Genomic DNA, 57,671 nt, shown 5'->3' on the forward strand with positions numbered 1-57,671 from the left:
CCGTTTGCAGCGTTCTTTTCGTCTTTGTGCGCGTGGTCATGCGAATGCGAATGAGTGTGACTGGACACAGATTTTTCCTTTGTCTCCGCCAGAGCCTGCCCTGCGAAAGCCAGAGCCGCGCACAGACTAACCGAAGTCAGCAATTTTACCATATCTGTTATCTCCTGATATTTAAGTTATGTAATATCGTTACATTTTGGGAGATAGACGTTCACACGACATTTGACAAGAAGAACTATCATCATGGGCAATTTATTAGGTGCCAGCGCGTGAAAAATAGGCGCACTTGCCTCAGCCATATTCACGGCAAGCAAGCGCTCCACGGCGAGCCCTGAGCGCCTGAGGCCATATTGTGAGCATACAGATAAGAGAGCCCGCAACTTGCGGGCTTTGTCTTATTCAGGTTTTAACGTCCTATCAGAGTGACCAAGATCGCGATCAGGCCAGACCAGATCACGCACGCGTTGCTTCAATACCTTGGCTTCCGGAAATCCGCCGTCACGCTTACGCTCCCAGATGAGTTCACCCTCACCATTCTCTAACTGGACGCGGATTTCAAATACACCACCTGTGCCGGGCCGCAATGCCACCTCGCCCAAGTCCTGCCCGAATGTCTGCAGCAACTCCTGCGCCAGCCATGCAGCCCGCAGCATCCAGTTGCATTGCGTGCAGTAGACGATGGAGATGTGGGGGCGATTAGTCATATTTATCCTAGATTAGGAGTAATACCAAGACTCCTCCAAAGCATTGGAGTTACTTTAAAAGCAGCATCTAATCCAATTTGGTTTTCAGCTATATGAGATTCATTTTTATAACAGGCCCGAAAAACATCACCCTTTGAGAGCTTCAACTCCACAGCTCCAACTTTATAAAAGACCGCGAGTAAGCTGGACGCAACATCCCTTAACTTCGATGGATTTTCCCGCCTAGAATAAATCTCGCACTGTCGCTCTACGCTATCCTTTAACTGCCCCTCTTTAGCGGCATCGTCTACCGCCAAACAAACATCCATAATTATTTCTCGAAGAGCTATTGTGCTAACATCATGCTTTCCAGTTCGACCTCGTAAAAATCCTAAGTAGATTTTGAGATGAGGGTGAAGTGTTTCCCATTCCCGACAAAGGGCATCAAATCGCTTTCGGGAATAGTTTGCTTCAGCCTCAGTGACATTTCTAGCAGAAATCGTTGGAGATCCAGCTGATATATCTAATATTGAGTTTAGAAAGGCAATAATATCCCTAGGCCGATACAAAGTTCTCTCAACTATATATTCAAAAGATTCAATTCTTCTAATGTCACTAGGGAAAATATCTGTAAATTTTACCCCCTGCTTTGTATAAGTTCTTTTGAACATAAACTCTATTCTTTTATCTACGACGTTCCTAAGGCTTCTTTCATTCCACCGAATGTCGCAAATCATGCCCTCATATTTTTCTGGCTGAATTCCTTCAACATTATCATCATTTATTGACCGCTCATAAAGGTCTGTTCTAAGAGCGATTATTACTTTAACATTTCGTAACTTCCGTAAAGATTTAGCAGACTCAATAAGAGACCTTATTAAACTATACTTAATGGAACTATCAACCCAATCCAAATCCAGTTCATCAATTATTACGTAATATTGCTTTTGACGGTTATTCATTATTTCATTTAAACTATCAATCGCGCGGGCCAACTCTCTCATCTGCATATCTGAGACAGCCTTCTGTGTACGCGCGATTATTTCTTTCCTCTGCGATGAAGAAAGATTCAGCTCAGATATCATTCCTGATTCTATTTTCGCAAAGTCAGCACCAAGCGTACTACGAAGTTCACTTTCCAATCGACCCGCAAAAGAATCTGAAATTTCTCTAATAGCTACATCATGCTCTATCCAGAACTTATCAGAATAATTCTCTAAGTATGACTTCATACCTGACTTTGCTGGAGATATACTATCCAAGGCAATATCAAAAATATTCCTACTTTCGAAGTATTTTTGAATTACCTTCGTACAAAATACATGCTTCCATAAATGCTGAAACAATAACGAAAGATTACAACCACTATCAAAAAGAAAAGATATAATATTTGAGTTGGCTATATAATCAAATGCAATATCTTTAGGGTCAAGCCTGATGCAATTACGATTAGTTGCCTCTATATTATTTAGAATAGCAGTTTTTCCAGTACCAGTGCGCCCTAACAGAATGCATTTTGGAGAAGCGAAATCTTTTAATTGATCAACGATAGGCAAATCAACAAAGCATTCTGATAAAAACTGACGATCGTCTTCCGCAGCCGGCTCGCCAATGTGAATACCCTGGCGCAGTATAATTTTGCTCATAAGCGACATGTAAGCTCCCCTAACCTATTTCAGGGGAGCATGATGTTATCAATCAGTCAAGCAACGTGATCAATCATCACCCATCTTGAGTGCCTGAATGAAGGCCTCTTGCGGGATTTCCACCTTACCGAACTGGCGCATGCGCTTCTTGCCTTCCTTCTGCTTGTCCAGAAGTTTGCGCTTACGCGAAATATCGCCACCGTAGCACTTGGCCGTTACGTCCTTGCGCAGCGCCGAAATGGTTTCACGCGCCACAATGCGTCCGCCAATGGCTGCCTGAATAGGAATCTTGAACATGTGCTGTGGGATCAGCTCTTTGAGCTTTTCGCAAAGCGCACGGCCACGCTTTTCAGCAGCCGAGCGGTGAACGAGCATCGAAAGCGCGTCCACTGGTTCTTCGTTCACAAGGATCGACATCTTGACCAGATCGCCCTCACGATAATCCGAGAGATTATAATCGAACGAGGCGTAACCCTTCGAGATCGACTTCAGACGATCGTAGAAATCGAACACGACTTCGTTGAGCGGCAGATCATAGGTGATCATCGCGCGCGGACCAACATAGGTCAGATCGATCTGGAGTCCGCGGCGCTCCTGACAGAGTTTCATGATCGCGCCGAGATAATCATCCGGCGTCATGATGGTTGCGCGAATCCATGGTTCTTCAATCGCTTCGATCTTCACAACATCCGGCATATCAGCCGGGTTGTGCAGTTCTTTTTGCGAGCCGTCCTGCATATTCAGGCGATAGACAACCGAAGGTGCCGTCGTGATGAGGTCGAGATCGAACTCGCGCTCAAGGCGTTCCTGAATAATTTCAAGATGTAGAAGCCCCAGGAACCCGCAGCGGAAGCCGAAACCGAGCGCCGCAGAGGTTTCCATTTCAAACGAGAACGACGCATCATTGAGGCGCAGCTTGCCCATGGCAGCACGCAGGTCTTCAAAGTCGGCAGCATCAACCGGGAAAAGTCCGCAGAACACAACCGGCTGCGCTGGCTTAAAGCCCGTCAAAGCCGCTGCTGTCGGGCGACGATCTTCGGTGATGGTATCACCGACGCGGGTATCAGCCACTTCCTTGATGGAAGCGGTGATGAAGCCCAGTTCACCTGGTCCTAGTTCATCCATCTGAACCATTTTAGGCGTGAAAACGCCGGTGCGTTCAACCGGATATTTCGCGCCTGTACCCATCATGCGGATGGTCTGGCCCTTTTTCAGCACACCGTCGATCACACGGACCAGAACGATAACGCCGAGATAACTATCATACCAGCTGTCGACCAGCATAGCCTTCAATGGCGCATTACGGTCGCCCTCTTTGGGAGGCGGCAGCTGCTCAACAATCGCTTCCAGCACATCAGGAATACCGAGGCCCGTCTTGGCCGAGATCATCACAGCCTTGCTTGCATCAATACCGATGACTTCTTCGATCTGGTTCTGAACGCGTTCAGGCTCTGCCGCCGGAAGATCAACCTTGTTCAGCACCACCACGATGTCGTGGTTGTTGTCGATGGCTTGATAGACATTGGCCAGCGTCTGCGCTTCAACGCCCTGTGAAGCATCTACCACCAGAAGCGAACCTTCGCACGCAGCCAGCGAACGCGAGACTTCATAAGCGAAGTCGACGTGTCCGGGGGTGTCGATAAGGTTCAGCACATAGTCCTCGCCGTTCTTCGCCTTATAGGTAAGACGAACGGTCTGGGCTTTGATGGTAATGCCGCGCTCGCGCTCGATATCCATCGAGTCGAGGACCTGGTCCTTCATCTCACGCGTGTCCAGCCCGCCCGTCAATTGAATGAGGCGGTCGGCCAGCGTCGATTTGCCGTGGTCGATATGGGCGACGATCGAAAAATTGCGAATATGGTCAAGTGGTGTGCTCATGCGCGCGATTTACCAGTAAGCCGCGAAATCTCAAAGCGGTATTGCATGTTTAATACGGGAAAAGCGGCCTTTGTCGCAGTCGTGACAACAAGTCCCCTTTGCGTTGTTGCCAAAAGGCGATAAATCAGCGCCAGAAAACATGCCGCAATGATCATGTCCGGCGTAATAATCAGGCTTTCATGCAGGAGTTCAGGATGAAGACCGAACCAAACGAAGTACACAATAAGCCGAAACTGGTCACCGTTTTTGGCGGCTCTGGCTTTGTTGGGCGTGCGGTCGTAGCAGCCCTTACCAAACGTGGTTATCGTGTGCGCGTTGCTGTGCGCAAGCCAGAGGTTGCCTATTATATGGCGCCGCTCGGCAATGTTGGTCAGATCCAGATGCTTCAGGCCAATGTTCGCAATCGCGCATCGGTAGAGCGCGCAATCGTCGGCGCCGATCACGTTATCAACCTTGTCGGCATTCTTTCGGAAAGCGGTAAACAGCGTTTCAACGCTGTTCAGGTTCTGGGTGCAAAGAACATCGCAGAAGCCACCAAAGCTGCAGGCATCAAGCTCACCCATCTTTCATCGCTTGCAGCAGATGCAAATTCTGTATCTGACTATGCCCGCACAAAAGCAGAAGGCGAAAAGGCTGTTCTGAGCGTACTGCCTGATACGGTCATCCTGCGTCCATCGATTATTTTTGGCCATGAAGATCGCTTTTTCAACCGCTTTGCCAATATGGCACGCTTCTCGCCATTCCTGCCGGTTGTCGGTGGCGGCGAAACCAAGCTTCAGCCAGTTTACGTCGGTGATGTTGCCGAAGCTGTTGCACGCGCCGTCGATGGTAATCTGACTGCAGGCACGATTTATGAATTGGGCGGACCAGACGTACAGCCATTCAAGCATTGGATGAAAGATATGCTCGGCGTCATCGCACGCAAGCGGATTATCTTGTCCATGCCGTTCTGGGTTGCTCGCATTCAGGCTTCAGTTCTCGGCCTGCTGCCAAATCCGCTGCTCACCAATGATCAGGTAACGTTGCTCAAGTCCGATAATATTGTCTCGGATCAGGCTACTAAAGAAGGCCGCACATTGCAGGGTATCGGCATTAAGCCTGAAGCCGTCGACGCCGTTCTTCCAGCCTATCTCTGGCGCTACCGTGTTGCCGGTCAATACACCAAGACCGGATTTGCGTGAGATTGCGAGACTAACGAATAAAGGGGCCGAAAGGCCCCTTTTCTTTTGTGCGGGCCGCTCCAGCCCTCCGCTATGGCTTCGGGCGTTCGTCGTTCAAAAAGCCAAATCGTTGGCTTTTTGTCCGCTACGCGGAACGCTCCTCACCCCCAGATGAAAAGTGCAGCCATTCCAAGCGAGCCAACTATCAGACGCCACCATGCGAACAGCTTGAAGCCATGGCGCGAAACATAGTCGAGCAAATGCTTCACAACGAACACGCCCGAAATAAACGCCATGATAAAGCCAACGACGATCAGCGCTGTGTCATTCATCGACAGCGAGCTGTGGCTTTTATAAAGATCATAGGTGAAAGCACCGGCCATTGTTGGCATGGCGAGGAAGAACGAAAACTCTGCCGCCGAACGTTTATCAGCCCCAAGCAAAAGTGCGCCAACAATCGTTGAGCCTGAGCGCGACACGCCGGGGATCATTGCAAGGCACTGCACAAAGCCAATCGCCAGACAAATCGGCAGCGGATAATCCATCACATTATTATAGCGAGGTTTAAGATCGAGCTGATCGACCCAGAGCAGAATAAAACCGCCAAGGATCAGCATAACGCAAACCAGCATCGGCGTTTCAAACAACACGCTTTTGATAAAGCCGTGTGCCATTGCGCCAATCACAGCTGCAGGCAGAAACGCCAACAGAATGCCGAAAACAAAGCGCCGTGTACGGGCATCGCGCGGAAAATCGGTCAGAATTTTGATGAGTTTTGACGAGTAAACCGTCAGGATCGCAAGGATTGCACCAAGCTGAATGAGCACCTCAAAGGTCTTACCATTCGATTCAAAGCCCAGAAAATGGCCGATCAGCAGCAAGTGGCCTGTCGACGAAACAGGGATGAATTCCGTCAAACCTTCGACCAGACCGAGAAAAGCGGCTTCCAGAAGATTATAAATTTCCATGAAGTCAGTACCTTAGAAGGTGGCAGGATAAAAATGGCGCATCTTGACGAGCTGTTAAGCATGAAAGTGCTACAATTAGCGCCTACAGCGATTGCTTGTCTCCATCAAGCTTAGCACCTATAACCTAAACATTCCGTTGAGGTGGCTTAAATCTCCTGACAGCAGAAAAACCTGCTGCCAGTGCAAATGCCAGCCACAATTCCTGAGCGGAATTCAATCAGAGCTTTTTTAGTCGAGAGTACCGCGTCGATTATGCTTACGCTTTTTCATCATCCTATGTCTTCAGGCTCGCGCTATGTGCGGCTTATTCTCGGTGAGTACGATGTTGAAGCGGAAATGATCGAGGAACGTCCGTGGTCGCGCCGCAAAGAGTTTCTTGCGCTCAACCCGGCAGCAACGCTTCCTGTGCTGTTGGCCGAACGTGACCTGCCGGTCGTCGGCGCAACCGTCATTGCAGAATACCTCGATGAAACACGCGGTGCGTTGAAGCGCAGCCGTCGCCTTTTGCCAGAAAGCCCGATGGAACGCGCCGAAGTGCGTCGCCTTGTTGATTGGTTTCTGCTCAAGCTCGAAAATGAAGTCACGCGCCACATCGCCCGCGAGCGCGTGTTCAAGCTGCAAATGGCCGACGAAATGGGCGGCAGTGCACCTGATTCAACCGCCATTCGCGCCGCACGAACCAATATTCGCCAGCACATGCGCTATATCGACTGGCTTGCGGCAACGCGCGACTGGCTTGCTGGTGGTCATCCGAGTTATGCGGATATGGCAGCGGCAGCGTCTATTTCCGTCCTCGACTATCTCGGTGAAATCGAATGGGGCGAGACAAAAGCTGCGCGCGACTGGTATGCTCGCATGAAATCGCGCCCTGCTTTCCGCCCGCTCCTGGCTGATCGTGTGCGCGGACTGGCTCCAGTGGCTCATTATGGCGACCTCGATTTCTGACAATAATCAAGCTGCGGAAAAAGCGCTCAAGCTCAAGCGGTTCCTGATCGAAGAAGCGAAAGCTGTCGGCTTTGATGCCGTGGCTTTCACTGGTCCTGATTCCATCCCGCAAGCGCCCCAGCGTCTTCGGCAATATATTGCTGACGGCCATCATGCCGATATGCTCTGGATGGAAGAAACCGAAGAACGCCGCGGCAATCCGAGCGTTTTATGGCCTGAAGTCCGGTCCATCATGGTGCTCGCCATGAATTACGGCCCGGACAGCAACCCACTCGAAATTCTCAAACACAAAGACCGTGCGGCAATCTCGGTCTATGCACAAAACCGCGATTATCACGACATCATCAAGGGCAAGCTCAAGCATGTAGCGAGCCGTTTTGCTGCGCGTGCGGGGCAAGATGTCAAAGTCTTTGTTGATACGGCTCCCGTGATGGAAAAGCCGCTGGCACAGGCCGCAGGGCTTGGCTGGCAGGGCAAACACACCAATCTGGTCAGCCGCGAACTTGGTTCGTGGCTGTTTCTCGGCTCAATTTTTACCACCGCTGACATCCCACCCGACCAGCCGGATCGCGATCATTGCGGCTCCTGCCGTGCATGTCTCGATGCCTGCCCGACAAAGGCCTTCCCATCGCCTTACAGGATCGATGCTAGGCGCTGCATTTCCTATCTCAGCATTGAGAACAAAGGCCCGATCCCGCTTGAGTTTCGCAAAGCGATGGGCAATCGCATCTATGGTTGCGACGATTGCCTTTCGGTCTGCCCCTGGAACAAGTTTGCGCAAGCGACCAGCGAAATGAAGCTGAAAGCGCGCGATGATCTCAAAGCGCCAAGGCTTGCCGATTTTCTCGCCCTTGATGATCCAAGCTTCCGCACGCTGTTTTCCGGCTCGCCCGTCAAGCGCATCGGACGTGACCGCTTTTTGCGCAATGTGCTGATTGCAACGGGCAATTCGAACGATCAGTCGCTGGTGTCTCAAGTGGAAAGCCTTCTCGAAGATCCCGCTGCTGTTGTGCGTGGAGCGGCTATCTGGGCATTCAAGCAACTGGCAGATGAAGAACATTTCAAAATTCTAAAAAATCGTCTGGCCTCAGCGGAAGAGGATGATACGGTGCGAGCAGAATGGAAATTGGAGGACTGTTAGAATGCGCATTTTTCTGTTTGGAGCCGGTTATTCTGCGAGAGCCTTTTCCCGCCTGATGACCGGAGAGGCAGAACGCATTGACGGCACCACACGTAACGAACAGAATTTCCCGCTCCTCGAAAAATCCGGCATAGCACCGATCATATTCGACGGTGAAACCGCTTCACCGGAACTCATTGACCGTCTCGCAAAATCAACCCACGTTGTTATCTCGATTTCACCGCGCGAGAATGGCGACCCCTCGCTTGCAATCGTTGAAGAAGCACTGTGTCGCCCCGGCAATACTATTCGTTGGATCGGCTATCTTTCAACGGTCGGTGTCTACGGCAATTTTGACGGCAACTGGATTGACGAAGCAGCAAAGCGCCAACCCGGCTCGCGACGTTCGCTTGAACGCGTTGAAGCAGAAGATGCATGGGAAGCGCTGAGTGAGCGCCATGGCACGCCAGTTGCTCTTTTGCGCCTGTCAGGAATTTACGGTCCCGGCCGCAACGCTTTCATCAATCTTGAACGCGGCACCGCACGCCGTGTTATCAAGGAAGATCAGGTCTTCAATCGTATCCATGTGGAAGATATTGCCGGATCATTGCGCTTTCTTGCAGGCACCAACACGGGCGGCGCATTCAACATCACTGACAATGAACCAGCGCCACCGCAGGACGTCGTCACCTATGCAGCAGAACTGATGGGCGTTGCCCCGCCGCCGGAAGTTCCGTTTAACGAAGCTGAGATGACCCCAATGGCGCGCTCATTTTATGGCGAAAACAAACGGGTCTCCAACCAGCGCATCAAAGCGCTGGGTTATGAATTTATCTATCCCGATTACAAAACCGCCTTTAGCATGATGTGGCGGGATGAGAACTGGCGCTAAAGCGTATCGCGTAAAAGTGGGAACCTGATTTGGCTAAAGACACGCGCAAAATAAGTGATTAATTGCCGTTTTAATCAACGCGAAGCATAATCCGCGCTATCCGTTCGAATGATTCGAGCAATATTTATTTGGAAACTGCCCATGGCTAAGAGATTCCTCTCCAAATTCTGGTCGCGTTTCGTCCTTGCAACCTGCCTTACGGCAATGATTGCGCCGGAATTCGCTGCGCAAGCTTTTGCGCAGGATGCACCCGCCAAACAGGCATTCGGTAGCAAAAAACTTCCAGTGGTAGCACAGGAGCCGCAATCCATTGGCTTCTATGCCAAGGGCTGTCTGTCCGGTGGCGTTGCGCTCCCGATTGATGGGCCAAACTGGCAGGTTATGCGCTTGTCGCGCAACCGCAATTGGGGCCACCCGCGCACAATTGGGCTTCTGGAAAAGCTTTCTCGCGACGCCGCAAAAGACGGCTGGCCGGGGCTTCTGGTTGGTGATATTTCGCAGCCGCGCGGCGGTCCGATGCTGACGGGCCATGCCTCGCATCAGGTCGGACTTGATGCCGACATCTGGCTCACACCTATGCCAAAGAAGCGCTTCACAGATGCCGAGCGCGAAAGCGTCTCTGCGGTATCGATGCTGAAAAACGATTCACTTTATGTCGATCCAAAGAAATGGACGCCAGCGCGCACCGCGTTGATCAAGCATGCCGCAAGCTATCCGGAAGTTGAGCGTATTTTCGTTCATCCCGGCATCAAGAAGCAGCTTTGCGACACCGTCACAGGCGATAGAAAGTGGCTTGGAAAAGTGCGTCCTTATTGGGGCCACTTCTATCATTTCCATGTGAGACTGCATTGCCAGCCGGGATCGCCTGATTGCACACCACAGCCGAAAGTCACCGGCGGCGATGGCTGCGATAAGTCGCTTGCATGGTGGTTTACAGACGAGCCGTGGAAGCCAGCAAAGCCATCCAAAGAGCCACCGAAAAAGCCAAAGCCGGTGATGGTTTCAGATCTACCAAAGGCTTGCGCTTCGGTGCTGAACGGCCCCTCACCTGATTCCATCGCAGATGTGATCTATAATGCCAATTAAAGCACGTAATAGAAAACATGCTTTTCACTGGCTTATGGCTTCGCTATAGCTTTCAAACGATTTAACAAGCCAATGACAAGGTTATCATTCCCATGTCCGAACGCCTGCGCATTGCACTGATTGCCCATGATCTGAAAAAGGACGAGATGGTTGCCTTCGCACGCAGCCACGAGAAGGCTTTGGCGCACTACGATATTGTGGCGACCGGCACGACGGGCGGACTTATTCAAGAAGCCTGTCCTTCTCTCAATATTCTGCGTGTCAAAAGCGGTCCATTGGGCGGTGATCAGCAAATCGGCGCAATGATTGCAGAAGGCACTGTGCAGGCATTGTTCTTCTTCATTGACCCGCTTTCACCACTCCCACATGACGTGGACGTGAAAGCGCTGACGCGCCTTGGCAGCGTCTATGACATTCCCATGGCGCTCAACCCTGCAACGGCAGACAGACTTATAAAAGTGCTGGATTAATAAGGCACTCCGGTATCGCCCGCCAATAATAAGAATAAACGAGACAGCAAGGCACATGATGATTAACGCTGACCAGAGTTTTAAGTTTCCCGTCCTTGTCGGCGACATCGGTGGCACCAATGCGCGCTTCGCGCTGCTTGTTGATTCTCACGCCGAACCAAAAGAGTTTCCGGTCGTTCAAACGGCTGACTATGCAACGATTGATGATGCAATCGAGCAAACAGTGCTCAACCACACATCCATTCGCCCACGCTCGGCAATTCTTGCGGTTGCAGGTCCGGTCGATGGCGATGAAATTGACCTCACCAATTGCGATTGGGTTGTGCGTCCAAAGCAGCTGATTGCCAATCTGGGCTTTGAAGACGTGACAGTTCTTAATGATTTTGAGGCACAAGCGCTCGCCGTTGTCTCAATTAATAAAGAATATTTGCATCAGATCGGTGGCAATGACGAAGAGATCGTCGCCACGCGCGTTGTGCTGGGACCAGGCACTGGCCTGGGTGTTGCAGGGCTTGTGCGTACCAGCAAGGCATGGGTACCCGTCCCCGGCGAAGGCGGCCATATAGATATTGGCCCACGCAGCGCCCGCGATTATGAAGTGTTCCCGCATATCGAGACGATTGAAGGCCGTGTTGCAGCCGAACAGATCCTGTGTGGACGCGGTTTGCGCAATCTTTATCTCGCAATCTGTGCTGCCGACAAAGTAACGCCGGTTCTTGATACGCCGCCAGACATTACCGCAGCTGGCCTTGATCGCAGCAATGCACAGGCTGTCGAAACGCTGGAACTTTTCGTTACCTATCTGGGACGCATTGCAGGTGATCTGGCGCTCGTTTTCAAAGCGCATGGCGGTGTCTATCTTTCTGGCGGCATTCCACAGCGCATTTTATCTGCACTTCAGGCCGGATCATTCCGCGCAGCCTTTGAAGACAAGGCACCTCACAGCCATTTCATGCGCGAAATTCCGGTACGCGTCGTGGTCCATCCGCTTGCTGCTTTGAGCGGATTATCCGCATTTGCGCGCGCGCCGACGCGGTTTGAAGTCGCCACCAAAGGCCGTCGCTGGCGCATCGACTGATGGGGCTTTTATTCTCAGGCATGGTCAAGCCACAAAGATAACGCTATAGAAGCGCTGCAAACAGACACCTATTGCGGCCTTTGGCTGCCAGATAAAAAGCACTTTGCCCGTGAGCTTATTCAAAAAGAAAAAGAAGAAGATCGACCCGAGCGAAGCCACGCGCGTCATTCGCCGCATGATGTCGGAGAACGCCAGCCAATATAAAGCAAGCTATGCTATCGCAATTATCGCCTCACTCATCGTAGGGGCGTCTAATGGTGCGCTTGCCTATATGATGAAGCCAATGATCGACAAGATTTTCTACGAACAGAAAATCGGCCTCATTTGGGTTATCTGTGGTGCTATTTTCGGCATTTTCGTTCTGCGCGGTCTTTCAAGCTATATTCAGGCCGTTGAGCTTGCAAAAATCGGTAACAATCTCGTAGCGCGCTACCAGAAGCGTATCTTCGATCATCTGCTGAAACTGGGCCTGGATTTTTACAACGATACGCGATCCGGTCATCTGGCGGCTCAGATAAATCAGAACGTAAATGGCATCCGTGATCTTCTCAACATGACGATCACATCGATAGCGCGCGATTTCGTTGCACTTATCGGCCTGATCGGCATGATGTTTTACACCGACCCGTTCATGTCGACAGTGGTTTTTCTCATCGGCCCACCGCTTGTTCTGGCTGTTGCCTATATTTCGCGCCGTATACGCGCCGTCACCCGCGATCTGGTTCATCTGAATTCACATCTTCTGGGTGCCATGCAGGAAACCGTGCAGGGTGTTGCTATTGTGAAAGCCTTCACAATGGAAAGCCAGCTGCAAAGCAAGATCGGTACACTGATTGATCAGGCTGAGAACCGTAGCAACAAGATTGCCCGAGTATCAGAGCGCACAACGCCTATTGCAGAAATTCTGGCCGGTTGTGCCATTGCTGGCGTGCTGGCCTATAGCGGCTATAATGCAATCCTCAATCAGCAGCCTCCCGGCTCAATGTTCGCTTTCATCACAGCACTGCTTCTGGCTTATGATCCGGCGCGCCGTCTTGCGCGTTTACAGGTCGGCCTTGAACGTGCACTCGTTAATGCACGCATGATCTATGAAGTGCTGGATATTGAGCCTAATCAGGGCGATGCACCTGATGCGGTCGCACTCAACCCCGACAAGGGAGAGATCGATTTCCAGAATGTGCATTTTGCTTACAGCGACGTTGCGCCCGTTCTGCATGGCGTGAACTTCATCGCCAAAGCAGGTCAGACCACCGCAATCGTTGGTGCATCAGGTGCTGGTAAATCAACGCTTATCAACCTTGTGCAGCGGTTCTACGATGTCACCGACGGCAAAATTCTGTTCGACGGACAGGATATTGCCAAAGTCACGAAACACTCGCTTCGCCATTCCGTCGCCTATGTCTCACAGCAGCCTTACCTGTTTGAAGGCACGATTGCCGATAATATTCGCTACGGACGCCCGGATGCGACACAGAACGACATTATCGAGGCAGCTAAGCTTGCCAACGCGCACGAGTTCATTCTGCAACAGCCACAGGGCTACGACACGCCCGTTGGTGAAAACGGCGTAACACTTTCAGGCGGCCAGCGTCAGCGCTTATCGATTGCGCGCGCAATTGTACGTAATGCGCCGGTGCTTCTACTTGATGAGGCCACATCTGCACTCGACAATGAATCAGAGCAGCGCGTCCAACAGGCGCTTGATCACATCATGCATGACCGCACGACCATCGTGATCGCGCACCGTCTTTCCACGGTCGTGAATGCCGACCGCATCATTGTGATGGAAGCAGGATACGTTGTTGAAGAAGGTCGTCATAACGATCTGATTCAAATACCGAACGGCGTCTATGCCCGCTTCTATGAACTTCAAGGCGGTAAAAGCACCGACCTCATCGGAAATGCGGCAACGGAGGAAAAGTCCATTGGCTGAGAATGCTGAAATCGGATTGGTGGTTGTTGGTGCGAATGGCCGTATGGGGCAGGCGCTTATCCGCGCTATCCATGTTATTGATGGGGCTCGCCTTGCGGGGGCCATTGCGCGTACCGGATCGCCATTTCTGGGCAAAGACGCTGGCGAAGTGGCAGGCGTCGGCAATCTCGGTGTCGCAATTACGGATGACCCGCTGCCCGTTTTTGCAAAAGCGCAGGGTGTCCTCGATTTCACCACTCCAGCCACTAGCGTTGATTATGCAGGTCTCGCGGCTCAGGCGCGCATCGCGCATGTCATTGGCACAACGGGCTTTTCAAACGATGACAACGAGAAACTTCTGGCGGCAGCCCGCCACGCAACAATCGTCAAATCCGGCAATATGAGCCTTGGTGTCAATCTTCTGTCCGGCCTTGTGAAAAAGGCTGCTCAAGCGCTTGGCCCTGAAGACTTCGACATCGAAATTCTCGAAATGCATCACAAGCACAAGGTCGATGCGCCATCGGGCACAGCGCTTCTGCTGGGTGAAGCCGCAGCCCTTGGCCGTGCAATCAATCTTGAGCAGAAAAGCGTGCGTGTTCGCGATGGGCATACCGGCCCGCGTGAGCAAGGCACTATCGGTTTTGCAACATTGCGCGGCGGTTCTGTCATTGGCGACCATGACGTCATTCTGGCTGGCGAAGGCGAGCGTATCACGCTTTCCCATCATGCGCAGGACCGTTCAATCTTTGCCCGTGGCGCTGTGAAAGCAGCGCTTTGGGCGCATGGCAAAAAGCCCGGCCTTTATTCCATGCTCGATGTTCTTGGACTTAACGACTAACTTATTTTATCCCAACGGAGTGCTGCGATGTCTCGTACCCTCGTCCTGGTCCGCCACGGCCAAAGCGAATGGAACCTCAAGAACCTGTTTACCGGCTGGCGCGATCCGGGCCTCACCGAACAGGGCCATGCTGAGGCTAAAGCTGCTGGTCAGCGCCTAAAGGCTGCTGGCCTTAAGTTCGACCTCGCTTATACATCGGGCCTTTCGCGCGCGCAGGTCACGTGCCAGCACATCCTCGACGAGCTTGGCCAGTCCGATCTCGAAACCATCCGCGATCAGGCTTTGAACGAACGCGACTATGGCGATCTGTCTGGCCTCAACAAGGACGACGCACGCGAAAAGTGGGGCGAAGAGCAGGTCCATATCTGGCGCCGTTCATATGACGTCCCTCCTCCAGGCGGCGAAAGCCTGAAAGACACGGGCGCACGCGTCTGGCCTTATTACCTGCACACCATCCAGCCACACGTTCTGCGTGGCGAAACCATTCTGGTTGCGGCACACGGCAATTCGCTGCGCGCGCTCATCATGGCGCTTGATGGCCTGACACCGGAAGAAATCCTCAAGCAGGAACTCAATACTGGCGTTCCGATCATCTACAAACTGAATGCCGATTCGACTGTCGCTTCCAAGGAAGTGCTTTCAGCATAAGGTTTTTTCGGGCGCGGAAGCTTCAAAGCCCCGCGCCCGATCTGCGTTTCCCAGCCTTTTTGATTACTTCAATCCGCAATGTGAAAAAAAGCTGATAGAAGTATGAAATCACGATTGACAGAAGCAGGCTGACCCCTTAGATCGGTCCTCGTCGCCCAGATGGCGGAATTGGTAGACGCACCAGCTTCAGGTGCTGGCGCTCGCAAGGGCGTGGAGGTTCGAGTCCTCTTCTGGGCACCATTTCCAAGTCTTCAGACCACTACCAAGGTCCAGAAGCACCCCAAAAAGCCCGCGCAAGCGGGCTTTTTTGTATCTTACGGTTGAATGTGGTTTCTCAAAAATTCAAGACGCAATTACCCGTAAGGGGCGCCGCCACCGCTCTTTCAAGTCAATACCGCGGCTGCAAACAGCCGCCGTATTCCAGCTCAATTTAGTTGTGACGAAAGCAGCGCCTATCTGTTTCACACCGTGCGCGCCGGAGCTTCGGCTTGAGTATTGCCACCCAGTTTTCGCAAGATGAAGTAGGTTAACGTGATCCCCAGCGTAGACAGCACGGTTGCGAGCATAAAGAGGTCAGCATAACCAAACTTGTCTGCCAGATAACCTGCCACTGAAGATCCAATCAGATAGATCAGCAGTTCTGCACAAGCGAGAATCGTAAAGTCTGTTCCGGGCTGATCGGACGAAGCAAACTTCATGAAAAACGAATAAATCGCGACCAGCTCCATATATCGCAGAAAGGTTTGAAAAGCCGAGGCAGCCATTGCAACCTCTACACCGGGCCAGATTTCACCTGCATTGAAGGTAAGCGCCAGAAAGCATACAGTTCGCGCCAATCCAAGAATAATAAGCGTAGAAAAAAGCCCGGTCGAGCGGATCAGGATCGCGGCCATGACGGCACCAACCAGTCCGGCTGTTGCCGCGGATGCACCTGAAAGATAGCCGATCCACGACAGCGGCAAGCCAATATCAACCAGATATGAGCCCTCCATCCCCCTAACCATCCCTTCACTTGCACGATAAGTCAGTGCAAATCCTAAGATATACCAGGCGTTTGGCTGCTTAAAGAAGCGCTTCAAACTGGGACGCGGCGCGGTTTCACTTGTTGTATTGTCTCGTTTCTCATCCATCCCAAACGCAGCAAGCAGTGGTAACAGAGAAAGGGCCGCTACGATCAGGATCGTAGGCCGCCAGCCAATCTTATGGAAGAGCACGAGCGCAAGTGTGCCGCCTATGATAACGCCAAGGGCCACAGCACCTGCCTGAATTGCATTGCCTGTAGCGCGCGTCTGATCATTAAGGCGACGCACCGCATAACCATCCGTCGCAATGTCCTGCAAAGACGACAGGAGCGTAATGCAGAAACAGATTGCAAATAGAGCCCCCGCCTGTTGCGGCTGAACCAGCGCCATACTGGCAATGCCGAGAGAGACAATAATCTGAGTGACAATGACCCAGCTTCTGCGATGCCCCCAGCGCTGAATAAGCGGATGTCGATCCACGAAAGGCGCAATAGCAAACTTGGCAATGAGCGGAATCATCAAAAGATAGAACAGCCCGATTGCGGTACGCGACGCACCCGATTCGCGCATCAATGGCGGAAGAGCGACGAGTAACAGATAGGTCGGTATTCCCTGTGCGAGATAGAGACCACCAAGAACGGCATAAAGGCGCGCATACGCGCCTTTATGCTCCTCAATAGACGGCAGCTGTGGTTCAGTCATCAGAATTTCTTGCTCACAGACAGCGCAAAGGTACGGCCACGACCTTTGTAGTCAAAGATTTCTTCAGGTGCCAGTGCACCATAAAGAGCCTTGGCGCGCGAGCCCCAAACCGTATTATATTCCTTATTGAACAGGTTCAGGACACCGAAATTAAGCGTCGTATCGATTTTCTCAACGCGATAAGAGCCCATCATATCGAACAGGGTGTAGCCTTCGATTTTATACCCGGCATAGTCATCAAGATTGAATACGTGCTGCCCCTGCAAGCGAAGGTTAAGCTGGTCATTGCCCCAACCAATATGGCCACCAAGTTTAGATACGCTGGCACTGCCAATCGTATCTTTGACCCAGTCACCATCATTCTTAACCTCGGTGCGCACCCACTGCCCTAAAGCGCCAATGTCAAAACCATGGCTGAGCTTCATGCCAGCCTTACCTTCAAAGCCATAAACCCTTCGGTCATTATCCTGCAATTCAACGGCAAGCGTGGTACGGTTGAGCACAATCGAACGGTCAGAGGTGGAGTAAAATCCAGCTCCCTCCAGGTTGTAAGTTCCGTCATCAAGGCGATAGCCAATTTCGAAGGAATTGGTTTTGATCGCTTCAAGCGCCGAGTCTGATACATTGACACTGCTAAGCAGGTTGTAATGCCCGCCAGACAGGGCATAAACGCCGACGCCATAATATTTTGCGGGATCGGGAAGCTCAAAGCCCTGACTGAAATTCGCATAGACTTGCTGCGTATCAGTCAAACTGTAAGTAGCACCGGCATTAAACAGGAAAGCGTCATAATCTACGTCTCCGCCTGACATCGAATCTGCCGAAGACGCCAGACCATTCAGAATAGCGATCTGCTGTGCCGCGCCGACGAAATCGCCAACTTTTGTCTTTGTGTACTGATAACGAACGCCGCCGCTGAATGTCAGCTTATCGGTCGCCTTGTAAGAGCCTTCAACAAATCCGGCCAAATTGGTCACATCGATCTTAGGGTAAAGACCTGTAACGCCCATTGTTTCAAAATTCATTGCCCCGGAAGCAAGTGCTGTCCTCATATCGAAGATATTTTGGCTGGATGAAAGCGAGTCTCTGTCGGCATCAATGCCGTAAGTGATGTTGATTTTTTCTGTCGGCTCGGAAATGACAGCAGCTTTCATACCATAATAATCGGTATCCTGAGAGCTGCCATAGAAATAGGTTGAACTCGGGAACGGATGAAAATTCATCTGTTCGCTGCGATAGAACCCTTGCACCAACAACTGCTGACCGAAAAAGTCATTGTCGGTATAGGTTGCATTGACCATAGCGCGACGGGTGCGCGGATTGAAATCCGATGTATAATTATCGCGCGTTTCAATGAGGCTTGGATTACGCAACCCGGCGAGATTCTGGCCGAAGTAAACACTATAATCGGACTTCTGTTCAGAGTTGAAAAGCTGGCCAGTGACTTCAAGCCTGCGATCAGCATCAATCTGGAAGCCAACATTGCCCATAAAATCAATACGCTGATTGAAGGCCGTTGAAGTCTGAGTAATGTCAGGCACAATCATGGTCCCGTCAGCATCATAGAATGCGCCGGTTCGATTGCCTGCTAAAGAAAGACGCGCGTCCCAGGCTTCACTGTTATAAGTGACTGCGGCGCCGCCATTCCGGTCAAAGTCCTGACTGGTCCTGAAACCGCTCTCGATACCAGCAGTAACTTCGGCATGCACACCTTGAGGCGCGTCTTTGCCTTTTTTGGTGATGATATTAATGATACCGCCAGTTGCATTGCCACCGTACAGCGACGTTGCACCGGACAGAACCTCAATTCGCTCAATGTTGAATGGGTCAATTGAATCAAACTGGCGGCTTAAGCCACGAGCGGAATTCATCGATATGCCATCAATCAACACAAGTGCCGTGCGTCCGCGAAGGTTTTGACCATAGGATGTGCGTGCACCCTGACTGGCAGGGTCAAAGCTTGGAATTTCCTGTGCAAGAATTTGCTGAATGGTTTCGCCCGAACGCGCACGCATTTCGATTTGCTGAGCATCTACGACATAGATGGTGCGGGCGGTTTCAGAAATCTGCTGTCCACCACGGCTGCCTGTCACTGCAATCGTGTCCAGAACCATAACGTCACTGGTTTTAGCAGCAGGGTTTTCAGCCTGAACCAATTCCTGCTTTTTGTCCTGCGCCATCGCATTGCCAGCGATGCTTCCAATTGCAATGAGCGTGAAAAGCGAAACGCCGTGATATTTACTGTGCATTATTCTCTCCGAAGAAGCGAAGACGCATTGCCTCGCTTATATGCGCGATTGTCAAACAAGACCATTGCAGTCATATTTAAATAATCTATAGGAACCTTGCTTGGAGAAAAGCGAACCTGAAGGGGACTAAAGTGAACCTCGAAGGCTGTAGAGAGTTGAAATGACAGAAGCGATTATGCCGCAAAAACTCGGAAATATAGCTTCAAGGGTGCCTGATGGTTTGCAACCCTGCCTTCAGATCCTGCGCGATATGATGGGCACCCCCTTGATAAGCCAAGCGAACGGCGATCTTTCATCCGTACGCGGACTATTCTGGAAACACCCTCTGTTGTCTTTGACAACGATCTACTTCCCGCTCAATCGAACCTTTTTGTCCGCACCGGGGTCACGAGAAGCAGGCATTTTAATTTTAAGAGCGATGAGCTGTCCTGTCTCGGTAGAACAAAAGGATAGCCGGATAAATATGGCGCGTGGTGACGTTGTTTTTGTTCCGTCAGACGCTCCGCTTTTGCTAACATTACCGACAGGTGGACGTCTTGATTGCGCATATATGCCGCGAAAGGCAGCGACACATGAGATTCCGGACATTGGTAAACTGTTCGGCAAGCCTCTGCCTTTCACACATCTGCCTTTACAGCTACTGGTGACCTATGCAGGTTATCTGCTGCAAAATGAGCATCAAAACGAACGCGATGCTGCAACAATGGTTCAACATTTTTATCAGCTATTGCCAATGTTGGTTGAGAATCTGCAGGCCATAAATAAGCAGGTTTCACCGATCAGACGCATCGAAACCATTAAAGAACAAATTGAAGAGCAAATTTCCAATAGCGATTTCTCTTTAATACAATTAGCGCAATCCGAGGGCATTACATCTCGCGCTATTCAAAAATTATTCAAGCGAGAAAACACCACCTTCTCGCGCTATCTACTACAACGGCGACTTGAGGTTGCGCGCTCAGTAATTGTGCGTGGCGATCAATCCGGCATTGCTCAGATTGCCTATAATGCGGGCTTCGACGACCCTGCGTATTTTAGCCGGGCATTTCGAAACCAGTATGGTTTTACGCCCTCAGTATTGCGTCAACAAGTCAGCCAGTATTTCAAGAGCAGTGCTTAGCGCTCTCAGGTGACTAAGGCTTAGCGATCAACCCATGTTGATGCAAAACCAGCGCAACTGCACCAAGCACGGTATCGTCATTACGCAGAAACTTGCCAATGATGAAGTTTGGTTTGCGAACATGCGGTGCATGTGTCGGCGGACGCACAGCATGTTTCTCGAAATTCTGCTCGACTAAACGCAGAAAGCTTGGTCCGATGGCCGCAATCTTTCCAGCAATGATAATATCAGGCGGGCTCAATATGGTTGAGGTGATGCCAATCGCCCAGCCAGCCATTTCAGCAGAATCCTGTATTAGCCGATCATAAGGTGAAACACCGGTCTGTGCATGTCTGATAAAGTCATCAAATGTGAGTTTTTCACCTGTAGCCTGCTCTGCCATCTGCATCAGATTGAAGCCACCTGCATAGGTTTCCAGACACCCACGATTGCCGCATTTGCAAAGAGGACCGTGCGGGTTGAGTGAAATATGACCAAACTCTGCAGCATTGCCATAAGCGCCGCGCTGAACAATCCCATCAATGACAATCGCACCGCCAATTCCAAGATCGAATTTATATAGAACGAAATTACTTAGACCAATGGCAGCACCCCAGGTCATTTCAGCCAGCGCGCCACAATGACTTTCGTTTTCGGCAAACAGTGGACACTCGATATGGGCGGAAAAAATTTCCGCAATATCAATGCCACACCAGGTCGGCAGAATAGACCCGTTCAACACGGTCCCCTCGTAAGAAACCGGGGCAGAAATCGCTAAACCGACGCCAAGCAAATCACGAATTGCAATATTAAGTTTCGCACATTCAACAGCCAGCTGGTCTCGAACGCAGATCGCAGCTTCTTGCGGAGTGTAATCTTCACGCATCTCGAACCAGATATCAGCAATAACATTATGGCCCAGATCACAGACCGCGATACGTATTTCCGCGAGCCCGAACAGAACTCCCACACAATAAGCTTGGGATGGGTTGAGCGATATAATTTTGGTAGGGCGACCAAAACCACGGCTTCGCGTTTCTGTTTCCAGAACGGCCTCGTTGATTTTAAGTTCAGTCAGGATTGTTGAGACTGTCGAGCGCGCAAGTCCCGTCTTCTTTACAATATCCGTTGCACTTGCTGAACCAAGGCTGGCGACCGTCCGGAGAATTTTTCCAACGGGAGATTCATGATCATCAAATATCTCTTTAAAGCCAACCATTAGTCCTCCAGCCGTATCCATGACGCGAATTACTCACAGGCGCAACTTATTTCGGCTTCGAATAAATATGCGAAACTAATGCACTTTATAACCTTATAAACCGCCATTTCCATCATACTTTTTTCGTATACGAAATAAGTATTGACAGATTTAAACAGTTTAGCGAAATTAGTTGGGAGGTCAGGCCGATGGAGGAGAACCAAGGAGCACTGATTTCGACATCGAATGTTTGGTGATGTGCAGTTATGGGACGGGTGAAAACCACCTGTTGCGAGGAGAAACCGAGTGCAAAATCTATCCGCAATTCTGAAGTCTATAAGCCTGACCAGCGTACTTGCTCTTGGCGTTGCAACTGCGCCGGCACATGCCGAAAAACTGACGATCTGGACGCTTAATTTTGATAATAACGCTGCTAATGTCGCGCTGAAAAAGGTAGCGACCGATTTTGAAGCGGCAAATCCTGACGTGCAGGTTGAGATTGTTCAGCGTGCCATTGATGAGCACAAAACAGCGCTTCGTGTGGCAGCAGGTTCTAATCGCGGACCTGATATTTATTTCAGCTGGGCGGGTCTCGGACTTGGCGGCGAGTATGTGAAAGCTGGCTTGTCACTGCCGCTCGATAAATATTACACCGAATATAAATGGAAAGACGAGTTGCTACCAGCTTCAGCGGCTTTTGCCGATCTTTATCCGGGTGGCAAACACGGCGTTCCTTTCACCTTTAAGGGTGAGGCAGTTTACTACAATAAGACGTTGTTTGAGAAAGCTGGCATCACAGAAGAGCCGAAGACCTATGACGAACTGCTGGCTGCTGCCCAGAAGCTCAAAGATGCTGGCATTCCCGCATTTACATTTGGTGGATCGGTCAACTGGCATGTTATGCGCCTGATGGACGTCATTCTTGAAACAAAGTGCGGCGCTGAAAAGCATGATGCTTTGAAGGCCATGCAAGCAGACTGGGCTGTCGAGCCTTGTGCAAAGGATGCCTTTGAGGAATTCGGCAAATGGACGAAGGATTATACACTTCAGCCATTCATGGGCATTGATAACAAACAGTCTTACAGCCTCTTCACTGCAGGGCGTGCAGCTATGATGCTTGAGGGCGACTGGCTTGTAAGTCAGTTGAACGGGACCGGCGCGAACCTGGATGACTATGGCATCTTTCCATTCCCGACAGATACAGATCGTCTGTATGGATTTGGTGAATATAATTACATAAGCTCAAAAAGCCCAAATCCAGATATCGCCGCCAAGTTCCTTGACTATTTCTTGTCCACTCAGGTTCAGCAGGATCTTGTTGGGCAATTCAGCGCAGTCTCAGTGAACAAGAATGTAAAATACCAAGATCAAAAACCTCTCGAAGTAGAGTGGCTGGATATTTTTAACAAATACGGCAACGTTTACATGAATGGCGATCAGGCATTCCCGCTGGATGTCACGACCGAATACTTCCGCGTTATCAACAGTGTTGCTGCCGGTGACATGACCTCCGATGACGCCGCAAAACAAATGCAAACATTCATCACGGCCCGAAACTAATCCTCCCCGGATGCGGACTGCCCCAACTTCGTTGTTCAGGCAGTCCGCAAGACCACAATCATCAAGGCGGCTTATTGCTGCCTGGAGGAAAGCATGTCGCTGAAAGCAATCATTCAGACACCGCGTAGCCAAGCGGCCATATTGCTGATCCCAGCATTGGCAATATATGGCGTGTTCGCGCTCTATCCGATGATCGACGTCATTATCATGAGCTTCCAGAAATGGAATGGGCTTGATCCGGAACGTCGGTTTGTTGGCTTTTCCAATTACTCTGCAATCTTTACCGCTGACCCCGTTTTCTGGGTTGCTTTCAAAAATACCATTATCTGGACATTGTTGAGCCTCGTCATTCCCCCCATTGTGGGATTGCTGCTGGCATTGAGCCTCAACCAGAAAATATTCGGTCGAAACAGCCTGCGGGCAATATTCTATCTCCCGGTTATCATCGCACCGATCGCCGTCGCGACGATGTGGAAGTGGATGTACGATCCATTCTTCGGACTGTTTAACCAGTTGCTGACCAATTGGGGATTGCAGTCATGGATTCAGGACTGGCTCGGGAATAAGAGCATCGCGCTTTATTCCGTTTTTGTTGCCTATGTCTGGCAAACGGTTGGTTTCTCAATGGTCTTGTTTTTGGCAGGACTTCAAAATGTGTCACAAACGCTGGTCGAAGCCGCAAGAATAGATGGCGCTGGGCGTTGGGCCATCTTCAAGCATGTAACATTGCCTGCACTTCGCCCGACAATGACCGTCGTACTGGTGCTGTCTATCATTTCGTCACTCAAAGCATTCGATATCGTTTATGGCCTTACCGGTGGCGGACCAGCGCAAGGCACGCAAATGCTGGCACTTTGGGCCTTCACACAAGCTATGCAGATATTCGACTTCGGACGCGGCGCGGCAATTTCCGTCGTCCTGCTTCTCATCACGATGACGATTGTTGTTCCGTACCTGCGCTGGATGCAGAAAAACGAGGAGTTGGAATCGTGACCGCCACTTCGCTCTCTCAAGCTCCGTCTAAGATACAGCGTGACCCGATCCTGATAGGCTTGTGGATCAGCTTGTTGCTGATCGCAATCATCTGGGTCGCCCCCTTCGTCTTCATTGTCTTCACGTCATTGAAAACACCTGCCGCTGTTACGAGTACCGGAGCATTCATGCCACCTGTCGAATGGGCATGGGGTAACTATTCAGGCGCGTGGAACCGTGGCAGCTTTGCCAGTTCGTTCTTCAATAGCGTGATCATCACGGCAATCAAGGTTCCGATTGGACTGCTGGTGTCTGCCATGGCCGCCTATGCCTTGGCCAAGATAAAGCTCCGGTTCAATAAACTATTGCTGCTGATCGTTGTTTTTGGAACAATGATTCCGTTTCAGGTCATGCTCGCTCCGCTGTTCACGCTCGTAAACTCTTTCGGTTTGATTGATACCTATATCGGCGTCATTTTGCCTTACATCGCATTCGGCGTCCCTTATCAGGTCTTCATCCTGCATGGCTTCTTCAAGGGAATTCCAAAGGAGTTGTCCGAAGCAGCTCTGATTGATGGTGCAAGCCACTTTACCATCTTCCGCCGGATTTTTCTTCCTGTTTGCCTGCCTGTTCTCGCAGCGCTCTTCATTCTGGACTTCGTATCAACCTGGAATGAATTTGCGATGGCACTTGTGCTTCTACAAGATCAGGGCATGTGGACGCTTCCACTGGGACTAATGTCATTTCAGGGACAATTCTCCAGCGATTACGGGCAGTTAAATGCGGCAATCGTGATGACCGTCCTGCCCGCTACGATCGTCTATCTGATCTTTCAACGTTATTTCGTTTCTGGCCTGACCTCTGGCGCGGTCAAAGGCTAACGACCATTCAATACATTCTGAGGAGAAAACGCATGTCTGGTGCAACCGTCGAAAAGTGGGGTGTTTTTGAAGCATCCTTTGCCGGACCTTCCGCAGGCAACCCCTATCTCGACGTGGCCTTTGATGCCATTTTCAAACATAAAAGCCGTGAAGTTCGCGTTCCAGGTTTCTATGATGGCGATGGGAACTATCGTCTTCGCTTCATGCCTGACCTTGAAGGCGAATGGACATTCACGACGCGCTCAGCGACAAAAGAACTGAACGGCCATACTGGCTCGCTTCAGGCCGCCCAGCCTTCAGCCAATAATCACGGACCAGTGCGCGTGCGTAACAAGTTCCATTTCGCCTATGCGGATGGAACACCGTTCTTCTCCTTCGGCACGACCTGCTATGCCTGGACGCATCAACCGCTCGACATGCAGGAAGAGACACTGGATACGCTTGCAAAAGCGCGCTTCAACAAAATTCGCATGGGTGTTTTCCCAAAAGACTATCCTTACAATACCAACGAACCTCTGCATGACTGCTTTGCGAGAGAGGCGGACGGCAAAGAGAATTTCGACAAGCCAAATCCCGAGCATTTCAGGCATTTTGAAAAGCAGGTTGCAGCGCTTTGTGAGTTGGGCATTGAAGCCGATATCATCATGTTCCACCCTTATGATCGGTGGGGTTATGCCGACATGAGCGCAGAGCAGGATTATCGCTATGTCGAATATCTCGCTGCACGCCTATCTGCCTATCGCAATGTATGGTGGTCGCTCGCCAATGAATATGACTTCCTGCTCAATACAAAGCCAATGGAACAATGGGATCGATATTTCCAGATTTTGGAAGAGAACGACCCCTATCAGCATCTGCGCTCGATCCACAATGGCGATGTCAATTCAAACTATGACCACCGCAAACCTTGGGTCACGCATATCTGCATTCAGAACCCAGATGTGAAAAAGACACAGGAATGGCGTGACACATACGGCAAGCCAGTCGTGAACGACGAGCCTGAATATGAAGGGGACATTCTAGAATCCTGGGGCAACTTGACCCCACAGGAACTGGTACACCGTTATTGGATTTCAATGGCGCGCGGCGGATATGTCGGCCATGGCGAAACCTATTCCGATGCCAATGATCTTATCTGGTGGGCGAAGGGCGGTAAGCTGCACGGCGAAGCATGGAAACGCATCGGCTTTCTCCGCGACCTGTTGGAAGAAGATGTCGAACATGGGCTGGAGCCGATAGCGCCTGTAAAACAGTGGCCCTGGTCACGCGTTTCAGGTGCACGTGACGGCGACGGTGATTTCAGGCTGATTTACCTTGGTGAACACCAACCTGTTGTGTGGTCATCCGGACTACCAATGGATAGCGACGACTATGAAGTTGATCTGATCGACACATGGGAAATGACGATAGAGCCAGCGAAGAAGATTGCTGCTCCTATCACTCATCCAGTGCGGCACGGTGCAATCGTGCGCGGTGGAAAGCCTGACGCCGCTTTTGGTGTATCGCTGCCCCGCAAGCCCTATCAGGCACTGCGCGTACGGCGTAAGAAATAAATCAGGAAGGCTTGCATATGTCTGAGTTAAGCATTGCGAATGTCAAGAAATCTTATGGGACAGTCGACATCATTCATGGTGTCGATGTCGAGATTAACGATGGCGAGTTTGTCATTCTTGTTGGTCCTTCGGGCTGCGGAAAGTCGACACTGCTGCGCATGATTGCGGGTCTTGAAGACATCACATCAGGAGAGATCAGCATCGGCGGGCGCGTTGTTAATAATCTTCAGCCCAAGGACCGCGACATTGCGATGGTTTTCCAGAACTATGCGCTTTATCCGCAAATGACTGTTGCCCAGAATATGGGCTTTGCGCTGGAGCTTGCGGGCTCCAGCAAACAGGACATAGCCACGAAAGTTAATGAAGCGGCAGAGATTTTGGGGCTTCAGCCGCTTCTTGATCGAAAGCCTGCACAATTGTCAGGTGGACAGCGTCAGCGCGTTGCAATGGGGCGCGCAATCGTGCGCAATCCAAAAGTCTTTTTGTTTGATGAGCCACTGTCGAACCTCGATGCAAAGCTTCGCGTTAAAATGCGTGCCGAAATCAAAGCACTTCATCAGCGGCTAAAAACCACCATTGTCTATGTGACGCATGATCAGATCGAAGCCATGACAATGGCCGATAAAATCGTGGTCCTTAATGCTGGCAAAGTTGAACAAATTGGCTCGCCGCTGGAACTGTATGATCGCCCGAAAAATGTGTTTGTTGCAGGCTTTCTGGGGTCTCCTGCCATGAACTTCTTTAGCGGAACGCTCAAAGATACAAACCAGCTAAACTTGGAAAGCGGCCTGATTATAAATGTCGCTGGTGCACCGTCTGATGCTGTTGGTAAAAAGGTCGTCTTCGGCATCAGACCCGAAGATATTTCAATTGGCGGCGCTGACGACATTGAAGCAGTTGTAAAGGTAGTAGAACCCACCGGATCTGAAACGCACGTTGTCCTGGAGATTCAGGGACAAGAGCTTACTTGGGTCGTACGGGAGCGCATAACATTGGAAGTGGGACAGCAAGTGCATGTTTCATTCTCAACACCGAAATGCCATTTCTTTGACGATGCGACCAAGCAACGACTATAAGAAACTATATACAGTAAATACAAAAAAGGCCGGCAAATTGCCCGGCCTTTTTTCTTTGTCGACAGTGCTGGTACATCCGCAGTCACCGCAACAGTTATGGCCTCATAGTGAAAGCGAATGGTTAATAAAACGTTAACCCGCCAAGCTTTCCTGCATCGCAAAGCTTTGGGCCTTGCCACATGCGCCAACTCCGCGCATCCTGCCTGAAAGTGATTGAAAATTGAGGACCAAATCAGATGGCACAACCCACCTATGATCTTGAGTTTGGCGAGATAATTCGCTGGCTCAAAGAACATGGCCTCATTTTGCAATCCGATCTGGAAGGAAATAGCGAACTCTCGACACGAGCGGAACGCATGGGTCGCAAACGTCGACGTGAGGCAGAGAAGCAAAGCGAGCCGTAAGCCACACAAAAGACCTCAGAAAAACAAGGGAAACGGCCTGACAAAAGCAATGGGGGAGCAAAATGCGACACAAGAAGCTGTTCGATTTTGAGCATCATGCTGTGTTCTTCAAACTGTTTTTTATCTGTGCTGCCTGTGCAATTTTCAGCAGTCTTTTTGGCCAGAACAGTGATGCAATTTTCTGGCGCTGGCTTCATTACCTTACGAAACCCACGGCAACATTGCTGTTGCTCTGCGCTATTCTGGCAGCCCCGCGCCTGATTTCCAAAAGCTACGGATTTACGATTGCCTTTGGCCTTTTATTTGCGGCGGCAGGTGACTTTTTTCTGATGCTGCCCGGCGATTATTTTTTGGCAGGACTCATCTGTTTTCTGATTACCCATTGCATCTATATCTATGCGCTGTGTCGCAATACGAAACTCGCAGGCAACAAGCTTGTCTTTGCAATCTTTGCCGCTATTGCAATTGCAATTATTGTGGGCCTATGGACCAGCCTACCAAATGCAATGAAAATTCCGGTTGTTATCTATGCAATTGCGCTTGCGGTTATGGCAGCGCAGGCTTTCAGCCGCTCAATCTCCATGCCGCCCGAAACCACACCGCGCTACAGCGCATGGCTCGCAGCCGCTGGTGGACTATTTTTCATGGCAAGCGATACTTTGCTGGCCTTTAACCGCTTTCACACGCCAGTCCCGCTGGCTGGCTTTTGGGTGCTCAGCACGTATTATGCAGCACAATTCCTCTTTGCCCGATCAACCGAGAACTTTGCCTATGAGCGCTGATACCCAGCTTCGCACGACCTTTGAGCATTTAAGGCAAAGCTGGCTCGACGACCGTCCCTCCTATGAGCAGCGTGTCGATGATCTGCGGCTTTTGCGTAAACTACTGCATGAACGCCTTGAGGATATGGCAAAGGCGATCAATGCCGATTTTGGCAATCGTTCCGTTCATGAAACACTGCTTGGCGAAGCCAGTATCGTTTTCGCAGAAATCGACCACACGTTGCATCATCTCAAACGCTGGATGAAGCCGCAGCGCCGCAAGGCTGGCTGGAAGCTTTGGCCTGCGAAGGCAGAACTGCGTTTTGTGCCACTCGGTGTTGTCGGTATCATTTCGCCGTGGAATTATCCGGTCAATCTCGCACTTGCACCACTTGTCGCTGCAATCGCCGCAGGGAACCACGTTTTTCTGAAACCGTCCGAGCACACACCGAATACATCCGAGTTTCTGCGCAAGCTTATAGCGGACGTTTTCCCAGAGGATAGGGCAACGGTAATCCTAGGTGATGCAGAATTGTCAGCCGCCTTTTCCGCCCTGCCCTTTGATCACCTGTTCTTCACAGGTTCAACGTCTGTGGGGCGCAAGATCATGAAGGCAGCCGCTGAAAACCTTACGCCGGTCACACTGGAGCTTGGCGGAAAGTCGCCAGCTATCGTCGGCGAAAGCACTAATCTCAAACGCGCTGCGGCATCCATTGCGACAGGCAAATATTTCAACTCTGGCCAAACCTGTATCGCGCCAGATTATGTGCTTATCCATCACAGCAAACGCGATGATTTTGTAAGTTTGCTGCGTGCCGAAACGCAAAAGCGATATAGCGGCGAAACGGCTCAGGCGGACCGCACGACAATCATCAATGATATGCAGCATTCACGTCTTGTTGGATTGCTTGATGATGCAAAAGATAAAAGCGAAGCCGTCATACCTTTATTGGATGAAGAAGCAATAGAGAGCCAGTCTCGGCTTATGACACCGACGCTTATTCTTGAGCCTGCGCCGACCAGCGCAATTATGAATGAAGAAATTTTTGGACCATTGCTGCCCGTCATCAGCTATCGGTCGATTGATGAGGCAATTGCGGTCATATTAAAGCATGAGCGGCCATTGGCGCTTTATTGCTTCAGCGACAACTCAGCGGAAATTGAAACCGTACTTTCGCAAGTCGTGGCCGGTGGCGTATGCATCAATGACACGCTTTATCATTTTGCTTGCGATGATCTGCCTTTTGGCGGTGTCGGACATAGCGGCATGGGGCATTATCACGGGCGCGACGGCTTCCTGACATTCTCTAAAGCTATGCCGGTTCTTACCAAATATACGCCCGCCTCAACGGATATGATCAAGCCGCCCTATACGGGGCTGACTGATCGGATCATCCGCTTCATCACAAGATAGAATATAAATACTGTTCAAACCGCAAAATGCCCTATTTAAGAGTAACAATACTCTTCGGATCATAATACGAGGCAGCAACGCGTGCAGAAGAAGAAAACACCGGGTCGCATTTCCACAAAGATACTGACCGCGATCCGTAACCGGCCCGGATTTCGACCTCATCACCCCGATACGCCGGAAGGTGATATTACGATTGCTTCGTATAATGTGCATAAATGCATTGGCGTTGATAAGGTCTTTGACCCACAGCGCACCGCTGATGTTATCAGCGAAATCGACGCCGATGTGATTGCACTACAAGAAGCCGACAAGCGCTTTGGCGAGCGTTCCGGTCTGCTTGACCTCGGTCTTTTGGAAAAGCGCCATGGTCTCGTTCCGGTGCCGATCACGTCAACCATGCCGAAAGGCCATGGCTGGCACGGAAATATATTGCTATTTCGCGAAGGCGTTGTGCGCAATGTTCGCCAGCTTGCACTGCCCGGCGTTGAGCCACGCGGCGCGCTTGTCGCGGATTTGCAGTTTTCCTCCGGCCCTTTACGCGTGATTGCAGCCCATCTTGGACTTTTAAAGCGCTCACGCCAGCAGCAAGCCGAAAGCATCCTTTCAGCCTTAGAAGAAGCTGACACACTGCCAACTTTGCTGATCGGTGATCTCAATGAATGGCGTATCGGCAAGCGTTCGTCGCTGGCTTCGCTCATGCCGACCTTCGACCATGTCGCGACCGCAGTGCCGAGCTTTCCGTCACGCTTCCCAATCTTCGCGCTGGATCGCGTTCTCGGCACGCCGCATAATCTGGTAACAGCAGTCGAGGTGCACAACACGCCGCTCGCACGCATGGCATCTGATCACTTGCCAATCAAGGCACATCTTGATCTCAGAACCGCTTCACAGCTTTTGGAAGAGTTCAATCCATCGCTGCTGACCAGCAACTCTTCCATTGAGAATTAAAGATACGGGGATCCAAGCCAGATAATCCGGTCAATCAGCCGCTCATGGAATGGGCGGTTTTTAAGCCGCGTAAGGTTAACTTCGCGGCTGGTTTCAATTGCCTTGCCGATGCGTTCTTCCACCTGAAGCGCCACGTCGCGATCCAGAATTTCAAGATCAATCTCAAAGTTCAGCCGAAGCGAACGCGCATCCAGATTGGATGAGCCGACATAAGACCATGCGCCGTCGATGGTCATCAGCTTCGAGTGGTTAAACGCTCCGCCAGCGCGCCAGATGCGGCAGCCGCCTTTGAGCAACTGATCAAACTGCGCACGCATGGCGCGATCCACCAGCTTGAGATTGTTGACGCCCGGAATAACGACATCGACTGAAACGCCACGCCGTGCCGCTGTGACCAGCGCACTGATAAATTCGCGGTCCGGCAGCAGATAGGGCGACATGATCAGGATATGCTCTTGTGCAATCGAAAACGCGCCCATCATCATGCGGTGATTGGTTTCGATATTCTTGTCCGGCCCAGAGCCAACGACGCGGATCAGCTTGCCAGTTCCCGGCGGGTCATTGGGTGCAACGATGGTCCACGCATCGCCTGTCAAAAGCTCGCCCGTTGCAAAGCGCCAGTCTTCAGACGCCACATGAAACAGATCGGCAACTGCCGGGCCTTCGATGTGAAAATGCGTGTCAAACGCTACGTCGTCACCTGCAATCGCCTTAACAAAAGCCCCGCGAATGTTCATACCGCCGGTAAAGGCGAGCTTGCCATCAACGATCAGAATCTTGCGGTGCGTGCGCAGATTGGCATAGGGCAGACGCAGGCCCATAATGATATTACCGTTGAAGACATCAACAATAATACCTTTTTCTTTCAACAACCCGACGATGCTCGGAATAGAATATCGTGCGCCCACAGCATCGACCAGCACGCGCACTTCAACGCCGCGCTTAACTGCTGCTTCCAGAGCATCGGCAAATTTTTGACCAATCGCGTCTCGGTCAAAAATATAGGTTTCGAGCATAATGCTGCGTTCAGCGTTAGCAATGGCTTCCAGCATTTGATCATAGGCTTCATCGCCCGTTTGCAGCATTTGAATGTTGTTGCCGCTGGTGAAATCATAAAGGCTGACAGTGTCGCCGAGGATTTTCATCGCGCCAAACTGTCGGCCAAAGGCTTCACGCACCCGATCATTGGTGGTGTCGAAATGAGACAGATGATAGAGCGCTATATTTCCCAGATTTTCGCGTTGATGACTGAGCGTATTGCGTCTGATCCGGTTAACACCAGCCAGACCATAGACCACGGCTCCAACGATAGGCGACAGCACGATGATGCCGACCCAGCCAAGTGCGGTGCGGACTTCGTCTTTCGTCATTGTGGCGTGAATGGCGGCTATTGCACCAAGAATGATCGACAGGACTGCGAGGATATGCGGCCAATAATGTGAAAGAATATCAAACATAAACCGACCTTATCCTTAAACGCACTGCAACAGCCTAGAGATATAGTGGAAAGCCCGATCCGCCAACACTCATTTACCGAATAAACCAAACTTATAGAGTTCACTGGTCAAATCTGCGATCTACTTTATATTAGCTGCGGGACTTGCAATCAGAGGGACATCTCATGGCAACAACGCAAAGTAATTTTAACCGGTCTAATCTTCCGACAGAAGTCACAACAAAATGGGGCTGGTTTGTCGCTCTTGGCGTGGCGCTACTGATTCTTGGCGGCATTGCGTTCGGCAATCTCGTGCTTGCTACCGTGGTTTCGGTTTACTATGTCGGCATCATGATGCTGGTCGCAGGTATCATCGAAATCATCCACGCCTTCGGCGTGAAGACATGGGGCGGTTTCTTCTTCTGGCTGCTGAGCGGCCTTCTCTATTCGGCCGCTGGTATCGTCGCATTCACCAATCCAATTTTGGCAGCTGGTGTTCTGACCTTCCTTCTCGCAGCAGCCCTTATTGGTGCAGGCATTTTCCGTATCTGGCTTGGTTTTCATTCAAAGCCAGCAGCAGGCTGGGGCTGGATTGTTGCCGCAGGTGTTATCACCGCTCTCGCGGGCCTCGTCATTGCCATGCAGTGGCCAGTCAACAGCCTGTTCATTCTCGGCTTGTTCCTTGCCATCGATCTGATCTTCCAAGGCTGGTCATTCATTGCCTTCGGCCTTGGCATCAAGCGCTAATATAGCCTCTCAAACGACACAAAGCGGCGTTCACACGCCGCTTTTTTCATTTCAACTCGACCTTTTGCCCAATGACTGCTAGATGCAGCGCAACATCTTCGCGGCGCGCGTTTTGCGCAGCCCATCCTTTCGCAATTACGAGTTTCTTTTATGTCCGCTCAAGACCATCCAGTTTCAAAGCGCCGCACCTTCGCGATCATCGCGCATCCGGATGCCGGTAAAACCACACTCACCGAAAAGCTACTGCTGTTCGGCGGCGCTATTCAGCTTGCCGGTGAAGTGAAAGCCAAGAAAGACCGTATCCAGACCCGTTCCGACTGGATGAACATCGAACGCGATCGCGGTATCTCCGTCGTCACTTCGGTGATGACGTTTGAATATAAGGATTGCATCTTCAACCTGCTCGACACACCGGGCCACGAAGACTTTGCGGACGACACCTATCGCACGCTGACAGCAGTGGATTCCGCCGTTATGGTTATCGACGCCGCCAAGGGTATCGAGCCACGCACGCTGAAGCTGTTTGAAGTCTGCCGCATGCGCGATATTCCAATCGTGACCTTCGTCAACAAGATGGACCGCGAAGCCCGCGACCCGCTCGAAATCCTTGATGAGATCGAAGAAAAGCTGGCGCTTGATACTGCCCCTATCACATGGCCAATCGGCTCGGGTAAGAGCTTTGCTGGCACCTATGATCTGCGCAACAATACTGTGCGCCAGAAGGATTCCGAAGAAAAGCCTACCAAAGTGAGCGGACCGGAAGAAGCGGCAAAGCTTCTGCCGGAAAATGAACGTCAGGCATGGATCGACAGTCTGGAACTGGCTCAGGGCGTTTGCCGCCCGTTCGATCTCGAATCCTTCCGCGAAGGCCATATGACGCCAGTTTATTTCGGCTCGGCGCTCAAAAACTACGGCGTGCGCGATCTCATCGAAGCATTCTGTGATTTTGGCCCAAGCCCACGCGACCAAAAGGCAGATAGCCGCATGGTTGGCGCCACCGAAGCCAAAATGACCGGCTTCGTGTTTAAAATTCAGGCCAATATGGACCCGAACCATCGCGACCGTATTGCGTTCCTGCGCGTATGCTCAGGCACACTGTCGCGCGGCATGAAGGCCAAGCTGGTCCGTACCGGCAAGCCGATGAGCTTGTCTGCGCCGCAGTTCTTCTTTGCGCGTTCGCGTCAAATTGCCGATGAAGCTTTTGCGGGTGATGTGGTCGGCATCCCGAACCACGGCACATTGCGCATTGGTGATACGCTGACCGAGGGCGAAGACATTTTGTTTCGCGGTGTGCCAAACTTCGCACCGGAAATCCTGCGCCGTGTCCGCCTCGATGATGCGATGAAAGCCAAGAAGCTGCGTGAAGCGCTTCAGCAGATGGCGGAAGAAGGCGTCGTGCAGCTTTTCGTACCCGATGATGGCTCCCCTGCGATTGTCGGCGTTGTCGGCGCTCTCCAGATCGACGTTCTGACCGAACGTCTCAAGATCGAATATTCGTTGCCGGTCGGCTTTGAAATGTCGCGCTTCTCCGTCTGTCGTTGGATCACCGCAGATGATCCAGCCGAACTTGACCGTTTCATTGCTTCGCACCGCGCTGATATTGCACATGATCTTGACAATGATCCGGTCTTCCTCGCGCAAAACGGCTTCTCGCTCAACTATGAAGCTGAGCGCTGGAAAGCAATCCGCTTCGCCGCGATCAAGGATTATCAGGTCCGCGAAAAGGCCTGATAAAGCAGCTATTTTTTCTTGAATAGATGCGAAGCAGCTTTGCTTACGCATGACGGGTTATCATCTACGATAGATGGGTACTGCGCCAAAAATGCGCGCAGGACCCCATTCGTCCAGCCGAAACCATCCTGCGTTGGGTATTCTCCCGCCTGACTTTTCTCATCCGTTGAGTTCACGTTATATTTTTCGGTCAATTTACCGGTCTTCTGATAATGTTTGACCGCAGCCTGAGACCACCGCGTTGCGATATCTTGTGCCAGCTGTGGATGATCGTAATAGGAAAATCCCTGGGTAGCCAGCCATTGCAATGGTGCCCATGCATTCGGCTCATCCCATTGTTGCCCGGTTTTCAGCGAGGTGGTTGTCACACCATTGCTTTTTAGAAGGATGTCCTTAACAGCGACAGCCGTTCTGTCTCCCTGATTCAGCGTCGCAAGACGGAAATAAAGCGGATAGACGGTTGCAGCGGTCAGCTGACGTGATTGTTTTTGTTCATCCAGCCAATAGTCGACAAAATAACCGTCAACTTCATTCCAAAGATACTCATTAATAGCTCTTTGTCGAGCTTTCGCCCGATCATGCATGTCTTCAGATTTGGTCGTTTCGTAATTAAGGGCATAGACCGTTTGCAGTGTTGTTTCCAATTGGAAAAGCAGCGCATTCAGATCAACTGGTACAATATCAATCGTACGGATCGACGACAGGTCATTCGGATCTTTCAGCCAGCGGGACGAGAAATCCCAGCCACTTTCCGCGCCAGCACGCAAGTTTTTATAGACTTCGTGGGATGCGCGCTGTGATTGCCGCGCCGTGTTGACGTCCTCGAAATAAGATTCTTCACGCGGCGTATCCTTTTCATCCCAATAACGGTTGAGAACGGCTCCATCAGGCATCATGACCACGTTACGATGTCGCTCACCCGGACGCAGACCTTCTGAACCATCCATCCAATAGGCATATTCTGCCTCGAGTGCGGGCAAATACTTTTTATATTCCGCTTTGCCTTTCACAGACACCATAAGTTCGACCATAGCTGCTAAAAACGGCGGCTGTGAACGGCTCAGATAATAGCTGCGGTTGCCATTGGGAACATGCCCATAACGCGTGGCAAGATCAGCGAGATTGCGCAGTAGCGTTTCTGCCAGATCGACCCTGCCACTTGCGATCAGCCCCTGCATCGTGAAATAGCTGTCCCAGTAATAGATCTCACGAAAGCGTCCACCTGGCACGACATAGGGAAACTGAAGCGGTAATAGCGACCCCAAAGCTTCGTCATTCGTGGGTTCGCGTTTCAAATAATCCCAGAGCGTATCAATGTGCTCGCACACATTTTCACCTTCGACACTGGCATAGGCCTTATGTGCATCCTGCGCGAGCGTGAAATGGCTGTTTACAAAAGCGGTGAGGTTAAAACCCGGTAGCTTAGACTGCGCATTATAAAGTGCAACAATCTCCTCTGGCTTACCATTTGGCACTGCATCAGCGAAACTTTTCGAATCTGGAAAGACCCGTTGCAGCTGAACGGCTTCAAACAATGGCCCATAAAGAACATCTGGCGTTTGCGGTGCTGCCATTGCCCCACCCTGTAAGAAAACCAAAAAGGCTGGAACAACAGTATATTTCATCTGATCACCCTCAAATATAATGATGATCAAATGTGATGGAGATTATTTCTTTTCGAAACTCCAACTCTTTGCGAGTAATTTCTACAAAGCCTACTACGATTTATTCAGAGCCAACAAAGCCTCTGCAATTTTTTCTGCAAGCTTTTCAGCAACCTGCTCCTTGCTCATTTCCGGCCATTCTTCAATGCCAGCATGGCTCAGGATGCGCACGCGGTTGCGGTCACCGCCCATCACATCGCCAGATACATCATTGGCGACGATCCAGTCAGCACCTTTCTTGTCGAGCTTGCGGCCTGCATTGGCGAGCACGTCCTGCGTTTCCGCAGCAAAACCCACCACAAGACCGGGACGCTTCTCACTATGACCAACACCGGCCAGAATATCCGGGTTCTCAACCATGCTGAGCGTTGGAGCACCCTCGCCCGGCTGCTTTTTAATCTTCTGATCGGCTGAATTGGCGGTTCGCCAGTCGGCAACGGCTGCAACCATCACAGCGGCATCGGCGGGCAAATGATTTTCAACGGCTGCCTGCATTTCGCGGGCTGTCTCGACATGGATGACGTTAACGCCTTGCGGGTCAGGAATCGTCACCGGACCGGATACAAGATGCACCGTTGCGCCCAGACGTGCCAGCGCGTTTGCAATCGCATGGCCCTGCTTACCCGAGGAACGGTTGGCAATATAGCGCACCGGATCAATCGGCTCATGTGTCGGGCCGGATGTCATGACGATCACTTTGCCTGCAAGCGGCTTTGCCTGTGGCGCAAGCAGGTTTTCAATGGCGGCAACAATGGCAAGCGGCTCGCTCATACGGCCTGTGCCCGCCTCTCCACTTTCCGCCATCTCGCCCTTTTCAGGCCCGATGAAATGCACGCCGTCTTTTTCAAGCGTCAGGCGATTGCGCTTGGTTGCCGGATTATCCCACATAGCAGGGTTCATGGCAGGTGCAATCAGCAACGGAATTTTGCGTGCAAGAAGCACGGCACTCGCCAAATCGTCAGCAATTCCATTGGCCATTTTAGCCATCAGGCCAGCCGTTACAGGTGCGACAACGATAAGATCCGCATCACGCGCAAGGCGGATGTGGCCAACATCCTGTTCGTCTTCGCGCGAGAAAAGATCGGTAAAAACATGATCGGCAGCAACTGCGCCAATCGTCAGCGGCGTCACGAATTGCTGAGCTGCCGCTGTCATCAGCGGACGCACATGCGCGCCGCGTTCGCGCAGACGGCGGATAAGATCCGGTGCTTTATAAGCAGCGATACCACCACTGATGATGAGAAGAATGCGCTTACCCTGCAATGAACCGGAAACAGGCGACGAGACAACGGCTACCGATTTTGCCTCTTCCAGCCCGCCGAGAAGAAGCCGCGCTTCTTCTTCCATCGAGCGCCCGTTTTGAGCGGCTCTTACGCGCAATCGTTCTTTGGCTGCGTCATCAAGGTTACGGATTGTAATACTGGCCATTTGATTGCACCGGATGGTTTCTGGTGCAATCAATGAAATCATTCTTTTATCGAATAATCAACAAATAGATGCGCTAAAGCTCGATATAGAGCTTAATTGCAATCGCAGCCAGTGAAATTGCAATCACTATCTGCGCAATTCGGCCCCAACGCGTATGACGTGCTTCTGCTCTGCCAATCGCTTCTGCAGTCTCTGCATCAAAATGCAAACCCTTGACTGCCATAGCGTCCATCGCAGCCGTGGCACGATCCATTCGCGCAACCATTTCTGGTGTTTTACGGGCGAAACGCAGCAGCGCATAGGCACTGTCTTTTGCATCAAGCAACATGCCCTGCGGCCCGAGATTTTTACGAATCCAACCGCCGACAACCGGCTCTGCAGCTTTCCACATATTGAAATGCGGATCGAGCGTGCGCGATACACCTTCAACCACCACCATCGTCTTCTGAAGCATCAGAAGCTCTGGCCGCGTTTCCATGTCGAACAGTTCGGTCACTTCAAACAGCAGCGTTAGAAGCTTCGCCATCGAAATGGTTTCTGCGGGTTGTCCGTGAATAGGCTCCCCAATGGCGCGGATTGCCTGCGCAAAGCTCGCCACATCATGCGTATGTGGCACGTAACCGGCCTCAAAATGCACTTCCGCCACGCGCAGATAATCGCGTGTGATGAAGCCATAAAGAATTTCTGCGAGAAAGCGCCGCTGATCTTTGTTCAGTCGTCCGGTAATACCGAAATCGACGGCAACAATCACACCCTGCGGATCAACAAACAGATTGCCCGGATGCATATCCGCATGGAAAAAACCATCGCGCAGCGTATGGCGCAGGAAGGATTGGATCAGCGTTTCCGAAAGCTTTTTGAGATCAAAGCCTGCCGCTCTCAAGCCATCGATGTCCGACATTTTAATGCCGTCGATCCATTCAAGCGTCAGAACATCGCGGCCCGTGCGCTCCCAATCCACGTTAGGAACACGGAAGCCCTCATCGTCTTTAATGTTCTCTGCGATTTCAGAAAGCGCTGCCGCTTCAAGCCGCAAGTCCATCTCGATACGTGTGGTCTGATGCAGCGTTTCGACCATCTCGACCGGGCGCAAGCGCCGCGTGAACGGGATGTGTCGCTCCTGCATGCGAGCGACCATAAAGAAGCTTTCAAGATCACGTGCAAAACGCTGGCGCACACCCGGGCGGATAACCTTGACCGCAACCTTATGCGGCGCGCCGTCTTTCATCACATAAGCCGGATGAACCTGCGCCATGGATGCGGCCGCAATTGGCGCGTCAAAGCTCACATAGAGATCATCGATCTTGCGGCCAAGGGAACTCTCAACCGCTGATACAGCTTCATCCTGTGGGAAAAAATCAAGGCGATCCTGCAAAAGCTCCAGATCAGCAGCAACGTCTTTACCAACAATATCAGGACGGGTTGCAAGAAACTGGCCGAGCTTCACGTAAGACGGCCCTAGCTTATTCATCGCCCGCGAAATACGCTCGGAGCGAGGCGCATCTTTCGCGCGTTTGCGTGCAAGAAGCTTCGCAGCCTTGTGTCCCAATGCAGGCAACCCTGCCGCATCATCAACAGGCAGCGAACTCAATACGCCTTCGCGTGCCATGATCCAGCCAGCACGCATCAATCTCAAAGCCGCAGAAATATTGCTCATACTGATCTCAGAGCTTCCAGCCAGAATGAAGGGCTGCAATACCGCCTGTAAAATTGCGATAGCTCACACGCTCAAAACCCGCTTCGCGGATCATGCGCGCAAAATCCTCCTGCTTGGGGAATTTGCGGATCGATTCCACCAGATAGCTGTAGGAATCAGCATCACCCGTGATCATCTTGCCGATCTGCGGAATGGCTTTGAAAGACCACTGGTCATAAATCTTATCAAGCAGCGGCAGTTCAACTTCGGAGAACTCAAGGCACAGGAAACGGCCACCCGGCTTCAACACACGATAGGCTTCGGACAGCGCCTTATCGATATGCGGCACGTTACGGATGCCAAATGAAATCGTGTAAGCATCAAAGCTAGCATCTTCAAAGGGCAGTTCTTCGGCACTGGCTTCAACAAATTCGAGATTGTCAGCCAAGCCCTTCTTGATCGCACGCTCACGACCAACACCCAGCATCGAGCCATTAATGTCAAGAATGGTGACATGCGCCTGACGGTTCGAAGCTTCTACAATACGGAAAGCAATATCGCCTGTGCCACCAGCCACATCGAGCGATTTGAAGCCCGGACGCTTGGACGGTGCCAGCCAGCCGATCATCGCATCTTTCCAGACACGATGCAGGCCACCCGACATGAGATCATTCATCACATCGTAACGCTTGGCGACTTTATGGAAAACGTCGTTGACCAGCCCCTGCTTTTCGCTTTCATCGACCGCCTTGAAGCCGAATGAATGCTCCATGCCACCTTGTGCGCCCACGCGGTCTGCATTGCCGTTGTGCTGGCTCATAACTATCCTGCCGGTTCATGTGCGAAACGAAGCCGATCTCCGTTTTCCGTTTGCTTGATGCATATAAAGCTTGTACCGGACGATACAAGCACAGACCGCAAGCCGATACCCCTTTTGTGATCGCCACTTGCGCATCTGTGCAAAATGTTCAAAGAAATAGAAAACTGTGCGTGCGCGCCTGCCACGCGTTTTCTCCGGCTTAATTAGCCATTACAGTCGATAAAGATAACAAGAAAAGTGGAAACAACATGGGCGTTAATGTCGTCAGCCATCCGCTTGTCCAGCACAAGCTCACCATTATGCGCAAGCGCGAAACCTCAACCGCCAGTTTCCGGCGCTTGCTGAAAGAAATATCGCTGCTGCTTTGCTATGAAGTGACACGCGATCTCGAATTGACCACCATGCATATCGAAACGCCGATGATGCCAATGGAAGCGCCGACGCTTGAAGGCAAGAAGCTGGTTTTCGCTTCGATCCTGCGCGCGGGCAATGGCCTTCTCGAAGGTATGCTGGATCTGGTACCAGCCGCTCGCGTGGCGCATATCGGCCTTTATCGCGATCACGATACGCTTCAGCCAATCGAATATTATTTCAAGGCACCGGAAGATATCGTCAACCGCCTGATTATCGTTGTAGACCCTATGCTGGCCACCGGCCATTCGGCCATCGCAGCGATCGACAAGCTGAAGGAACGCGGCGCAACCAATATCAAGTTCCTGTGCCTGCTGGCAGCACCGGAAGGCATTGAGCGCTTCACAGCGGCTCATCCAGACGTTGATGTCTTCACCGCCTCTATCGATGATAGCCTTGATGAAAAGGGCTATATCGTTCCGGGTCTCGGTGACGCCGGCGACCGCATGTATGGCACGAAGTAAGTTTCAAACCTTACGATAAGCCTTATACCAATCCGCGCTGACCACTCGATAATTGCTATTGAGCGGACAGTGCGGATTTTTTATCTTCCGATGATCGACAAAAATGGAACAGTCCTATGTCCACGGATAACCGCCTGACAGAGCTTGAAATTCGGGTCGCAGAGCAGGAAAAGACGATTGATGAACTTTCATCCGCGCTTGCAGAGCAGTGGAAAACGATTGATCAGCTCAACAAAAAACTGTCCGCGCTGACAGATCGCTTTCTGACACTGGAAGAGCAGACAGCGCCCGAAATCCCTGTCACCAAACCTCCACACTGGTAATTGCATGATTGAAATCATTACCCTCGAACAACGTAAAGATCTCGCAGCCATCTGCGCGAAATGGAACCATGTCGAATGGGGACAAGCAGCGGGCGCAACCGAAGAACAAATCGTCGATGCTCTGAACGAACTGATCCACGCCACCGATGGTCAGGCCGTGCGTGCAGCGCTCTGGAATGGTGAATTGGCAGGCTTTGTTCTGCTCATTCACAATGATCTTGAAAGCCACCCCCATCTCAAGCCATGGGTTGCAAGCCTGCTCGTTGCACCGGAATTCCGTGGGCGCGGTGTTGCCAAAGCGCTCATGACAGCGATTGAAACAGCAGCCCACGAACTCGGCTATAGTGAAGCCTATCTCTATACCGACAAGCCAGATCTTTACCGGAAAATCGCCTGGAGCGATTTTGAAGAACTGAGCGGCGATGATGAAGGCATGTTGATCTTAAATAAGAAAATCGCGCGGGGTTAACCGCGCGTTTTTTTGCTTCTTATGATGCAGCCGGTATTGGGCAACTCACGCCCGTTCCGCGCAAGCCGCAATAGCCGTTCGGATTCTTGGCCAGATATTGCTGGTGATAATCTTCCGCGTAATAGAAAGTCGGAGCATCAGCAATTTCCGTCGTGATCGGACCAAGACCACGCGACGCCAGCGCGGCCTGATAAGCATCTCTGCTCGTTTCAACCGCTTCGCGATCAGCAGCATCAAATGTGTAAATCACTGAACGGTAGGTCGTGCCGATATCATTGCCCTGCCGCATGCCCTGCGTCGGGTCGTGCTCTTCCCAGAAGAGGGTCAGCAATTCGTCAAGGCTCACGACCTTCGGATCATAGACGACCAGCACCACTTCAGCATGACCGGTCAGGCCGGTGCACGTTTCTTCATAGGTCGGGTTGGGCGTAATGCCGCCTGCATAGCCAACAGCCGTCACATAAACGCCTGGTACCTGCCAGAACAGCCGCTCTGCACCCCAGAAACAACCCATGCCGAACATGATTTGTTTCATGCCTTCCGGCCATGGGCCCTTGAGTGGTTTGCCTGAAACATAATGCGACGCTGCCGTCGGAAGTGCCGCAGCACGGCCCGGCAAGGCGTCCTGATGCGAAGGCATTTCAACCTTCTTGCGATAGCTGTCTAGGAAACTCATTCAACACCTCCTGAAGAGCACAGAATATGCGCATGATGCGCAACGCTCTTGGACAAACCAATCTTATGTAACTTTCAGAGCCGCTCCAACCCAAGAAAGATTAAGCAGTGAAGCTGCCAAAGCGCTTTTCGCGACGATAACCCGCCAGATAAAGCAAGAGTGCCAGCACACCGAAAACGAGCCAGCCGGGCTGTTCAAGCAAAGGAACAAACACTCTGTCCCAAGCGACTAAGCCTATATAGTGCGTCACCAACGCTTCTGCATCCCCCAACAGTTCTGGCACACCAACAGCCCACATCTCCAGCAGCGGCTTCACTACGAATTCTTGCGCACCAACTGAACGCGCACCATCCAGAACGGCAAAAACGACTGCCAGTGCCAGACACACCACCGCGAGACTACGCAACACAAAACGAAACACGGTTTTCTATCCTCGAGTTTACAGGCTAGCATTGAACGCGAATATCCACGTTAATTGCTATCGAATATCATCTCAATTCGCCGGCGCAGCGTAACACAAGGCTAATGTAGCGCGTAGCCTAAACCTAAAATCAAATATACCCATAAAAATATCTTTTAAAAACAACTACTTAATTGCCTATAAAAAACTTTCGCATAGCCAGCCACAAATTAACGTAAAAACTGACAAATAGCAGTTGAACATATGTGTATTCTGGCTATATTGCGCGCCGCAGCACCTGTTTTGGCAACTAACCAATGCCTGATTTGAACGGTGTCGTGTTTGCGAGAGTTCTTACCGCACTTGCGGATTTCAAGACAGCAAATGAGTGGAGAGGTGGCCGAGTGGTTGAAGGCGCACGCCTGGAAAGTGTGTATACGGGGAACCGTATCGCGGGTTCGAATCCCGCTCTCTCCGCCAGAACGCTTCCATAAGTATTTAATCTTTTGAGCTCGATGGGGTAAACCCCGTATTTTCTATGCCGACCTTTGGAAAGCCCGCAGCAATCAGCCTGCTAAGTTTGCCGCGCAACCCGTAAAACTATTCGGCACCGCTATTTCAACAAAATACGCAGCATCGCTTCCAATGTTGAATGTCGATAGCGAATATAGATGCGGGGAATGCCAAACGCATCGTCAGTCGAACTGGCGCGTTTACTCACTGTCGTTGTAGCGTTGAGATATCCGGCCTCCCTCACAATCTGTCTGTGGACCGGATCATTTCCACCGTAAGGATAGCAGAAGCTGGTGACTTCCGACCCGAGCACGTCTTCTATTTTGCCTTTACAATCAGTAATTTGACGTTGCGCCTCTTGGTAAGAAATTTGAGGAAGAAGACAATGATCTAATGTGTGCGCGCCGACCTCATGCCCCAACCCCGCCCATTCACGTAATTCACCGGCATTCATACACGGCGATTGAGGTATGCCTTCTTTTGCATCCCAGACATTACTTCCACCAATTTGATTGGCGACGAAATAATTGGTGGCAGTGAAGCCAAATTCCGCCAGTGCGGGAGCTGCATGTTCAAGTGTATTCAAAAATCCATCATCAAAAGTAATGACGACGACTTTACCCTTCTTATCGCCCTGCAAATAAGGCCAAGCATCACGAACGGAGAGCCCTTTATAACCCAATGACTTCAGCCATTTCATTTGAGAACGGAAACTCTCAGGCCGAACGAAAAGTCCTTTATATGGAACTTTAGGATCAGGTAGTCGTGCTATCTGGTGATAAAGAAGAACAGGTACTGACATTATTAATTAGCCTCAGATAAAACACTAATAATTAGGGGGCAATCAATATGCAGTGCTATATTATTAATCTTGACCGTGCACCAGAACGAATGCACCGCATATCTGAGTTGTTGCAATCTTATTCAGCAAACTTCATTCGCCACCCTGCTACTGATGGCGCGCAATTTACAAAAGATGAAATTGCTCTTTACAGAAGCAAACGCACTCAAGGCAAGCCACTCACTACCGGTGAGATCGCTTGCTCTGAATCGCATCTAGCCATTTACCGGCAGATAGTAGCGTCCGCCGATGACTACGCCATTGTTATGGAAGACGACCTGCATTTATCCAATGATACGAGTGATTTCATCAATTCTACAGACTGGATCCCCCAAGGCGCCGAAATTATTAAGCTAGAGACGGTTGATGAACCCACACTCATATCGACGCGAACAATAAAAACCAAAAACAATCGTGAGTTGGGCCAGCTATATTACAAGCATTGGGGGTCTGGAGCTTATGTAATAAGCAAATCAGCCGCTCAGAAAATGCTGGATCAATATATACCGGGTTCGACACCAATCGACGATTATCTTTTTGATCCCAGCGTTGCCCAATTCTCGCTATGGCAGCTCCAACCGGCAATCGCTATTCAAGACGTCATTCTGACGCGATGCAGTACGGCGAATGCCCCCTATTTAACCAGTGAAATTGAGATCGAACGCCAAAAAGAACCGCAGTCCAAGCGCCGGAAAATTGGTTTACGCGCACTTGCAAAAAGAGAAACCATTCGCCTCATACGCAAGAGCAGCAATCGTCTAAAGTTCTTCTGGGGAATTCATATTTCTAAAAATATTGCGAAGAAAAAAATATCCTTCCGATTATGAAAATTGCTCATATGAAATTGGATGATGGACTAAATAACATTTTATAGTTTATATGTATTTGTTTCGAATTACGAAATGGAAATATGAATAAATAATTTCAAATATAATTTTATTAAGTTTTGCGAAAAAATGGATCCTAAAAAGTATATTATATTAGTCGCAAAAAAGCTGCACCAAGCACACTTATCCGTTTTCAGCAACTTTATCATTTGGGTTCTGAACGCTCAGCACGACGTAGTTTTATCAGGCTGAACCCACCCCCGGATAGAACCTAAAATATATTATTCAGCCGTACCGGCAAATCTGCGCACGAATTTACAGTGCAAAGACATCGATACTCAAAAAATACTTTTAAGGAGGCTGTATGGCTCTTAATGACGAGACGACATGCAAAACCAATGAAGCTGGCTGGCGTAAAGCCTTCTTGTCAGTACAGAGCATGCGTATAGGCGTCGTGCCGCTTCCTATATATTTACTCATAGCGCTGCTGATCGTTGGCTTCGCATCGATTGGCAAAGTGCCCACAGATTTGACGATGTCGATCGGCATTCTGTCTGTGGGTGGCTTTCTTTTCATGGAGCTCGGCAAGCGCTTTCGAATTCTGGGACTAATGGGTGGAGCTGCGATTATGGCATTCGTGGTGCCGTCGGCTGCTGTATTCTATGGCGTTATTCCGGCATCTGTTGCGACATCCGTGACGACCTTCAGCAAGCAATCCAACTTCCTCTATCTCTACATTGCAGCAATCATCGTCGGCAGCATAGTGAGTATGGATCGCCGCGTTCTGATAAACGGTTTTTTCCGAATTTTTGTGCCTCTCGCCGCAGGATCAATTGTTGCGTTGATCATGGGAACTCTTGTGGGCATGGCAATGGGACTAACAGCCATACACAGTCTCTTCTTCATCGTTGTGCCTATTATGGCGGGAGGATTAGGAGAAGGCGCAATTCCACTCTCTATGGGATATTCGCTCATTCTTCATCAGCCACAAGATGTTCTATTTGCACAGATTATACCGGTTGTTATGCTCGGTAGTTTTACAGCCGTTTTTCTATGTGGCTTGCTCAACTTGCTAGGAAAGCACTATCCGCATCTCACTGGCGAAGGGCGATTACAGCCAGACGACAAACACATGACACCCCCAGCTGACAGAGCCGTCGAAACTGTCGCAATCACAGATATTGCAGCAGCAGGCGTTACGATTGTCAGCCTGTATTTGCTAGGCGTCTATGTTCAGGATTTAACAGACTTTCCGGCGCCGATATGCATGCTATTCTTGGCTGTTGCAGCCAAAGTTGGCAAACTATTCGAGCCGCGCATCGAAACCGGATGTCATCATGTCTACAAGTTTTTCTCAACTATTGTGACATGGCCGCTACTGTTTGCAATGGGAGTGGCTTATACGCCTTGGGCGAAATTTATTGCGGTATTTAACTTACCCACTGTCGTGACAGTCTTCGCAACGGTTTTCTCTCTGATCACGACAGGTTTCTTTGTTGCCCGGTTTGTTAAACTTTACCCAATCGACACTGCAATTGTGACGGGGTGCCACAGCGGACAAGGTGGGACTGGCGACATTGCAATTTTAACCGCGGCCAACCGTGTGGCTTTGATGCCTTTCGCACAAATAGCGACACGCATTGGCGGAGCAATTACGGTTTCACTCGCGATTATAATATTAAGATATATGATCTAACTTCCAGACCATTAGCGTCGCGAATAATATTGAGAACAATACAGATCGACAGACCTCTCCATCTTTATTGATGAAGCGACATTATGACTGATATTTTTATGAGAGTTAGCGCAATTTGTCGAAGGAACTGGTGCTGCGAGAGAGGATTGAACTCTCGACCTCTCCATTACCAATGGAGTGCTCTACCACTGAGCTACCGCAGCATTCTCTTGAACGCGGCGGACTTCTGACACATCATTACGCAAATCGCAAGCAACCAAATGCAATTATTTTGACATAATGTGGAAATCTCCCACAAGCAGCTACAAAACCCACTTTTCGCGGGCAATGCGCCGTAGTACACAGTCGTCATGAGTGAAAAAGATACCAAAAACAACAAACAGAGCCAGCCTGACCCGCGTGAAAAGCGGCGAGCAGAACAGCTACGGGCGAATCTGATGCGCCGCAAAGTGCAATCACGTTCCCGACGCGCGGGCGATGCAGACGAGCGCAACGACGGCATTACAGCCGGGAAACAAGATCAGGATTGAGATCAGTTGTGCTTGATCAGCATTGGTAACTTTAAAAATTACCTTTTTAGCGAATAAGTATGTTGCAAAGCCTTCCTTGAAGATGGGGAGGAGCTGTTATAAAAGCGCAATAAATCTCTTGCTGGCGTCACCGCACGACTATGATTCGTGATCGACGTAATTTCGCCGCAGGATCAGTCAATTTCATATTGCAGCACTGCGAGTCCCAAGTCCGCAGAGCCTGCAAAATTCGATTACCGGGCAACGGCTTCGGCCCAGAAGGTGAAACAGCATGGATCGCATCAAAATCGTCGGCGGCAATAAGCTTAATGGCGTCATTCCTATCTCTGGTGCGAAAAATGCCGCGCTGCCACTGATGATTGCTTCGCTTCTCACCGACGATACGCTAACACTTGAAAATGTGCCGCACCTCGCCGATGTCGAGCAGCTGATCCGTATTTTGGGCAATCACGGCGTTGATTATTCGGTCAATGGCCGCCGCGAACATCAGGACGGTTCATATTCGCGCACCATCCATTTCACGGCTCGCACGATTGTCGATACCGTTGCTCCTTATGAACTGGTTTCCAAGATGCGTGCGAGCTTCTGGGTTATTGGACCGCTTCTGGCGCGTATGGGCGAAGCGACCGTATCGCTGCCGGGCGGTTGCGCGATTGGTACGCGCCCGGTTGACTTGCTTCTTGAGTGCCTTCAGGCGCTTGGCGCTCAGATCGACATTGAAAACGGTTATGCTAAAGCACGCGCACCCAAGGGTGGTCTTGTTGGCGCACGATATCGTTTCCCGAAAGTTTCGGTTGGTGCAACCCATGTCATGCTGATGGCAGCGGTGCTTGCCAAGGGCGAAACCATTATCGAGAACCCTGCGCGTGAACCGGAAGTCGTCAATCTTGCTGACTGCCTGAACGCCATGGGTGCAAAAATCACGGGTGCAGGCACCGAGACAATCCACATTCAGGGTGTAACCAGCCTGTCGGGTGCTCGCGTTCGCGTTATTCCTGACCGCATCGAAACCGGCACGTATGCCATGGTTGTCGCGATGACCGGCGGCGATGTTGTGCTCGAAGGTGCTGAAGCAAGCCAGTTGACTGCCGCGCTTGATGTCCTGCGCAAGGCCGGCGCGGAAATCACCGAAACCAATAGCGGTCTTCGCGTTGTTCGCAATGGCCATGGTATTCATCCGGTTGATGTTACCACTGATCCATTCCCCGGCTTTCCAACCGATCTTCAGGCACAGTTCATGGGCTTGATGACGATGGCCAAGGGCACATCACACATTACTGAGACGATTTTCGAAAACCGCTTCATGCATGTGCAGGAACTGGCACGTCTTGGCGCGAAAATTTCGCTGTCCGGCCAGACTGCAACCGTTGAAGGCGTCGAGCGCCTCAAGGGTGCGCAGGTTATGGCAACGGATCTGCGCGCTTCGGTTTCGCTGGTAATCGCTGGCCTTGCAGCTGAAGGCGAAACCATTGTCAATCGCGTCTATCACCTTGATCGTGGCTTTGAGCGTCTGGAAGAAAAGCTTTCGCGTTGCGGAGCCAACGTCGAACGCATCAGCGGATAAAAGTTCAAAAGCCGGAGTTGCGCACAGCATTCCGGCTTTTCTTTCACTCCTAAAGCGTGTCGCAATTTATCGTATTCGATCGACACGCTTTATCTCTTTGTTTTTACGCATGTCGTTATCGGATCGTAGCGGGATCAGAAATCAGTCCAGTGGACTGATTTCCCCGCGAAGACGGTTCCCACTTTTCCGAGACATGCTTTAGCTTATTAATCAACAGGCTGAAAAGCCTGTCGATTTTTTTGTGGCTACATGTAAAGTTGCTTCCAACATCATTTTGAGAATAGCAAGGAACGATACCAGATATGGAAATGTTGAAGCTTGTGGCGCTGGATGAGGAAGATTTGCAGGTCCTGTCCGCCCATCTTCAGGATGCGGTTCTGAAAGTATCAGACCTGCAATATCTGGCGGCGGATAAGCGCTTTGTCCTTACGCTCAACCGTTTTGCGTGGGAAGAAGCCAAGCCAAAGCTGTTCCGCAAGCCGCAATATCAACGCCGCCGTACCGCTTTGCATTTTAACCGCGTTACGGCGGTCAAAGGCAGCGGCATCGACCGCCAAAAGACCGAAGAAGTTCTTTCTCTGCTGGCTATCCGCTTTATCGCAGGCGAAGCACCAGCCGGAACTTTGGAACTGACTTTCTCGGCAAATGCCGCTATCCGTCTCGATGTAGAATGCATTGAAGCGCAGCTAACAGATCTTGGTCCAGCATGGGAAACAGCCTCCGTGCCAAAACACGAAGCCTGATTGCCGCTTTGCCCAGACTGAAAATGACTGATAATTAAAGGAATACCAGCGTGGCCACGACGCTCAGACAAAACGATCCTGATTTTGAACAGAAGTTTGCAGCTTTCCTCACAGGCAAGCGCGAAGTTTCGGAAGATGTGGATCGTGCTGCGCGTGAAATCGTTGATCGTGTACGCCGCGAAGGCGATGCTGCACTGATTGAATATTCACAGCGTTTCGACCGTATTGATCTGAACAAGACCGGCATCCGTGTGACGGAAGCTGAAATTGATGCGGCTTTCGATGAAGCGCCAGCTTCGACCATTGAAGCGCTGAAGCTCGCTCATGAGCGCATTGAAAAACATCATGCGCGTCAGTTGCCAAAAGACGACCGCTACACCGATGCACTTGGTGTGGAACTCGGTTCTCGCTGGACGGCAATCGAAGCTGTCGGCCTTTATGTTCCGGGCGGCACGGCAAGCTATCCAAGCTCGGTGCTGATGAATGCCGTGCCTGCAAAGGTTGCAGGCTGCGAGCGCATCGTGATGGTTGTCCCCTCGCCCGATGGCAAGCTCAATCCGCTGGTTTTGGTGGCAGCACGTCTGGCCGGTGTTTCAGAAATCTATCGTGTTGGCGGTGCGCAAGCTGTTGCGGCACTCGCCTATGGCACCGAAACCATTGCACCCGTTGCCAAAATCGTCGGCCCCGGCAATGCATTCGTGGCTGCTGCGAAGCGCATCGTATTTGGCACGGTCGGCATCGACATGATCGCCGGACCATCGGAAGTGCTGGTGATTGCCGACAAGGACAACAATCCAGACTGGCTGGCTGCTGACATTCTGGCACAGGCCGAACATGATACGGCTGCGCAATCGATCCTGATGACCGATAACGAGCCTTTCGCAAAGGCCGTCGAAGAAGCCGTCGAACGCCAGCTCAAAACTTTGCCGCGTGCAGAAACAGCTTCCGCAAGCTGGCGCGATTTTGGTGCGGTCATTCTGGTTGATGATTTTGAAGCTGCCATTCCGCTGGCCAACCGTATTGCTGCTGAACATCTGGAAATCGCGACCGCTGACCCGGAAGCGCTTTTGCCAAAAATCCGCAATGCTGGTTCGGTGTTTATCGGCGCCTACACGCCAGAAGTGATCGGCGATTATGTCGGCGGCTGCAACCACGTTTTGCCGACGGCACGTTCGGCACGATTCTCGTCTGGCCTGTCGGTTCTGGATTACATGAAGCGCACCTCGCTTCTGAAACTCGGCCCAGATCAGTTGCGCGCGCTCGGACCGGCAGCCATTGAAATCGCCCGTGCCGAAGGCCTTGGTGCTCACGCACAATCCGTCGCCATTCGGCTTAATCTATGAGGGATCATGACCGCTGGCGTTCCTAATGCCCGATTGATCGACATCGAGCTGGATGAGTCCATCGGCCGCTCGACGCCTGATGTCGAGCACGAACGCGCGGTCGCGATTTTCGATCTGGTTGAAGAAAACGCATTCTACCCGGTCGGTGACGATGTGGGCGGACCCTACAAGCTCAAATTGTCGCTGATGGAATCACGCCTGATTTTTTTGATCATGCGCGAGAGTGGCGACACTGTTGCGACTCACATTCTATCGCTGACGCCGCTTCGCCGTGTGGTGCGCGATTATTTCATGGTCTGCGAAAGCTATTATGAAGCGATCCGTTCCGCCAGCCCCAGCAAGATCGAAGCCATCGATATGGGGCGGCGCGGCTTGCATAATGAAGGATCGCAAGTTCTGCAAACCCGTTTGAACGGCAAAATCGAAGTCGATTTCACAACCGCACGGCGTCTTTTCACGCTCGTCTGCGTGCTGCACTGGCGGGGCTGATCCTTGATGCCGGTTGAGGACGTGATTGCACCATCAGAAGAAGTTAAAGCCGCCAAACGGCCAACCTCTGTGCTTTTTGTCTGCGGAAAGAACGCGATACGCTCGCCGATTGCCGAACTTCTTGCCAGAAAACTGTTGCCGTCCAATATGTTCATTGCTTCCGCAGGTGTGCAGCGCGGCGAACGTGATCCGTTTGTTGATGCCGTACTTGTCGAAGAAGGTTTATCGCTGGATGATCGGCAACCACGCGGGCTGGAAGAACTGGCAGATGGTTATTTCGACCTGATCATTACACTGACCCCGCTTGCCCATCATACAGTGCTTGAAAAAATGCGCGGATTTTCAGTGAATGTGGAATATTGGCCCACACCAGACCCAACGCTTGTGACAGGCAGTCGCGAGCAGATCATGAATGCTTATCGTGATGTGCGCGACCGCTTAAAGCGCCAAATTACGCAGCGTTTGGCCCCAAATTAACAGCCTCACAGCCTAATCCAATTCCGTTGTTCACAAATGCCGTCTAATCATATAGGTTCCGGCCAAATTTAAAGCTATGGCCCGGTTTCAGGCCAATTTATCGTAGAAAGAAATAGGTATCGTATGCCGAAAGAAGAAGTCCTAGAGTTTCCAGGTGTTGTTACGGAACTGCTGCCAAATGCAATGTTCCGCGTAAAGCTCGAAAACGACCACGAAATTATTGCTCACACTGCTGGCCGTATGCGCAAAAACCGCATCCGCGTTCTCGCAGGCGACAAGGTTCTGGTTGAAATGACCCCTTACGACCTGACCAAGGGCCGTATTACCTACCGCTTCAAGTAAGCCTCACTTCGCTTTTCAGGAAAACTGGTGTCTATGAGCGCGCAACATAAGCTGGTTCTTGCCTCCGGCTCTCCCCGCAGGATTGAGCTTCTGGGGCAAGTCGGCATTGAGCCGGATCATATTCAGCCGGCTGATATTAACGAGACGCCTGAGCGTAGCGAACATCCGCGTTCGCTCGCGCGTCGTCTTGCGCGCGAAAAGGCAAAGGCTGCACAGGAACAATTGCAGGGCGATGAAAAATTCGCCAAAGCTTTTGTGCTGGCAGCTGATACGGTTGTCGCGGTTGGTCGCCGTATTCTGCCCAAAGCAGAAATCACTGACGAAGCGCGGGAATGCCTGCGTCTTTTGTCGGGGCGCACGCATAAGGTTTTTACCGGCGTTTGCGTGATCCTGCCCAACGGCAATTTGCGCCAGACGCTTGTTGAAACGCGCCTGCGCTTTGAACGCCTGACACGCAAACAGATCGACGCCTATCTCGCTTCCGGTGAATGGCGCGGTAAGGCTGGCGGCTATGCCATTCAGGGGCTTGCTGGCAGTTTTGTGGTCAAGCTGGTTGGCTCTTACACCAATGTTGTGGGATTGCCGCTTCAGGAAGTTGTGAGCATGCTGGCTGACGGTGACTATCCGGTTTATGCAAACTGGGAAAGCGGCAAGGTCTGATATTTCTATGAGCGATAAGAAAGACATATCAACGGCACCGGACGCGCGCGTAACACCGTTGCGCCCGACACGCCCCTGCCCTGAGTGCAGCAAGCCGTCGACGCGCGATTCTTATCCGTTCTGTTCGCCACGCTGTAAAAGCATTGATCTCAATCGCTGGCTTTCGGGAAGCTATGTCATTCCGGGAAAAACGATTGAAGAAGAGGAAGAAAACGACAACTGACGTTTTCTTGTATGTGATTTCCACAATCAAAACGGTGCTTTAGCGCGTTTATAAGAAATCTTATAAAAAGTGCGATAGGGTGCTGGACAGCGCGAAATTTAATGCTATAACGCACCCACTTCCGGCGGACACCAACACCGCCACCAAGTGAGAAATCACTGACAGGATGCCCGGATAGCTCAGTTGGTAGAGCAGCGGATTGAAAATCCGCGTGTCGGCGGTTCAAATCCGTCTCCGGGCACCACTCTTACTTTCAAAAGATGACAACAGTGTTTCGCGCAGTTTCGCTATCGCAATGGAAGCCGCCTGCTCTTTAAATCAGCAGTCTATCAACTCCCATCACTAGCTCAGCATCGACCGATTACGCCCGGCATTTTTTGCGGCATATAAAGCTTTATCAGCCGCAACGAGAAAAGCCTTGCGATCCCCACGTTGATACTCGGCAATACCGGCTGAGAACGTCACTTCAATAGACTCGCTGCTCAATCGCCTCTCAGCAAGTTGGCCACGCAATCTTTCAATAACGGCCAAAGCGGCTTGTGCGTTTGTACGCGGCATAATGATCAGAATCTCTTCGCCTCCATAACGAACGGCAGAATCGCCCTCTCTGATTCCATTGATGATCATCTCTGAAATCTCACGCAAAACCTCGTCACCAACCACATGCCCATAAAGATCATTGATCCGTTTGAAATAGTCCACGTCGATAAACGCAACCGACAGAGGCTCAAGCCGCACCTTCGACAAAGCAATCGCTTTTGACACACGATCAAGGCCAGCCCTGCGATTGAGCAGAGCCGTCAACTCATCACGCGTTGCATGAAATTCAAGCTTTCGGTTTGCGCGTAACAACTTGTCTTCAGCAATCTTCTGCTGCGTAATATCGGTCACAAAGGTTGCCTTGTTGCGGCTGCCATCTTTGCCCAGCAGCAGAACCGCATTAGCGATAATGAAGAGTTCATTGCCGTGCCTATCCAGCACAGTCCATTCCATCTGGAGCTCTGTCAGAGATTGGCTATCATCTTCTGAGTAATCATTGATGAACTTGGTGTGCAGTGCAGTAAGCTCATTTTTGTTTGCATCGGGAACCAGAATAGTGAAATCCTGACCAATCAGCTCATCAGCTTCATAGCCATAAAGATTGCAAAACGCTCTGTTGACGAAAATGAAAAGACCCTGCTCGTCAGTAATGCAAACACCCAGAGGGCTTTCCGTGACCAAAGAAAGAATATTATTCGAGGAAACAAAGGGATTCTTCTGATCATGTATGTGCATATATTAGCATCCTCTTCCTGACGTCACATATAACGTCTCAGGATGATTTTCCGCGCACAAACTGAATAAACATTTCTAACAGTGAGCTGAAAATTTTGAAGGCAAATATTCATAAAAATCAAATACTAAGATTTATCGCTCATCTTGTAAATGTTTAATCCATGCAGAAACACTGCGGCGTTTCATATAAGTAGTGTCGTGACTGCTTCACGATGCACCCCAAGTTTTAATGGTTCATAACCAGCATATTTTACGTCTACTGGTTAATCCGAATACAGCCATTGCAACTCGTCATTGCGCATGGATGCCCACATAGCCTCGTCTGACAGATTTGTTAGTTGATTGAAGCAATCCAATTTGCTTAATGAGGCCCATGCTTTTACACGACAAACACCGCCTCGCTGTTCTTTCTTCCTACAACACGATCGAGATGGGCCAGGACCGCACACTGGATGCGCTCTGCAATCTCGTGTTGTCGACGTTTGGCGTGCCAATGGCTGCTGTTTCGCTTGTTGACGAGCACACCACGCATCACATTGGCATGGCGGGATGTGTTTTTGGAGATTTGCCAAACGAGAACACTTTTTGTTCGCATGCAATTGAAGGAACCGATCCGTTCCTCATTGAAGATGCCACCAGTGACAATCGTTTTGCGACCAACCCTTTTGTGAAAGAAGACCCAGGCATCCGTTTCTATCTTGGCGCGCCGCTGATTGCGCCAGATGGATCGACGCTTGGCGCAATCTGCGCTCTCGATACCAAGACCAGACAATGCACACCGGAAGAGAAGATCAAGCTTGCTGGCCTTGCCAGCACAGCTGTCGAGATTCTCAATATGCGCCGCGTCTTGCGCGAAGCACGCAAGTTAGCACTTGTTGATGGCCTCACCGGCATTGCCAACCGCACCGGCATTGAGCTTGAGATCGAAAAAGCCATTATGGCTTCGCGCAATCACAGTCTGCCATTCTCGCTTCTTTATTTCGATGTCGATCATTTCAAACAGGTCAATGATCAGCGCGGTCACTCTGCGGGTGACGAATTGTTGCGGCTGATTGGCGAAACGCTTGCAGAGCGCAATCGCCCGGATGAAATCAGCGCACGACCCGGCGGCGACGAATTTATCATTTTGCGTTTGGGCGGAACCAAGGCCAGTGACCTTGTAGAAGCACAAAAGATCAAAGCCTTGCTGGATGATGCTGTTTCGCGTGCTGGCTTCCCGGTCAGCTTCTCAATGGGGCTTGTCAGCTTCAGTGTTGCGCCCAATGATGTGGGCTCGGCTTTGTATGCGGCGGACGCTCTTCTTTATGATGCCAAGCGTCGCGGCAAGAATATGATTTCCGCAGGCGAACAGAAATAAGAACCGGGGCTGTCACTTTTGAGTGAGATTATCCGTGCGATTGATCGCGGCGGTTGATCTCGCATATCTTCTGGCTATTTTCGCTCCGTTATCAAACTCCTCTATTTTAAGCAGGGTCTCATCGACCGTCATTATGCTCTAGACAAGGCTTCGACATGATCTGGACACTGTTCGGCATTCTTTCCGGTGCGTGCATTGCAATACAGGCACCCATCAATGCAGCACTAGCGCGTGGTCTCGGTTCGCCTGTAACTGCTGCCGCAATCTCATTTTTATCAGGTGCCGTCATTCTTGGAATGATTGCAGCAGTTACTGCGCGCGCAACGGGTGCTATGCCAAACTTCAACGTGCCTGCGGGCTGGTTGTTTGTGGCTGGCGGCGCGCTGGGCTGCATCTATGTAACAACATCCGTTCTGCTCACGCCACGCATTGGAGCGGCCGCCGTAATGGGGCTTGCCGTGGCTGGACAATTGCTGGCTGGGCTTGCCGCTGACCGGATCGGCTTTATGGGTATCGCTGTTCGCGAGATCACAGCGGGACGCATTGCGGGAGCCGTCTTGCTTCTGACCGGCGCGCTGATGATCCGCTTTCTTTAGAGACCATGTTTACGCGCATCTTGTTCCGAAAGCCACCTCACACCTTTCGGGATGCGCTTATATAAAAAGCGCGCCATTGATCTGACGCGCCTTTGTCTTTTACGAAAATCAAAACTTACTGCTGAACATATTCCAGTGTCAGCGTTTCAACACCAGCTGACAGTGCAGTGCCCTTTTCGGTGTCTACAGCCAGCGGCTGAAGCGTGAAGGCCTGACCAGTTCCGCCCACCAGAACCTGAACGCCTGCGCCAAGACCAAGGCTTGCATCCGCTTCTGCACCAGCATAGGTGCCAGCAAGTGCGCCCGGCTCAACCGTCGTGGTTGCAGCAAGAACAGTCCAGGTCATCTGGCCGCCGGTGGTTTCACCCAGCTCCAGACCATATTGATCGATCGAGCCGTTATACTGCTGCGACAGCCCATTGCCATTCGACAACGTGCAGCTGACCTTCTGCTTCTGCTCGATGATCAGGCCAATGCCCGCAGAAACATCACAGGAAAGCACACCAACTTCGGCGCTAACCTGCGCAGAACCGGAAGTCGTTGCGGCCATAAGAATAGAAGCACCAAGCACCCAAATTGCTTTTTTCATCATGAACTCTTCCCAAAAATCTGCGCAGTTATTCCGCGCAACCATGTCTTCGTAAGGGAACAATACTTAAGATTGCGCTTAAAAATGAATTATCTTTTGGTATGGGTCTGATTATCTGAATAGCTTCGCATGAGCTCATAAGAAAAACCCCGGCTTGGGTAAACAGGCCGGGGTTTCGGACTTAACCCTTAAAGGTATATTCCGTAATCGACTGAGGCTTCATTTCAATCGAGAAGCCC

57 protein-coding genes and 4 tRNA genes (2 of these 61 running past the window's edge) are annotated in these 57,671 nt (G+C 51.0%); 41 read left to right on the forward strand and 20 right to left on the reverse strand.

Annotated features, from left to right (window positions below; genetic code table 11):
- The 4 genes from J2782_RS07465 to lepA all read right to left on the reverse strand — a co-directional run.
- Positions 1–152, reverse strand: partial view of a metal-binding protein ZinT gene (locus J2782_RS07465; protein WP_310010962.1) — the start only. Its footprint begins 517 nt before the window's first position; the window shows 152 of its 669 coding nt (coding positions 1–152); its start codon is at positions 150–152; the stop codon falls past the left edge of the window.
- 243 nt (positions 153–395) lie between these two features.
- Positions 396–704 (reverse strand): Rdx family protein, encoded by a 309-nt coding sequence (locus J2782_RS07470; protein WP_310010963.1) that lies wholly within the window; start codon positions 702–704, stop codon positions 396–398.
- Between the two features lie 2 nt (positions 705–706).
- Positions 707–2,338: a P-loop ATPase, Sll1717 family gene (locus tag J2782_RS07475; RefSeq protein WP_310010964.1), complete on the reverse strand. Its 1,632-nt coding sequence runs from the start codon at positions 2,336–2,338 to the stop codon at positions 707–709.
- 60 nt (positions 2,339–2,398) lie between these two features.
- Entirely contained in the window at positions 2,399–4,207 is a 1,809-nt protein-coding gene (gene lepA, locus J2782_RS07480; protein WP_310010965.1) for a translation elongation factor 4, read from the reverse strand.
- A gap of 194 nt (positions 4,208–4,401) precedes the next feature.
- Between lepA and J2782_RS07485 the strand changes: the two genes are divergently transcribed.
- The gene (locus J2782_RS07485) at positions 4,402–5,388 is read left to right on the forward strand and encodes a complex I NDUFA9 subunit family protein (RefSeq protein WP_310010966.1); all 987 of its coding nucleotides are present in this window, start codon (positions 4,402–4,404) and stop codon (positions 5,386–5,388) included.
- Between the two features lie 140 nt (positions 5,389–5,528).
- Here the strand turns inward: J2782_RS07485 and J2782_RS07490 are convergent, their stop codons facing one another.
- Positions 5,529–6,335 carry an undecaprenyl-diphosphate phosphatase gene (locus J2782_RS07490; RefSeq protein WP_310010967.1) on the reverse strand — a complete coding sequence of 269 codons (807 nt, stop codon included), beginning with the start codon at positions 6,333–6,335 and terminating at the stop codon, positions 5,529–5,531.
- Positions 6,336–6,587: 252 nt separating this feature from the next.
- Between J2782_RS07490 and J2782_RS07495 the strand changes: the two genes are divergently transcribed.
- The 10 genes from J2782_RS07495 (at position 6,588) to J2782_RS07540 (ending at position 15,564) form a co-directional block, all read left to right on the forward strand.
- Complete coding sequence (locus tag J2782_RS07495; RefSeq protein WP_094506302.1) at positions 6,588–7,280, forward strand: glutathione S-transferase family protein; 693 nt, start codon at positions 6,588–6,590, stop codon at positions 7,278–7,280.
- Entirely contained in the window at positions 7,261–8,421 is a 1,161-nt protein-coding gene (gene queG / locus J2782_RS07500; RefSeq protein WP_310010968.1) for a tRNA epoxyqueuosine(34) reductase QueG, read from the forward strand. Before J2782_RS07495 ends, queG begins: the two co-directional genes overlap by 20 nt.
- 1 nt (position 8,422) lies before the next feature.
- The gene (locus J2782_RS07505) at positions 8,423–9,292 is read left to right on the forward strand and encodes an SDR family oxidoreductase (RefSeq protein WP_310010969.1); all 870 of its coding nucleotides are present in this window, start codon (positions 8,423–8,425) and stop codon (positions 9,290–9,292) included.
- A 141-nt stretch (positions 9,293–9,433) separates the two neighbouring features.
- A complete protein-coding gene (mepA, locus tag J2782_RS07510; protein WP_310010970.1) occupies positions 9,434–10,378 on the forward strand; it encodes a penicillin-insensitive murein endopeptidase in 945 nt (314 codons plus the stop codon).
- Positions 10,379–10,470: 92 nt separating this feature from the next.
- Positions 10,471–10,848 (forward strand): methylglyoxal synthase, encoded by a 378-nt coding sequence (locus J2782_RS07515; protein ID WP_250039435.1) that lies wholly within the window; start codon positions 10,471–10,473, stop codon positions 10,846–10,848.
- Between the two features lie 58 nt (positions 10,849–10,906).
- Positions 10,907–11,926 (forward strand): glucokinase, encoded by a 1,020-nt coding sequence (locus J2782_RS07520; RefSeq protein WP_310011129.1) that lies wholly within the window; start codon positions 10,907–10,909, stop codon positions 11,924–11,926.
- A gap of 109 nt (positions 11,927–12,035) precedes the next feature.
- The gene (locus J2782_RS07525; RefSeq protein ID WP_310010971.1) at positions 12,036–13,859 is read left to right on the forward strand and encodes an ABC transporter ATP-binding protein; all 1,824 of its coding nucleotides are present in this window, start codon (positions 12,036–12,038) and stop codon (positions 13,857–13,859) included.
- On the forward strand, positions 13,828–14,676 hold the full coding sequence (gene dapB, locus J2782_RS07530) for a 4-hydroxy-tetrahydrodipicolinate reductase (RefSeq protein WP_310010972.1): 849 nt from the start codon (positions 13,828–13,830) through the stop codon (positions 14,674–14,676). Before J2782_RS07525 ends, dapB begins: the two co-directional genes overlap by 32 nt.
- 27 nt (positions 14,677–14,703) lie before the next feature.
- On the forward strand, positions 14,704–15,324 hold the full coding sequence (locus J2782_RS07535; protein WP_064321000.1) for a 2,3-bisphosphoglycerate-dependent phosphoglycerate mutase: 621 nt from the start codon (positions 14,704–14,706) through the stop codon (positions 15,322–15,324).
- A 153-nt stretch (positions 15,325–15,477) separates the two neighbouring features.
- Positions 15,478–15,564 (forward strand) — tRNA-Leu (locus J2782_RS07540).
- 221 nt (positions 15,565–15,785) lie between these two features.
- Here J2782_RS07540 and J2782_RS07545 read toward each other — a convergent pair.
- Both J2782_RS07545 and rhtA read right to left on the reverse strand, forming a co-directional pair.
- Positions 15,786–17,048: a RhtX/FptX family siderophore transporter gene (locus J2782_RS07545; protein WP_310010973.1), complete on the reverse strand. Its 1,263-nt coding sequence runs from the start codon at positions 17,046–17,048 to the stop codon at positions 15,786–15,788.
- Positions 17,048–19,297 (reverse strand): TonB-dependent siderophore receptor RhtA, encoded by a 2,250-nt coding sequence (rhtA, locus tag J2782_RS07550; RefSeq protein WP_310010974.1) that lies wholly within the window; start codon positions 19,295–19,297, stop codon positions 17,048–17,050. Before rhtA ends, J2782_RS07545 begins: the two co-directional genes overlap by 1 nt.
- Before the next feature lie 160 nt (positions 19,298–19,457).
- On the opposite strand from rhtA, the gene J2782_RS07555 reads away from it, so the two are divergent.
- On the forward strand, positions 19,458–20,417 hold the full coding sequence (locus tag J2782_RS07555; RefSeq protein ID WP_310010975.1) for an AraC family transcriptional regulator: 960 nt from the start codon (positions 19,458–19,460) through the stop codon (positions 20,415–20,417).
- A gap of 13 nt (positions 20,418–20,430) precedes the next feature.
- Here J2782_RS07555 and J2782_RS07560 read toward each other — a convergent pair whose 3' ends face one another.
- Entirely contained in the window at positions 20,431–21,615 is a 1,185-nt protein-coding gene (locus J2782_RS07560) for an ROK family transcriptional regulator (RefSeq protein WP_310010976.1), read from the reverse strand.
- 285 nt (positions 21,616–21,900) lie between these two features.
- Here J2782_RS07560 and J2782_RS07565 point away from each other — a divergent pair, with 285 nt between their 5' ends.
- The 9 genes from J2782_RS07565 to J2782_RS07605 all read left to right on the forward strand — a co-directional run bounded on the left by J2782_RS07565 (position 21,901) and on the right by J2782_RS07605 (position 31,163).
- On the forward strand, positions 21,901–23,154 hold the full coding sequence (locus J2782_RS07565) for an ABC transporter substrate-binding protein (protein WP_310010977.1): 1,254 nt from the start codon (positions 21,901–21,903) through the stop codon (positions 23,152–23,154).
- 93 nt (positions 23,155–23,247) lie between these two features.
- Positions 23,248–24,147 (forward strand): carbohydrate ABC transporter permease, encoded by a 900-nt coding sequence (locus J2782_RS07570; protein WP_310010978.1) that lies wholly within the window; start codon positions 23,248–23,250, stop codon positions 24,145–24,147.
- Positions 24,141–25,007, forward strand: a complete 867-nt coding sequence (locus tag J2782_RS07575) for a carbohydrate ABC transporter permease (protein WP_404989611.1) — start codon at positions 24,141–24,143, stop codon at positions 25,005–25,007. Before J2782_RS07570 ends, J2782_RS07575 begins: the two co-directional genes overlap by 7 nt.
- 32 nt (positions 25,008–25,039) lie before the next feature.
- Positions 25,040–26,560, forward strand: a complete 1,521-nt coding sequence (locus tag J2782_RS07580) for a DUF5060 domain-containing protein (RefSeq protein ID WP_310010980.1) — start codon at positions 25,040–25,042, stop codon at positions 26,558–26,560.
- A 17-nt stretch (positions 26,561–26,577) separates the two neighbouring features.
- Positions 26,578–27,636: an ABC transporter ATP-binding protein gene (locus J2782_RS07585; protein WP_310010981.1), complete on the forward strand. Its 1,059-nt coding sequence runs from the start codon at positions 26,578–26,580 to the stop codon at positions 27,634–27,636.
- Positions 27,637–27,872: 236 nt separating this feature from the next.
- On the forward strand, positions 27,873–28,040 hold the full coding sequence (locus tag J2782_RS07590; protein ID WP_250039014.1) for a hypothetical protein: 168 nt from the start codon (positions 27,873–27,875) through the stop codon (positions 28,038–28,040).
- 62 nt (positions 28,041–28,102) lie between these two features.
- The gene (locus tag J2782_RS07595) at positions 28,103–28,822 is read left to right on the forward strand and encodes a lysoplasmalogenase (RefSeq protein WP_310010982.1); all 720 of its coding nucleotides are present in this window, start codon (positions 28,103–28,105) and stop codon (positions 28,820–28,822) included.
- Entirely contained in the window at positions 28,812–30,215 is a 1,404-nt protein-coding gene (locus J2782_RS07600; protein ID WP_310010983.1) for a coniferyl aldehyde dehydrogenase, read from the forward strand. The genes J2782_RS07595 and J2782_RS07600 overlap by 11 nt, the downstream gene beginning before the upstream one ends.
- Before the next feature lie 81 nt (positions 30,216–30,296).
- Positions 30,297–31,163 (forward strand): endonuclease/exonuclease/phosphatase family protein, encoded by an 867-nt coding sequence (locus J2782_RS07605; RefSeq protein WP_310010984.1) that lies wholly within the window; start codon positions 30,297–30,299, stop codon positions 31,161–31,163.
- Here J2782_RS07605 and cls read toward each other — a convergent pair.
- Positions 31,160–32,620, reverse strand: coding sequence for a cardiolipin synthase (cls, locus tag J2782_RS07610; protein WP_310010985.1), 1,461 nt, complete (start codon positions 32,618–32,620; stop codon positions 31,160–31,162). The two genes, J2782_RS07605 and cls, sit on opposite strands and share 4 nt — an antisense overlap.
- 164 nt (positions 32,621–32,784) lie before the next feature.
- Between cls and J2782_RS07615 the strand changes: the two genes are divergently transcribed.
- Positions 32,785–33,345: an HdeD family acid-resistance protein gene (locus J2782_RS07615; RefSeq protein ID WP_310010986.1), complete on the forward strand. Its 561-nt coding sequence runs from the start codon at positions 32,785–32,787 to the stop codon at positions 33,343–33,345.
- A 150-nt stretch (positions 33,346–33,495) separates the two neighbouring features.
- The gene (locus J2782_RS07620; RefSeq protein ID WP_310010987.1) at positions 33,496–35,076 is read left to right on the forward strand and encodes a peptide chain release factor 3; all 1,581 of its coding nucleotides are present in this window, start codon (positions 33,496–33,498) and stop codon (positions 35,074–35,076) included.
- 8 nt (positions 35,077–35,084) lie between these two features.
- On the opposite strand, the gene treF is transcribed toward J2782_RS07620, so the two are convergent.
- The 4 genes from treF to ubiE form a co-directional block, all read right to left on the reverse strand.
- Positions 35,085–36,701: an alpha,alpha-trehalase TreF gene (gene treF / locus J2782_RS07625; protein ID WP_310010988.1), complete on the reverse strand. Its 1,617-nt coding sequence runs from the start codon at positions 36,699–36,701 to the stop codon at positions 35,085–35,087.
- A gap of 93 nt (positions 36,702–36,794) precedes the next feature.
- Positions 36,795–38,168 carry a bifunctional phosphopantothenoylcysteine decarboxylase/phosphopantothenate--cysteine ligase CoaBC gene (gene coaBC, locus J2782_RS07630; protein WP_310010989.1) on the reverse strand — a complete coding sequence of 458 codons (1,374 nt, stop codon included), beginning with the start codon at positions 38,166–38,168 and terminating at the stop codon, positions 36,795–36,797.
- Positions 38,169–38,241: 73 nt separating this feature from the next.
- Positions 38,242–39,825, reverse strand: coding sequence for a 2-polyprenylphenol 6-hydroxylase (gene ubiB, locus J2782_RS07635; protein WP_310010990.1), 1,584 nt, complete (start codon positions 39,823–39,825; stop codon positions 38,242–38,244).
- Between the two features lie 7 nt (positions 39,826–39,832).
- On the reverse strand, positions 39,833–40,624 hold the full coding sequence (gene ubiE, locus J2782_RS07640; RefSeq protein WP_310010991.1) for a bifunctional demethylmenaquinone methyltransferase/2-methoxy-6-polyprenyl-1,4-benzoquinol methylase UbiE: 792 nt from the start codon (positions 40,622–40,624) through the stop codon (positions 39,833–39,835).
- 248 nt (positions 40,625–40,872) lie between these two features.
- Between ubiE and upp the strand changes: the two genes are divergently transcribed.
- The 3 genes from upp (at position 40,873) to J2782_RS07655 (ending at position 42,291) form a co-directional block, all read left to right on the forward strand.
- On the forward strand, positions 40,873–41,499 hold the full coding sequence (gene upp, locus J2782_RS07645; protein WP_310010992.1) for a uracil phosphoribosyltransferase: 627 nt from the start codon (positions 40,873–40,875) through the stop codon (positions 41,497–41,499).
- Positions 41,500–41,615: 116 nt separating this feature from the next.
- Positions 41,616–41,822, forward strand: a complete 207-nt coding sequence (locus J2782_RS07650; protein ID WP_310010993.1) for a SlyX family protein — start codon at positions 41,616–41,618, stop codon at positions 41,820–41,822.
- A gap of 4 nt (positions 41,823–41,826) precedes the next feature.
- On the forward strand, positions 41,827–42,291 hold the full coding sequence (locus J2782_RS07655) for a GNAT family N-acetyltransferase (RefSeq protein ID WP_310010994.1): 465 nt from the start codon (positions 41,827–41,829) through the stop codon (positions 42,289–42,291).
- A 19-nt stretch (positions 42,292–42,310) separates the two neighbouring features.
- On the opposite strand, the gene msrA is transcribed toward J2782_RS07655, so the two are convergent.
- The gene (msrA, locus tag J2782_RS07660) at positions 42,311–42,967 is read right to left on the reverse strand and encodes a peptide-methionine (S)-S-oxide reductase MsrA (RefSeq protein WP_310010995.1); all 657 of its coding nucleotides are present in this window, start codon (positions 42,965–42,967) and stop codon (positions 42,311–42,313) included.
- A gap of 100 nt (positions 42,968–43,067) precedes the next feature.
- The gene (locus tag J2782_RS07665; RefSeq protein WP_310010997.1) at positions 43,068–43,388 is read right to left on the reverse strand and encodes a hypothetical protein; all 321 of its coding nucleotides are present in this window, start codon (positions 43,386–43,388) and stop codon (positions 43,068–43,070) included.
- Positions 43,389–43,757: 369 nt separating this feature from the next.
- Between J2782_RS07665 and J2782_RS07670 the strand changes: the two genes are divergently transcribed.
- Positions 43,758–43,847 (forward strand) — tRNA-Ser (locus J2782_RS07670).
- A 133-nt stretch (positions 43,848–43,980) separates the two neighbouring features.
- On the opposite strand, the gene J2782_RS07675 is transcribed toward J2782_RS07670, so the two are convergent.
- Complete coding sequence (locus J2782_RS07675; protein ID WP_310010998.1) at positions 43,981–44,682, reverse strand: polysaccharide deacetylase family protein; 702 nt, start codon at positions 44,680–44,682, stop codon at positions 43,981–43,983.
- Between the two features lie 47 nt (positions 44,683–44,729).
- Between J2782_RS07675 and J2782_RS07680 the strand changes: the two genes are divergently transcribed.
- Positions 44,730–45,548 (forward strand): glycosyltransferase family 25 protein, encoded by an 819-nt coding sequence (locus J2782_RS07680; protein ID WP_310010999.1) that lies wholly within the window; start codon positions 44,730–44,732, stop codon positions 45,546–45,548.
- Positions 45,549–45,912: 364 nt separating this feature from the next.
- On the forward strand, positions 45,913–47,244 hold the full coding sequence (locus J2782_RS07685; protein WP_310011000.1) for a 2-hydroxycarboxylate transporter family protein: 1,332 nt from the start codon (positions 45,913–45,915) through the stop codon (positions 47,242–47,244).
- Positions 47,245–47,372: 128 nt separating this feature from the next.
- On the opposite strand, the gene J2782_RS07690 is transcribed toward J2782_RS07685, so the two are convergent.
- Positions 47,373–47,447, reverse strand: a tRNA-Thr gene (locus tag J2782_RS07690).
- A gap of 147 nt (positions 47,448–47,594) precedes the next feature.
- On the opposite strand from J2782_RS07690, the gene J2782_RS07695 reads away from it, so the two are divergent.
- The 10 genes from J2782_RS07695 to J2782_RS07740 all read left to right on the forward strand — a co-directional run bounded on the left by J2782_RS07695 (position 47,595) and on the right by J2782_RS07740 (position 53,859).
- The gene (locus tag J2782_RS07695) at positions 47,595–47,774 is read left to right on the forward strand and encodes a hypothetical protein (RefSeq protein WP_310011001.1); all 180 of its coding nucleotides are present in this window, start codon (positions 47,595–47,597) and stop codon (positions 47,772–47,774) included.
- 271 nt (positions 47,775–48,045) lie between these two features.
- The gene (gene murA, locus J2782_RS07700) at positions 48,046–49,338 is read left to right on the forward strand and encodes a UDP-N-acetylglucosamine 1-carboxyvinyltransferase (RefSeq protein WP_250039032.1); all 1,293 of its coding nucleotides are present in this window, start codon (positions 48,046–48,048) and stop codon (positions 49,336–49,338) included.
- Positions 49,339–49,640: 302 nt separating this feature from the next.
- Positions 49,641–50,081: a DUF2948 family protein gene (locus tag J2782_RS07705; protein ID WP_250039033.1), complete on the forward strand. Its 441-nt coding sequence runs from the start codon at positions 49,641–49,643 to the stop codon at positions 50,079–50,081.
- Positions 50,082–50,131: 50 nt separating this feature from the next.
- Positions 50,132–51,424, forward strand: a complete 1,293-nt coding sequence (gene hisD, locus J2782_RS07710) for a histidinol dehydrogenase (RefSeq protein ID WP_310011002.1) — start codon at positions 50,132–50,134, stop codon at positions 51,422–51,424.
- A 6-nt stretch (positions 51,425–51,430) separates the two neighbouring features.
- A complete protein-coding gene (locus J2782_RS07715) occupies positions 51,431–51,913 on the forward strand; it encodes a UPF0262 family protein (protein ID WP_250039035.1) in 483 nt (160 codons plus the stop codon).
- A gap of 6 nt (positions 51,914–51,919) precedes the next feature.
- Positions 51,920–52,390, forward strand: coding sequence for an arsenate-mycothiol transferase ArsC (locus J2782_RS07720; protein WP_310011003.1), 471 nt, complete (start codon positions 51,920–51,922; stop codon positions 52,388–52,390).
- A 123-nt stretch (positions 52,391–52,513) separates the two neighbouring features.
- Positions 52,514–52,732 (forward strand): translation initiation factor IF-1, encoded by a 219-nt coding sequence (gene infA / locus J2782_RS07725; RefSeq protein ID WP_007873428.1) that lies wholly within the window; start codon positions 52,514–52,516, stop codon positions 52,730–52,732.
- A gap of 33 nt (positions 52,733–52,765) precedes the next feature.
- On the forward strand, positions 52,766–53,392 hold the full coding sequence (locus J2782_RS07730) for a Maf-like protein (protein ID WP_310011005.1): 627 nt from the start codon (positions 52,766–52,768) through the stop codon (positions 53,390–53,392).
- 7 nt (positions 53,393–53,399) lie between these two features.
- Complete coding sequence (gene yacG / locus J2782_RS07735; RefSeq protein ID WP_250039037.1) at positions 53,400–53,615, forward strand: DNA gyrase inhibitor YacG; 216 nt, start codon at positions 53,400–53,402, stop codon at positions 53,613–53,615.
- 168 nt (positions 53,616–53,783) lie between these two features.
- Positions 53,784–53,859: transfer RNA gene (locus J2782_RS07740), tRNA-Phe, on the forward strand.
- 98 nt (positions 53,860–53,957) lie between these two features.
- On the opposite strand, the gene J2782_RS07745 is transcribed toward J2782_RS07740, so the two are convergent.
- Complete coding sequence (locus J2782_RS07745) at positions 53,958–54,890, reverse strand: sensor domain-containing diguanylate cyclase (protein WP_310011007.1); 933 nt, start codon at positions 54,888–54,890, stop codon at positions 53,958–53,960.
- A gap of 373 nt (positions 54,891–55,263) precedes the next feature.
- On the opposite strand from J2782_RS07745, the gene J2782_RS07750 reads away from it, so the two are divergent.
- The gene (locus J2782_RS07750) at positions 55,264–56,247 is read left to right on the forward strand and encodes a sensor domain-containing diguanylate cyclase (RefSeq protein WP_310011008.1); all 984 of its coding nucleotides are present in this window, start codon (positions 55,264–55,266) and stop codon (positions 56,245–56,247) included.
- Positions 56,248–56,402: 155 nt separating this feature from the next.
- Positions 56,403–56,843 (forward strand): DMT family transporter, encoded by a 441-nt coding sequence (locus J2782_RS07755; protein WP_310011009.1) that lies wholly within the window; start codon positions 56,403–56,405, stop codon positions 56,841–56,843.
- A 115-nt stretch (positions 56,844–56,958) separates the two neighbouring features.
- Here the strand turns inward: J2782_RS07755 and J2782_RS07760 are convergent, their stop codons facing one another.
- Positions 56,959–57,435 carry a DUF992 domain-containing protein gene (locus J2782_RS07760; RefSeq protein ID WP_310011011.1) on the reverse strand — a complete coding sequence of 159 codons (477 nt, stop codon included), beginning with the start codon at positions 57,433–57,435 and terminating at the stop codon, positions 56,959–56,961.
- A 178-nt stretch (positions 57,436–57,613) separates the two neighbouring features.
- Positions 57,614–57,671, reverse strand: partial view of an L-fuconate dehydratase gene (locus J2782_RS07765; RefSeq protein ID WP_310011012.1) — the final stretch only. It continues 1,220 nt past the right edge of the window; only the last 58 of its 1,278 coding nucleotides appear in the window; its start codon lies beyond the right edge, outside the window; it ends in the stop codon at positions 57,614–57,616.

The organism is Brucella pseudogrignonensis (assembly GCF_031454375.1).
Lineage (GTDB): Bacteria > Pseudomonadota > Alphaproteobacteria > Rhizobiales > Rhizobiaceae > Brucella > Brucella pseudogrignonensis_A.

Bases quoted from the DNA above. Each gene is read 5' to 3' on its own strand.
- J2782_RS07520 (WP_310011129.1), top strand. From the start codon at position 10,907: ATGATTAACGCTGACCAGAGTTTTAAGTTTCCCGTCCTTGTCGGCGAC.
- treF (WP_310010988.1), bottom strand. From the start codon at position 36,701: ATGAAATATACTGTTGTTCCAGCCTTTTTGGTTTTCTTACAGGGTGGG.
- J2782_RS07595 (WP_310010982.1), top strand. From the start codon at position 28,103: ATGCGACACAAGAAGCTGTTCGATTTTGAGCATCATGCTGTGTTCTTC.
- J2782_RS07495 (WP_094506302.1), top strand. From the start codon at position 6,588: ATGCTTACGCTTTTTCATCATCCTATGTCTTCAGGCTCGCGCTATGTG.
- murA (WP_250039032.1), top strand. From the start codon at position 48,046: ATGGATCGCATCAAAATCGTCGGCGGCAATAAGCTTAATGGCGTCATT.
- J2782_RS07715 (WP_250039035.1), top strand. From the start codon at position 51,431: ATGACCGCTGGCGTTCCTAATGCCCGATTGATCGACATCGAGCTGGAT.
- J2782_RS07685 (WP_310011000.1), top strand. From the start codon at position 45,913: ATGGCTCTTAATGACGAGACGACATGCAAAACCAATGAAGCTGGCTGG.
- J2782_RS07535 (WP_064321000.1), top strand. From the start codon at position 14,704: ATGTCTCGTACCCTCGTCCTGGTCCGCCACGGCCAAAGCGAATGGAAC.
- J2782_RS07720 (WP_310011003.1), top strand. From the start codon at position 51,920: ATGCCGGTTGAGGACGTGATTGCACCATCAGAAGAAGTTAAAGCCGCC.
- yacG (WP_250039037.1), top strand. From the start codon at position 53,400: ATGAGCGATAAGAAAGACATATCAACGGCACCGGACGCGCGCGTAACA.
- J2782_RS07555 (WP_310010975.1), top strand. From the start codon at position 19,458: ATGACAGAAGCGATTATGCCGCAAAAACTCGGAAATATAGCTTCAAGG.
- J2782_RS07730 (WP_310011005.1), top strand. From the start codon at position 52,766: ATGAGCGCGCAACATAAGCTGGTTCTTGCCTCCGGCTCTCCCCGCAGG.
- J2782_RS07545 (WP_310010973.1), bottom strand. From the start codon at position 17,048: ATGACTGAACCACAGCTGCCGTCTATTGAGGAGCATAAAGGCGCGTAT.
- J2782_RS07680 (WP_310010999.1), top strand. From the start codon at position 44,730: ATGCAGTGCTATATTATTAATCTTGACCGTGCACCAGAACGAATGCAC.
- J2782_RS07600 (WP_310010983.1), top strand. From the start codon at position 28,812: ATGAGCGCTGATACCCAGCTTCGCACGACCTTTGAGCATTTAAGGCAA.
- J2782_RS07675 (WP_310010998.1), bottom strand. From the start codon at position 44,682: ATGTCAGTACCTGTTCTTCTTTATCACCAGATAGCACGACTACCTGAT.
- J2782_RS07475 (WP_310010964.1), bottom strand. From the start codon at position 2,338: ATGTCGCTTATGAGCAAAATTATACTGCGCCAGGGTATTCACATTGGC.
- J2782_RS07620 (WP_310010987.1), top strand. From the start codon at position 33,496: ATGTCCGCTCAAGACCATCCAGTTTCAAAGCGCCGCACCTTCGCGATC.
- J2782_RS07755 (WP_310011009.1), top strand. From the start codon at position 56,403: ATGATCTGGACACTGTTCGGCATTCTTTCCGGTGCGTGCATTGCAATA.
- rhtA (WP_310010974.1), bottom strand. From the start codon at position 19,297: ATGCACAGTAAATATCACGGCGTTTCGCTTTTCACGCTCATTGCAATT.
- cls (WP_310010985.1), bottom strand. From the start codon at position 32,620: ATGTTTGATATTCTTTCACATTATTGGCCGCATATCCTCGCAGTCCTG.
- upp (WP_310010992.1), top strand. From the start codon at position 40,873: ATGGGCGTTAATGTCGTCAGCCATCCGCTTGTCCAGCACAAGCTCACC.
- dapB (WP_310010972.1), top strand. From the start codon at position 13,828: ATGCGGCAACGGAGGAAAAGTCCATTGGCTGAGAATGCTGAAATCGGA.
- J2782_RS07505 (WP_310010969.1), top strand. From the start codon at position 8,423: ATGCGCATTTTTCTGTTTGGAGCCGGTTATTCTGCGAGAGCCTTTTCC.
- queG (WP_310010968.1), top strand. From the start codon at position 7,261: ATGGCGACCTCGATTTCTGACAATAATCAAGCTGCGGAAAAAGCGCTC.
- J2782_RS07615 (WP_310010986.1), top strand. From the start codon at position 32,785: ATGGCAACAACGCAAAGTAATTTTAACCGGTCTAATCTTCCGACAGAA.
- ubiB (WP_310010990.1), bottom strand. From the start codon at position 39,825: ATGAGCAATATTTCTGCGGCTTTGAGATTGATGCGTGCTGGCTGGATC.
- J2782_RS07705 (WP_250039033.1), top strand. From the start codon at position 49,641: ATGGAAATGTTGAAGCTTGTGGCGCTGGATGAGGAAGATTTGCAGGTC.
- J2782_RS07560 (WP_310010976.1), bottom strand. From the start codon at position 21,615: ATGGTTGGCTTTAAAGAGATATTTGATGATCATGAATCTCCCGTTGGA.
- J2782_RS07650 (WP_310010993.1), top strand. From the start codon at position 41,616: ATGTCCACGGATAACCGCCTGACAGAGCTTGAAATTCGGGTCGCAGAG.
- J2782_RS07745 (WP_310011007.1), bottom strand. From the start codon at position 54,890: ATGCACATACATGATCAGAAGAATCCCTTTGTTTCCTCGAATAATATT.
- coaBC (WP_310010989.1), bottom strand. From the start codon at position 38,168: ATGGCCAGTATTACAATCCGTAACCTTGATGACGCAGCCAAAGAACGA.
- J2782_RS07470 (WP_310010963.1), bottom strand. From the start codon at position 704: ATGACTAATCGCCCCCACATCTCCATCGTCTACTGCACGCAATGCAAC.
- J2782_RS07760 (WP_310011011.1), bottom strand. From the start codon at position 57,435: ATGATGAAAAAAGCAATTTGGGTGCTTGGTGCTTCTATTCTTATGGCC.
- J2782_RS07695 (WP_310011001.1), top strand. From the start codon at position 47,595: ATGAGTGAAAAAGATACCAAAAACAACAAACAGAGCCAGCCTGACCCG.
- lepA (WP_310010965.1), bottom strand. From the start codon at position 4,207: ATGAGCACACCACTTGACCATATTCGCAATTTTTCGATCGTCGCCCAT.
- J2782_RS07655 (WP_310010994.1), top strand. From the start codon at position 41,827: ATGATTGAAATCATTACCCTCGAACAACGTAAAGATCTCGCAGCCATC.
- J2782_RS07485 (WP_310010966.1), top strand. From the start codon at position 4,402: ATGAAGACCGAACCAAACGAAGTACACAATAAGCCGAAACTGGTCACC.
- J2782_RS07750 (WP_310011008.1), top strand. From the start codon at position 55,264: ATGCTTTTACACGACAAACACCGCCTCGCTGTTCTTTCTTCCTACAAC.
- J2782_RS07580 (WP_310010980.1), top strand. From the start codon at position 25,040: ATGTCTGGTGCAACCGTCGAAAAGTGGGGTGTTTTTGAAGCATCCTTT.
- J2782_RS07590 (WP_250039014.1), top strand. From the start codon at position 27,873: ATGGCACAACCCACCTATGATCTTGAGTTTGGCGAGATAATTCGCTGG.
- mepA (WP_310010970.1), top strand. From the start codon at position 9,434: ATGGCTAAGAGATTCCTCTCCAAATTCTGGTCGCGTTTCGTCCTTGCA.
- infA (WP_007873428.1), top strand. From the start codon at position 52,514: ATGCCGAAAGAAGAAGTCCTAGAGTTTCCAGGTGTTGTTACGGAACTG.
- J2782_RS07585 (WP_310010981.1), top strand. From the start codon at position 26,578: ATGTCTGAGTTAAGCATTGCGAATGTCAAGAAATCTTATGGGACAGTC.
- J2782_RS07490 (WP_310010967.1), bottom strand. From the start codon at position 6,335: ATGGAAATTTATAATCTTCTGGAAGCCGCTTTTCTCGGTCTGGTCGAA.
- ubiE (WP_310010991.1), bottom strand. From the start codon at position 40,624: ATGAGCCAGCACAACGGCAATGCAGACCGCGTGGGCGCACAAGGTGGC.
- J2782_RS07570 (WP_310010978.1), top strand. From the start codon at position 23,248: ATGTCGCTGAAAGCAATCATTCAGACACCGCGTAGCCAAGCGGCCATA.
- msrA (WP_310010995.1), bottom strand. From the start codon at position 42,967: ATGAGTTTCCTAGACAGCTATCGCAAGAAGGTTGAAATGCCTTCGCAT.
- J2782_RS07515 (WP_250039435.1), top strand. From the start codon at position 10,471: ATGTCCGAACGCCTGCGCATTGCACTGATTGCCCATGATCTGAAAAAG.